Source organism: Paenarthrobacter nitroguajacolicus, assembly GCF_007786235.1.
Lineage (GTDB): Bacteria > Actinomycetota > Actinomycetes > Actinomycetales > Micrococcaceae > Arthrobacter > Arthrobacter nitroguajacolicus_A.
In genome coordinates, this window is record NZ_VNFK01000002.1 from 288,358 (window position 1) to 346,028 (window position 57,671).

The 57,671-nt window shown below is 61.5% G+C and carries 56 protein-coding genes (2 of these 56 only partly in view); 25 read left to right on the plus strand and 31 right to left on the minus strand.

Annotation, left to right across the window (positions count from 1 at the left end):
- The 7 genes from FQP90_RS03310 to FQP90_RS03340 all read left to right on the plus strand — a co-directional run.
- Positions 1–43, plus strand: the final stretch of a protein-coding gene (locus tag FQP90_RS03310; protein WP_208759926.1) for a helix-turn-helix transcriptional regulator. 1,976 nt of this gene lie to the left of the window's left edge; the window shows 43 of its 2,019 coding nt (coding positions 1,977–2,019); the start codon falls outside the window, past its left edge; it ends in the stop codon at positions 41–43.
- 9 nt (positions 44–52) lie between these two features.
- Complete coding sequence (locus tag FQP90_RS03315) at positions 53–403, plus strand: hypothetical protein (protein WP_144648307.1); 351 nt, start codon at positions 53–55, stop codon at positions 401–403.
- A gap of 36 nt (positions 404–439) precedes the next feature.
- Positions 440–709 carry a Sec-independent protein translocase subunit TatA gene (tatA, locus tag FQP90_RS03320; RefSeq protein ID WP_144648308.1) on the plus strand — a complete coding sequence of 90 codons (270 nt, stop codon included), beginning with the start codon at positions 440–442 and terminating at the stop codon, positions 707–709.
- Between the two features lie 6 nt (positions 710–715).
- Positions 716–1,552, plus strand: coding sequence for a twin-arginine translocase subunit TatC (gene tatC, locus FQP90_RS03325; protein ID WP_144648309.1), 837 nt, complete (start codon positions 716–718; stop codon positions 1,550–1,552).
- 24 nt (positions 1,553–1,576) lie between these two features.
- Complete coding sequence (locus FQP90_RS03330) at positions 1,577–4,552, plus strand: DEAD/DEAH box helicase (protein WP_144648310.1); 2,976 nt, start codon at positions 1,577–1,579, stop codon at positions 4,550–4,552.
- Positions 4,553–4,603: 51 nt separating this feature from the next.
- On the plus strand, positions 4,604–6,259 hold the full coding sequence (locus FQP90_RS03335) for an amidohydrolase (RefSeq protein ID WP_144648311.1): 1,656 nt from the start codon (positions 4,604–4,606) through the stop codon (positions 6,257–6,259).
- A gap of 410 nt (positions 6,260–6,669) precedes the next feature.
- Positions 6,670–7,413, plus strand: a complete 744-nt coding sequence (locus FQP90_RS03340; protein WP_144648312.1) for a polyprenol monophosphomannose synthase — start codon at positions 6,670–6,672, stop codon at positions 7,411–7,413.
- Between the two features lie 94 nt (positions 7,414–7,507).
- Here FQP90_RS03340 and FQP90_RS03345 read toward each other — a convergent pair whose 3' ends face one another.
- From FQP90_RS03345 to FQP90_RS03360, 4 genes are all read right to left on the minus strand, one after another.
- Positions 7,508–7,855: an RNA polymerase-binding protein RbpA gene (locus FQP90_RS03345; protein ID WP_011774875.1), complete on the minus strand. Its 348-nt coding sequence runs from the start codon at positions 7,853–7,855 to the stop codon at positions 7,508–7,510.
- A 256-nt stretch (positions 7,856–8,111) separates the two neighbouring features.
- Entirely contained in the window at positions 8,112–9,092 is a 981-nt protein-coding gene (locus FQP90_RS03350) for an SPFH domain-containing protein (RefSeq protein ID WP_144648313.1), read from the minus strand.
- A 90-nt stretch (positions 9,093–9,182) separates the two neighbouring features.
- A complete protein-coding gene (locus FQP90_RS03355; protein WP_144648429.1) occupies positions 9,183–9,644 on the minus strand; it encodes an NfeD family protein in 462 nt (153 codons plus the stop codon).
- A gap of 80 nt (positions 9,645–9,724) precedes the next feature.
- Complete coding sequence (locus FQP90_RS03360; RefSeq protein ID WP_144648314.1) at positions 9,725–10,567, minus strand: methyltransferase domain-containing protein; 843 nt, start codon at positions 10,565–10,567, stop codon at positions 9,725–9,727.
- A gap of 68 nt (positions 10,568–10,635) precedes the next feature.
- On the opposite strand from FQP90_RS03360, the gene FQP90_RS03365 reads away from it, so the two are divergent.
- A complete protein-coding gene (locus tag FQP90_RS03365; protein WP_144648315.1) occupies positions 10,636–12,651 on the plus strand; it encodes a S9 family peptidase in 2,016 nt (671 codons plus the stop codon).
- Positions 12,652–12,690: 39 nt separating this feature from the next.
- On the opposite strand, the gene FQP90_RS03370 is transcribed toward FQP90_RS03365, so the two are convergent.
- A complete protein-coding gene (locus FQP90_RS03370; RefSeq protein WP_144648316.1) occupies positions 12,691–13,365 on the minus strand; it encodes a peptide deformylase in 675 nt (224 codons plus the stop codon).
- Between the two features lie 51 nt (positions 13,366–13,416).
- On the opposite strand from FQP90_RS03370, the gene FQP90_RS03375 reads away from it, so the two are divergent.
- Positions 13,417–13,824 carry a nuclear transport factor 2 family protein gene (locus FQP90_RS03375; protein ID WP_144648317.1) on the plus strand — a complete coding sequence of 136 codons (408 nt, stop codon included), beginning with the start codon at positions 13,417–13,419 and terminating at the stop codon, positions 13,822–13,824.
- Here the strand turns inward: FQP90_RS03375 and FQP90_RS03380 are convergent, their stop codons facing one another.
- Genes FQP90_RS03380 through FQP90_RS03390 form a run of 3 tightly spaced genes read right to left on the minus strand, consistent with a single transcriptional unit; the run spans position 13,825 to position 16,809 of the window.
- On the minus strand, positions 13,825–14,955 hold the full coding sequence (locus FQP90_RS03380) for an FAD-dependent oxidoreductase (RefSeq protein ID WP_144648318.1): 1,131 nt from the start codon (positions 14,953–14,955) through the stop codon (positions 13,825–13,827).
- Positions 14,948–15,676 carry a class I SAM-dependent methyltransferase gene (locus FQP90_RS03385; protein ID WP_144648319.1) on the minus strand — a complete coding sequence of 243 codons (729 nt, stop codon included), beginning with the start codon at positions 15,674–15,676 and terminating at the stop codon, positions 14,948–14,950. The genes FQP90_RS03380 and FQP90_RS03385 overlap by 8 nt, the downstream gene beginning before the upstream one ends.
- Positions 15,673–16,809 carry a type III polyketide synthase gene (locus tag FQP90_RS03390; RefSeq protein ID WP_144648320.1) on the minus strand — a complete coding sequence of 379 codons (1,137 nt, stop codon included), beginning with the start codon at positions 16,807–16,809 and terminating at the stop codon, positions 15,673–15,675. The genes FQP90_RS03385 and FQP90_RS03390 overlap by 4 nt, the downstream gene beginning before the upstream one ends.
- Positions 16,810–16,940: 131 nt before the next feature.
- Here FQP90_RS03390 and FQP90_RS03395 point away from each other — a divergent pair, with 131 nt between their 5' ends.
- Positions 16,941–19,334 carry an ATP-binding cassette domain-containing protein gene (locus tag FQP90_RS03395; protein ID WP_208759937.1) on the plus strand — a complete coding sequence of 798 codons (2,394 nt, stop codon included), beginning with the start codon at positions 16,941–16,943 and terminating at the stop codon, positions 19,332–19,334.
- Between the two features lie 175 nt (positions 19,335–19,509).
- Here FQP90_RS03395 and FQP90_RS03400 read toward each other — a convergent pair whose 3' ends face one another.
- The 3 genes from FQP90_RS03400 to FQP90_RS03410 all read right to left on the minus strand — a co-directional run bounded on the left by FQP90_RS03400 (position 19,510) and on the right by FQP90_RS03410 (position 21,002).
- Positions 19,510–19,938 (minus strand): VOC family protein, encoded by a 429-nt coding sequence (locus FQP90_RS03400; RefSeq protein WP_144648322.1) that lies wholly within the window; start codon positions 19,936–19,938, stop codon positions 19,510–19,512.
- A gap of 89 nt (positions 19,939–20,027) precedes the next feature.
- A complete protein-coding gene (locus tag FQP90_RS03405; RefSeq protein ID WP_144648323.1) occupies positions 20,028–20,483 on the minus strand; it encodes a VOC family protein in 456 nt (151 codons plus the stop codon).
- A 141-nt stretch (positions 20,484–20,624) separates the two neighbouring features.
- Positions 20,625–21,002, minus strand: a complete 378-nt coding sequence (locus FQP90_RS03410; RefSeq protein WP_144648430.1) for a VOC family protein — start codon at positions 21,000–21,002, stop codon at positions 20,625–20,627.
- A gap of 128 nt (positions 21,003–21,130) precedes the next feature.
- Here FQP90_RS03410 and FQP90_RS03415 point away from each other — a divergent pair, with 128 nt between their 5' ends.
- Both FQP90_RS03415 and FQP90_RS03420 read left to right on the plus strand, forming a co-directional pair.
- On the plus strand, positions 21,131–21,520 hold the full coding sequence (locus tag FQP90_RS03415; RefSeq protein ID WP_144648324.1) for a DUF3054 domain-containing protein: 390 nt from the start codon (positions 21,131–21,133) through the stop codon (positions 21,518–21,520).
- A 71-nt stretch (positions 21,521–21,591) separates the two neighbouring features.
- Positions 21,592–21,870, plus strand: coding sequence for an Lrp/AsnC family transcriptional regulator (locus tag FQP90_RS03420; RefSeq protein WP_144648325.1), 279 nt, complete (start codon positions 21,592–21,594; stop codon positions 21,868–21,870).
- Between the two features lie 16 nt (positions 21,871–21,886).
- On the opposite strand, the gene trpD is transcribed toward FQP90_RS03420, so the two are convergent.
- Positions 21,887–22,945 (minus strand): anthranilate phosphoribosyltransferase, encoded by a 1,059-nt coding sequence (gene trpD, locus FQP90_RS03425; protein ID WP_144648326.1) that lies wholly within the window; start codon positions 22,943–22,945, stop codon positions 21,887–21,889.
- A gap of 148 nt (positions 22,946–23,093) precedes the next feature.
- Here trpD and ctaE point away from each other — a divergent pair, with 148 nt between their 5' ends.
- From ctaE to qcrB, 4 genes are all read left to right on the plus strand, one after another.
- Positions 23,094–23,732 carry an aa3-type cytochrome oxidase subunit III gene (ctaE, locus tag FQP90_RS03430; RefSeq protein WP_144648327.1) on the plus strand — a complete coding sequence of 213 codons (639 nt, stop codon included), beginning with the start codon at positions 23,094–23,096 and terminating at the stop codon, positions 23,730–23,732.
- Between the two features lie 87 nt (positions 23,733–23,819).
- Complete coding sequence (gene qcrC, locus FQP90_RS03435; protein ID WP_144648328.1) at positions 23,820–24,608, plus strand: cytochrome bc1 complex diheme cytochrome c subunit; 789 nt, start codon at positions 23,820–23,822, stop codon at positions 24,606–24,608.
- A gap of 96 nt (positions 24,609–24,704) precedes the next feature.
- Positions 24,705–25,775: a cytochrome bc1 complex Rieske iron-sulfur subunit gene (qcrA, locus tag FQP90_RS03440; RefSeq protein ID WP_026540751.1), complete on the plus strand. Its 1,071-nt coding sequence runs from the start codon at positions 24,705–24,707 to the stop codon at positions 25,773–25,775.
- Positions 25,753–27,426, plus strand: a complete 1,674-nt coding sequence (qcrB, locus tag FQP90_RS03445) for a cytochrome bc1 complex cytochrome b subunit (RefSeq protein ID WP_144648329.1) — start codon at positions 25,753–25,755, stop codon at positions 27,424–27,426. The genes qcrA and qcrB overlap by 23 nt, the downstream gene beginning before the upstream one ends.
- A 63-nt stretch (positions 27,427–27,489) precedes the next feature.
- On the opposite strand, the gene FQP90_RS03450 is transcribed toward qcrB, so the two are convergent.
- Positions 27,490–28,281 (minus strand): GntR family transcriptional regulator, encoded by a 792-nt coding sequence (locus FQP90_RS03450; RefSeq protein WP_144648330.1) that lies wholly within the window; start codon positions 28,279–28,281, stop codon positions 27,490–27,492.
- Between the two features lie 158 nt (positions 28,282–28,439).
- On the opposite strand from FQP90_RS03450, the gene FQP90_RS03455 reads away from it, so the two are divergent.
- A complete protein-coding gene (locus FQP90_RS03455; RefSeq protein ID WP_144648331.1) occupies positions 28,440–28,733 on the plus strand; it encodes an HPr family phosphocarrier protein in 294 nt (97 codons plus the stop codon).
- A 127-nt stretch (positions 28,734–28,860) separates the two neighbouring features.
- On the opposite strand, the gene FQP90_RS03460 is transcribed toward FQP90_RS03455, so the two are convergent.
- From FQP90_RS03460 to FQP90_RS03480, 5 genes are all read right to left on the minus strand, one after another.
- Positions 28,861–29,262, minus strand: coding sequence for a cytochrome c oxidase subunit 4 (locus FQP90_RS03460; protein WP_144648332.1), 402 nt, complete (start codon positions 29,260–29,262; stop codon positions 28,861–28,863).
- Positions 29,259–30,980, minus strand: coding sequence for an aa3-type cytochrome oxidase subunit I (ctaD, locus tag FQP90_RS03465; RefSeq protein ID WP_144648333.1), 1,722 nt, complete (start codon positions 30,978–30,980; stop codon positions 29,259–29,261). Before ctaD ends, FQP90_RS03460 begins: the two co-directional genes overlap by 4 nt.
- A 10-nt stretch (positions 30,981–30,990) precedes the next feature.
- A complete protein-coding gene (gene ctaC / locus FQP90_RS03470; RefSeq protein ID WP_144648334.1) occupies positions 30,991–31,860 on the minus strand; it encodes an aa3-type cytochrome oxidase subunit II in 870 nt (289 codons plus the stop codon).
- A 184-nt stretch (positions 31,861–32,044) separates the two neighbouring features.
- Positions 32,045–32,434, minus strand: coding sequence for a HesB/IscA family protein (locus tag FQP90_RS03475; RefSeq protein WP_144648335.1), 390 nt, complete (start codon positions 32,432–32,434; stop codon positions 32,045–32,047).
- A gap of 163 nt (positions 32,435–32,597) precedes the next feature.
- Positions 32,598–34,031 carry a dipeptidase gene (locus tag FQP90_RS03480; protein ID WP_144648336.1) on the minus strand — a complete coding sequence of 478 codons (1,434 nt, stop codon included), beginning with the start codon at positions 34,029–34,031 and terminating at the stop codon, positions 32,598–32,600.
- A 129-nt stretch (positions 34,032–34,160) separates the two neighbouring features.
- Between FQP90_RS03480 and FQP90_RS03485 the strand changes: the two genes are divergently transcribed.
- On the plus strand, positions 34,161–34,754 hold the full coding sequence (locus tag FQP90_RS03485) for a DUF3043 domain-containing protein (protein WP_144648337.1): 594 nt from the start codon (positions 34,161–34,163) through the stop codon (positions 34,752–34,754).
- Positions 34,755–34,825: 71 nt separating this feature from the next.
- Here FQP90_RS03485 and FQP90_RS03490 read toward each other — a convergent pair whose 3' ends face one another.
- A complete protein-coding gene (locus FQP90_RS03490; protein ID WP_144648338.1) occupies positions 34,826–35,905 on the minus strand; it encodes a quinone-dependent dihydroorotate dehydrogenase in 1,080 nt (359 codons plus the stop codon).
- Between the two features lie 68 nt (positions 35,906–35,973).
- Between FQP90_RS03490 and FQP90_RS03495 the strand changes: the two genes are divergently transcribed.
- Genes FQP90_RS03495 through FQP90_RS03505 form a run of 3 tightly spaced genes read left to right on the plus strand, consistent with a single transcriptional unit; the run spans position 35,974 to position 39,761 of the window.
- Positions 35,974–37,656 (plus strand): FAD-binding dehydrogenase, encoded by a 1,683-nt coding sequence (locus tag FQP90_RS03495; protein ID WP_144648339.1) that lies wholly within the window; start codon positions 35,974–35,976, stop codon positions 37,654–37,656.
- Positions 37,657–37,665: 9 nt separating this feature from the next.
- Positions 37,666–38,691, plus strand: a complete 1,026-nt coding sequence (locus FQP90_RS03500; RefSeq protein WP_144648340.1) for an alpha/beta hydrolase — start codon at positions 37,666–37,668, stop codon at positions 38,689–38,691.
- Positions 38,688–39,761 carry an alpha/beta hydrolase gene (locus FQP90_RS03505; protein ID WP_144648341.1) on the plus strand — a complete coding sequence of 358 codons (1,074 nt, stop codon included), beginning with the start codon at positions 38,688–38,690 and terminating at the stop codon, positions 39,759–39,761. Before FQP90_RS03500 ends, FQP90_RS03505 begins: the two co-directional genes overlap by 4 nt.
- A 15-nt stretch (positions 39,762–39,776) precedes the next feature.
- Here FQP90_RS03505 and FQP90_RS03510 read toward each other — a convergent pair whose 3' ends face one another.
- The 3 genes from FQP90_RS03510 to leuA all read right to left on the minus strand — a co-directional run bounded on the left by FQP90_RS03510 (position 39,777) and on the right by leuA (position 43,180).
- Complete coding sequence (locus FQP90_RS03510) at positions 39,777–40,601, minus strand: isoprenyl transferase (protein ID WP_144648342.1); 825 nt, start codon at positions 40,599–40,601, stop codon at positions 39,777–39,779.
- A gap of 2 nt (positions 40,602–40,603) precedes the next feature.
- On the minus strand, positions 40,604–41,356 hold the full coding sequence (gene recO, locus FQP90_RS03515; protein ID WP_144648343.1) for a DNA repair protein RecO: 753 nt from the start codon (positions 41,354–41,356) through the stop codon (positions 40,604–40,606).
- 84 nt (positions 41,357–41,440) lie between these two features.
- Positions 41,441–43,180 carry a 2-isopropylmalate synthase gene (leuA, locus tag FQP90_RS03520; protein ID WP_144648344.1) on the minus strand — a complete coding sequence of 580 codons (1,740 nt, stop codon included), beginning with the start codon at positions 43,178–43,180 and terminating at the stop codon, positions 41,441–41,443.
- A 247-nt stretch (positions 43,181–43,427) separates the two neighbouring features.
- Here leuA and FQP90_RS03525 point away from each other — a divergent pair, with 247 nt between their 5' ends.
- Positions 43,428–45,380: a M13 family metallopeptidase gene (locus tag FQP90_RS03525; RefSeq protein WP_144648345.1), complete on the plus strand. Its 1,953-nt coding sequence runs from the start codon at positions 43,428–43,430 to the stop codon at positions 45,378–45,380.
- Between the two features lie 68 nt (positions 45,381–45,448).
- On the opposite strand, the gene FQP90_RS03530 is transcribed toward FQP90_RS03525, so the two are convergent.
- From FQP90_RS03530 to FQP90_RS03550, 5 genes are all read right to left on the minus strand, one after another.
- Positions 45,449–47,008: an LCP family protein gene (locus tag FQP90_RS03530; RefSeq protein ID WP_144648346.1), complete on the minus strand. Its 1,560-nt coding sequence runs from the start codon at positions 47,006–47,008 to the stop codon at positions 45,449–45,451.
- A gap of 105 nt (positions 47,009–47,113) precedes the next feature.
- Positions 47,114–48,076, minus strand: a complete 963-nt coding sequence (gene era / locus FQP90_RS03535; RefSeq protein ID WP_144648347.1) for a GTPase Era — start codon at positions 48,074–48,076, stop codon at positions 47,114–47,116.
- On the minus strand, positions 48,060–49,391 hold the full coding sequence (locus tag FQP90_RS03540) for a hemolysin family protein (RefSeq protein ID WP_144648348.1): 1,332 nt from the start codon (positions 49,389–49,391) through the stop codon (positions 48,060–48,062). Before FQP90_RS03540 ends, era begins: the two co-directional genes overlap by 17 nt.
- On the minus strand, positions 49,388–49,861 hold the full coding sequence (ybeY, locus tag FQP90_RS03545; RefSeq protein WP_017197588.1) for an rRNA maturation RNase YbeY: 474 nt from the start codon (positions 49,859–49,861) through the stop codon (positions 49,388–49,390). The genes FQP90_RS03540 and ybeY overlap by 4 nt, the downstream gene beginning before the upstream one ends.
- Positions 49,858–50,940 (minus strand): PhoH family protein, encoded by a 1,083-nt coding sequence (locus FQP90_RS03550; protein ID WP_144648349.1) that lies wholly within the window; start codon positions 50,938–50,940, stop codon positions 49,858–49,860. Before FQP90_RS03550 ends, ybeY begins: the two co-directional genes overlap by 4 nt.
- 263 nt (positions 50,941–51,203) lie before the next feature.
- On the opposite strand from FQP90_RS03550, the gene FQP90_RS03555 reads away from it, so the two are divergent.
- Positions 51,204–52,241: a GerMN domain-containing protein gene (locus FQP90_RS03555; protein ID WP_306439362.1), complete on the plus strand. Its 1,038-nt coding sequence runs from the start codon at positions 51,204–51,206 to the stop codon at positions 52,239–52,241.
- Positions 52,242–52,274: 33 nt separating this feature from the next.
- Here the strand turns inward: FQP90_RS03555 and FQP90_RS03560 are convergent, their stop codons facing one another.
- Genes FQP90_RS03560 through hrcA form a run of 3 tightly spaced genes read right to left on the minus strand, consistent with a single transcriptional unit; the run spans position 52,275 to position 55,236 of the window.
- A complete protein-coding gene (locus tag FQP90_RS03560; protein WP_144648350.1) occupies positions 52,275–53,048 on the minus strand; it encodes a 16S rRNA (uracil(1498)-N(3))-methyltransferase in 774 nt (257 codons plus the stop codon).
- A 2-nt stretch (positions 53,049–53,050) separates the two neighbouring features.
- Entirely contained in the window at positions 53,051–54,178 is a 1,128-nt protein-coding gene (gene dnaJ, locus FQP90_RS03565; protein WP_144648351.1) for a molecular chaperone DnaJ, read from the minus strand.
- Positions 54,179–54,228: 50 nt separating this feature from the next.
- Positions 54,229–55,236, minus strand: a complete 1,008-nt coding sequence (hrcA, locus tag FQP90_RS03570) for a heat-inducible transcriptional repressor HrcA (protein ID WP_144648352.1) — start codon at positions 55,234–55,236, stop codon at positions 54,229–54,231.
- A gap of 216 nt (positions 55,237–55,452) precedes the next feature.
- Between hrcA and FQP90_RS03575 the strand changes: the two genes are divergently transcribed.
- Positions 55,453–56,304 (plus strand): DUF3097 family protein, encoded by an 852-nt coding sequence (locus FQP90_RS03575; RefSeq protein WP_144648353.1) that lies wholly within the window; start codon positions 55,453–55,455, stop codon positions 56,302–56,304.
- 122 nt (positions 56,305–56,426) lie between these two features.
- Positions 56,427–56,840, plus strand: coding sequence for a DUF4870 domain-containing protein (locus FQP90_RS03580; RefSeq protein ID WP_144648354.1), 414 nt, complete (start codon positions 56,427–56,429; stop codon positions 56,838–56,840).
- A 24-nt stretch (positions 56,841–56,864) separates the two neighbouring features.
- Here the strand turns inward: FQP90_RS03580 and hemW are convergent, their stop codons facing one another.
- Positions 56,865–57,671 carry the 3' portion of a radical SAM family heme chaperone HemW gene (gene hemW, locus FQP90_RS03585; RefSeq protein WP_144648355.1) on the minus strand. The gene runs 423 nt beyond the window's last position, so the window shows 807 of its 1,230 coding nt (coding positions 424–1,230); its start codon lies off the right edge, out of view — the gene reads right to left on this strand; its stop codon occupies positions 56,865–56,867.

A 57,671-nucleotide genomic window follows, 5' to 3' on the forward strand; every position in this document is an offset into this window, starting at 1 on the left:
CTTGGCCGAGTACGGCTCGGCTTCAGACAGTCCGGCTGGCTAGACTACTCAGATGCCTTGGTGGTTCTGGATCCTGTTGTGGATCGCGCTTATTGCCCTTTCGTTGCTTCTTCACCTGACGCTGGGTTATCGGCTGTTCAGAAAATTCATGTCAACTGTTCACGAATTAGGCGACGCGGGTAAACGTTTCAGCAACGTTTCTCCTCCCGCCGAAACCTCCGACGTTGAAACGGCGGAAGCCCGTCCGGAACCAGGCTCCGCAATTTTTGCCTCCCCGGAGGAGATGCGTCATGATTACCTGACGGCCAAAGCCTTCCGCCAGGAAGTTCGTCGCCAGAAGCGCGTCAAGCGTAAAGCCGAGCGGGGTCAGCCCCAATCCCTGCACGACATAGAATTCAGTTAGACGTAGGATGTATCCAAAAGGAAAGGACCTCCCCACATGAGGCTCGAAGGCTGGCATCTCATCATCATCATCGTCCTGGCTCTGGTGCTTTTTGCAGCGCCGAAGCTGCCGTCCATGGCGCGCAGCATTGGGCAGTCGATGCGTATTTTCAAGTCCGAAGTCCGGGAAATGAAGAAGGATGGCTCTTCCGAAGCGAAGGACTCCCAGGAAGCTTCCGACGCCGTTGAAGGCAAGGTTGTGGGACATCCGGACGTCAAGGCCAAGAACAACGGCGAGACCGACGTTCCGCCTTCCAACCGCGTCTAAAGAGAAGTGGTAGAAACGAAGGGGCGCAAGGCCAACCCCGAAGCCCGGATGGCGCTCCTTGACCACCTCAAGGAGCTGAAGAACCGGCTGTTCAAGGCTGCCATCGGCATCATCCTGGGTACCGTGGTGGGCTTTATTGTCTACCAACCTCTCCTTGAAGCCCTGATCAAACCGATCAAGGACCTCAATGAAAAAGAGGGTCGCGCCGCCACCCTGAACTTTGACGGCGTGGCCAGCTCATTCGACCTCATGGTCCAGGTCTCCGTCTTTCTGGGCGTGATCCTTGCCAGCCCGGTGTGGATCTATCAGCTCTGGGCCTTCATCGTTCCGGGTCTGCACAAGAAGGAGCGGCGCCTGGCGTTGTCCTTCGTGGCGGCGGCGGTGCCGCTGTTCATCGGCGGCGTCCTCCTTGCCTGGCTGGTCCTGCCCAATGCCGTCCGCGTGCTGACCGATTTCACGCCCATCGGTGGATCCAACTTCATCAGCGCCGAAATCTACTTGGCATTCGTGCTCAGGCTTCTGCTCGCTTTTGGCATTGCCTTCCTGGTTCCCGTGGTGCTGGTCGGGCTGAACCTTGCGGGAATCGTCAAGGGCAAGCAGCTGATCAAGAGCTGGCGGATCACCATCTTCCTGGTGTGCTTGTTCGCTGCCATGGCTGCTCCGGGCGCCGATGCCATGAGCATGTTCTACCTGGCAGCGCCGATGCTTCTGCTGTTCTTCGCCGCAATTGGTGTTTGCGTCCTCAACGACCGCCGCCGTGAGCGTCGAGCCGTCAAGCGGGCCGCTGAGACTGAAGCCACGGCAGACATCGCCACCCCGGCCTCGGATCTGGAGAATCTCTAGAGCTTGGGCCACTAGGCTTGATGCATGTCCTCCATTTCCGGGTCTCCTTCTCCATCAGACCGCTACCAGGCGGCAGCCCAACGGGCCGCTGAGTCCAAGACCTATCTTGGCGCCTTTGTCCGTACCCTGGACTTTGACCTGGACGACTTCCAGCGCGAAGCGTGCCAGTCGCTGCAGGAGGGCCGGGGCGTCCTGGTGGCAGCACCGACCGGTGCCGGAAAGACCATCGTTGGCGAATTCGCCATCTACCTTGCCTTGGAACGCGGACTCAAGGCGTTCTACACCACGCCCATCAAGGCACTGAGCAACCAAAAGTTCTCGGAGCTCGCCGCCAAGTACGGCGCTGCAAACGTCGGCCTGCTGACGGGTGACACCACCATCAACGGAGACGCCCCAGTGGTGGTGATGACCACCGAGGTCCTTCGAAACATGTTGTACGCCGACTCCGAGACACTCGGCGACCTTGGCTTCGTCGTGATGGACGAAGTCCATTACTTGGCCGACCGCTTCCGCGGGGCTGTGTGGGAAGAGGTCATCATCCACCTGCCCAGCGAAGTCCAGGTCGCGTCGCTGAGTGCCACCGTTTCCAACGCCGAGGAATTCGGCGCTTGGCTGGACACCGTACGGGGCGACACCGACGTCATTGTCTCCGAACACCGTCCGGTCCCGTTGTGGCAGCACGTGATGGTGGGCCGTGAGGTCGTGGATCTATTTGCCGGTGACACCACGTTTGATGAGATCGCTCCCCAAGCGCCCGGCGCCGAGGAAACCGAAGTACCGGACCTTTCCGAGACCGACGAGATCGTAGCCGAGCCAACTGGTTCCGAGCGTCGGAGTGTCACGCCCACGCGGGCCTCCACAAGGCAGGTTCGTCAAGCCGTTACCGGACCCGAGTTTGAGGTCAATCCGGATCTCCTGGCCATGGCGCGTTCTGAGAGCCGCATGAACATGGCTGGCCGCTTCGGGCACGGTGGACGTAGCCGGCGTCGCCAAGACCGCTACCGCGACGAGCGCCAACAATCCGAGCAGCGCAGCCCTGTCCGGAAGGCCAGCCGCCCGCAGGTCATCGAGAGCCTCAGGCGCCAGGACCTGCTGCCGGCCATCACGTTCATCTTCTCCAGGGCCGGCTGTGACGCTGCCGTGGCGCAGTGTGCGGCATCGGGGTTATGGCTGACCACGGAGCGCGAGCAACAGATCATTGCCCAGCGGGTGGATGAGGCGAGCCACGAGATCCCGGCCGACGATCTCGATGTCCTCGGATTCTGGGGCTGGCGCGACGGCTTGGTCAGGGGATTCGCCGCCCACCACGCAGGCATGCTTCCCACGTTCAAGGAAGTAGTGGAAAAGCTTTTTGCGGACGGGCTGGTCAAGGCCGTTTTCGCCACCGAAACGCTGGCATTGGGCGTCAACATGCCCGCCCGCTGCGTGGTCTTGGAAAAGCTGGAGAAGTTCAACGGTGAAGCGCACGTCAACATCACGGCGGGGGAGTACACACAACTGACTGGCCGGGCAGGGCGCCGTGGAATCGACATCGAAGGCCATGCCGTGGTCCTCTGGCAACCCGGAACGGACCCGGCCGCGGTTGCAGGCCTTGCCTCAAGGCGCACTTACCCCCTGAATTCCAGCTTCCGGCCCACCTACAACATGAGCATCAACCTGATTGCCCAGTTTGGCCGCGTAAGGGCACGGGAGATCCTGGAGTCGTCCTTCGCCCAATTCCAGGCGGATCGATCCGTGGTGGGCCTTGCCAGGCAAGTGCGCGGGCGCGAGGAGTCGTTGGCAGGCTATGCCAAGTCCATGCAGTGCCACTTGGGGGATTTCACCGAATATGCAAAATTGCGGCGGGAACTCAGTGAAGCGGAAAACCACGCCGCCAGGGATCATCAACGTGCCCGGAAATCCCACGTGGCTGATTCCCTCACGCGACTGATCCCGGGCGACGTCATCAACATCTACAGCGGCAGGCTGGCAGGGCATGCAGTGGTACTGGATGTCGACCCGAATGCCCGCGAACCCCGCCCCTCGGTGCTGACATCGGATAACCAGCTTCGGCGGATCGGTGTCCACGACCTCGACGGCCCGGTAACTCCCGTGACCCGGATCAGGATCCCCAAGTCCTTTAACGCAAAGGTCCCCAAAGCCCGTCGCGATCTCGCGTCGTCCATGCGCCACGCCATCAGCGAGGACGCCCCGCACAGCCGGCGGAACAGCCGCCACGAGGACTTCGGCTTGGGCGCAAGGCTGCCGGATCAGGAGAAGAAGATTGCGGACCTGAGAAGGGCGCTGAGGGCGCATCCCTGCCACGGCTGCAGCGAGCGGGAAGACCATGCGCGGTGGTCCGAGCGCTGGTGGAAGCTCCGCAAGGAGACTGACGGCCTGGTCCGTCAGATCCAGGGGCGCACGAACACCATCGCCAAGACGTTCGACCGCGTCTGCGACGTTTTGTCCGTCTACGGTTACTTGGAAACGGACGATGCCGGTCACGTCACCATCAACAATGACGGACAGCGTCTTCGCCGGATCTACGGCGAGAAGGACCTGCTCATTTCGCAGTCCATCCGCCGGGGCGCCATCAACGACCTCGACGCAGCCGAGCTGGCGTCCCTTGCCAGCATTTTGGTCTACCAGGCCAAACGCGAGGACCGTGGGCTGCGGCCCAAGATGCCAACGGTTTCGTTGGAAACGGCCGTGGACATCGTCGTCCGGGAGTGGTCCCAACTGGAGGACACGGAGGAGCATCACAGGCTTCCACTGACCGGCGAACCTGAACTCGGACTCATGTGGCCGATGTACAAGTGGGCCAAGGGCCGTCACTTGCAGGACGTCCTCAGTGGTACCGACCTCGCTGCCGGCGACTTTGTCCGCTGGGCCAAGCAGGTGGTGGACCTTCTGGACCAGCTGGCCAAGATCCCGCAACTTGATCCACGGCTGGTGAGGATTTGCCGTGAGTCCATTGATTTGGTCCGCCGCGGTGTTGTGGCCTACTCCACGGTGGCCTGACCCACATCCCTCATTGATTGACTGTCTTCAACCGCTCAAGGAGCACAACGAATGAACCAACCAGGCGCTGCCGGCCGCGACCGCAACGGAACTGACCGCAAGGTCGCGATGTACCGCAACGGTTCGATCTATACGGCCGCAGATCCCTTTGCCACCGCCATGGTGGTGGACGGAGACACTATTGCATGGGTGGGCTCTGAACAGGCAGCAACGTCCATCGCGGATTCGTCCATGGAGGTCATCGATCTTCGCGGCGCCCTCCTGGCGCCTGGTTTCGTGGACTCGCACGCGCACCTGACGGAGACCGGCCTGGCCCTGTCCGGTGTGAAGCTCAGCTCAGTGCGTTCGGCCAGGGAACTCCTCGACGCCGTTGCCACCGCGGGTGGTTCGGGCCCCATCCTGGGGCACGGCTGGGACGAAACAACGTGGAACGACCCCACACTGCCCACCCTTGACGAAATCGAAAGGGCTGCGGGAGGCCGCACCGTCTACCTCTCGCGCGTCGACGTCCATTCGGCGCTGGTTTCCGCATCGCTGGCTGCGGCCGCGGGCTTGAAGGGGCTGGACGGTTTCGCCGGCAACGCGCGCGTGGTGCGGGCAGCACACACAGCGGCTCGACTCACGGCACGGCAGTTCCCGAGCACCGACAGGCGTGGTTATCAGGAACAGGCACTTCAGGAGGCTGCCGCCAACGGCTACGTGGCGCTGGCAGAAATGTCAGCGCCGCACATCTGCGGTCCCGACGATCTTCGGATGGCAGCCTCGTGGAATGAGCAGGCAGGTAACCCCCAAGTACTTCCATATTGGGGTGAACTGGCCTCATCCGAAAACCACGCCCAAAGCATCCTCGACAATTTGGGGACTGCAGTGCTTGGGCTCGCGGGAGACCTCAACATTGACGGATCAATAGGCTCGCGGACCGCCGCCTTGCTGGATGACTACTCCGACGCGACGGGGCACCGGGGAAGCCCGTACCTCTCCGTCGAAGAGGCAGCCAAGCATTTTGCGGCGACCTCCTTGTTGGGAGTCCAAGCCGGGTTCCACGTGATCGGTGACGCCGGCCTGGACGCAATCCTGGACGCCTTGGACGCTGCAGCAGCCGAGGTGGGGGAGCAGCGCATCCGGGCGGCGGGCCACAGACTGGAACACGTCGAGATGGCTGACCAAGCTGCCATCGACAGACTGGCGAAGTACTCCATCAGCGTCAGCGCGCAGCCAGGCTTCGATGCAGCGTGGGGTGCACCGGGTGGACTTTACGAACAGCGCCTGGGCGCCCGCAGCCAAACGATGAACCCGTTTGCTTCGTTCTACGCCAGCGGGGTTCCCATCACCTTCGGCAGCGACAGCCCGGTCACCCCTCTGCGGCCATGGTCCAGCGTCCGCGCCTGCTTGGAGCACAGCAACTCCGAACAGCGGATTTCCGCACGGGCGGCCTTCCTGGGCCACACCCGCGCCGGGTGGCGTGCCAGCAGGCACCGGAATCCGCTGATGGGCCAGCTGGTGCCAGGCGCGCCGGCCAGTTTCGCGGTATGGGAAGTCGAGGAACTCATGGTTCAAGTGGCCGACAGCCGGGTACAGTCGTGGAGCACGGATCCCCGAGCCCGTACACCGCTGTTGCCTGCCCTCGACACTGGAAAGGACCCTCTCTGCCTGCAGACCGTCCACGAGGGAATCGAGCTGTTCGCCCACGAGTCCTTGCGTGGCTAGGAATTGACCTGCGGCACCAAGAAGCGCGCTGAACTGGGACGATCCACAGATCCGCAGGTCAACACCTGGTTGACAGCGTGGGGTGAGTCCGTAGCATTGAGGCTCAACGGATAATCAACGCAGAGGCAACTGCCGGAGCTTGATGGTCCGGTCGTAGCCGGAACACGTTCATGGTGGCGGCAAGGAGGTGGGCAGGTCCGCAGCGACCCAGAAAACAGTTCGTCCGGGATACATTGTCCGGCGCCACTGGTCCTGGGCTTGCGGACCTGCCCGCAGCATCGCCGCGTGTGTCCCACGCCATAACCGCTCAAGGGGTGCCCGCCAGCGTCCTATAATGGAGAGTTGCGCCAGAATGCCAGCCGCCAGGCTGGTCCGGCACACTGACCGCTCCATCAAGGAAAGGCCTCTTCTTGCGTGTCCTGACGATCATTCCCACCTACAACGAGCTCGAATCGCTCCCCAAGACGCTGGGACGACTGCGCGCAGCAGTGCCAGAGTCCGATGTCCTGGTGGTTGACGATAACAGCCCGGACGGCACGGGACAGCTTGCCGATGAGTTCGCCGCGTCGGACAGCCAGGTGCACGTTTTGCACCGAAAAGGCAAGGAAGGCCTCGGAGCCGCGTACATCGCAGGGTTCAAGTGGGGCCTGGCTGCTGGATACGACGTCTTGGTCGAAATGGATGCGGATGGCTCCCACAAGCCGGAGCAGTTGCCCCTTCTTCTTGATGCCGTCAAGGATGGCGCAGACCTGGCCATGGGCTCGCGCTGGGTACCGGGTGGAAGCGTCGTCAACTGGCCGCTCTACCGCCAAGCGATCTCCCGCGTCGGCAGCACCTACGCACGCATCATGCTGGGAATCAAGATCAAGGACGTCACCGGCGGCTACCGCGCATTCCGGCGCAGCACGCTTGAGGCACTGAACCTGGACGAAGTCGAATCAGTCGGCTACGGCTTCCAAGTGGACCTCGCGTGGAGGGTAGCCAAGCTGGGACTTCGCATCGATGAGCGCCCCATCACCTTCGTGGAACGCGAACTTGGGGCGTCAAAGATGAGCGGCAACATCGTGGTGGAAGCCATGCTCAACGTGACCAAATGGGGGCTCGCCGCTCGTTGGGCAAAACTGACCCGCAAGTCGCCGGCCGCAGCCAAGTAGCCCGCAAACCCATACGACAAAGGCCGGGTCCGGTTCCTATTGGAACCAGACCCGGCCTTTTGTCTCTGCGCTCTTGTCGTCGGCGCTTGGGAGGCTACGCGGAGCGGCGTTCTCCACGGCGCTCACGCAGGATGTTTAGACGATCCTCAAGGATCTGCTCCAACTCCGGGAGGCTGCGGCGTTCCAGCAGCATGTCCCAGTGGGTGCGGACTGCCTTCTCGTTGGCGTCAACAGGACGCTCTCCATCAACCAGCAGCGCTTCCTTGCCGGTCTTGGAAACCCAAACGGGAGGGATCTCGGCTTCGGAGGAGAAGGTCACGAAGACCTGCTCGCCATCCTCGCAACGGTATTCGACCCGCTGGCGCGGTGCCGGTTCAACGCCGGATTCGGTTTCCATGCTTTGGGCGCCAAGACGCATACCCCGCAGGCTGCGATCGCTCATGATTACTCCCTCTGTCTGTTCGCGGAGCAAGAAACCCCGCGCTAGCCGTAAGCCGTTTTCACGATCCTTACGGACTACTTCTGCACACCTTGCATCACTAATTGCAACGCCTGGCCAAGCTTTAATGTTCCATCCGCGCTGAACCAGCCGGACAAATATCCCATTATACGCGGATCAAGGCTTAGTACTCAAAAGCCCGGAAAGCAAGGAGCGGCCAGCCGGGATGGCTGACCGCTCATTGCACGTACAGACAGGTCTATTCAGCTGGCCGCGAATGCTCCGTCGTACCCGCAGGCTCGGACACCTTGGCCTGCTCACTGCCACCGAAGAGCCCCTGGACGGGGGAGTCCCCGTTATTTCCTCCGAGTGCGCCGCCGATTCCCTTGAGTGCCTCGCCGACTTCGCTCGGGATAATCCAGAGCTTGTTCGAACTGCCTTCAGCGATCTTGGGAAGCGTCTGCAAGTACTGATATGCAAGCAGCTTCTGATCAGGGTTGCCCTTGTGGATCGCGTCGAAGACCTTTTGAATGGCTTGGGCTTCACCGTCTGCGCGAAGGATGGCCGCCTTCGCATCACCTTCGGCAGCGAGGATGGCCGCCTGTCGCTGGCCTTCCGCGGTGAGGATCTGCGACTGCTTGGTACCTTCAGCGGTCAGGATGGCTGCCCGGCGGTCACGCTCTGCGCGCATCTGCTTCTCCATCGAGTCCTGGATGGAGTGGGGCGGGTCGATCGCCTTCAACTCCACACGGGAAACGCGGATTCCCCAGCGACCCGTTGCTTCGTCGAGGACACCACGCAACTGGCCGTTGATCTGGTCACGCGACGTGAGTGCTTCTTCGAGGTTGAGGCCACCCACCACGTTACGAAGCGTGGTGGTGGTCAACTGTTCGACCGCCTGGATGTAGTTGGCGATCTCGTAGGTGGCCGCCCTGGGATCGGTGACCTGGAAATAGACCACGGTGTCGATGGAGACCACCAGGTTGTCTTCTGTGATGACCGGCTGCGGTGGGAAGGACACCACTTGTTCGCGCAGGTCGAGCAACGGCAGGAGCCGGTCGACGAACGGAATCAGGATAGTAAGTCCCGGATTGAGCGTGCGCTGGTACTTACCGAGCCGTTCAACGACGCCGGCGCGCGCCTGCGGGATGATCCTTACCGAGCGGACCAACACGATGATGACAAAAATGACGAGAACAATCAGCACGATTGCTGCTGCTGTTCCTCCTAAGCCGTCCATACATCTCCTTCGTTCCCCAATTGCGTGGTTTGATGCGGCTGTGCGCAGGCAGGCTGTCCTACCCGGCAACCGATTGAATCCTGAGGCGCCTTAGCGCGGGCTGTTGTCGGCGGACGAGGCGACGACCGCCGTCGCGCCGTCAATTTTGGTGACCTGAACCGTCGCACCGGGGTCGATGACTCCGGCAGTGCTGCGGGCACTCCAGACATCACCGCCAATCTTGACGAGTCCACTGGTGCCGCTCACGGCTTCGATGACGAGGGCGGACTGACCTATCAGGCGGTCAACGTTGGAGCGTTGCTCTTCTGGCCCCTTGTGCAGATGCTTCAGGGCGACCGGCCGCAGGAAAACGATCATCAGGAGGGAAACCACGCAGAAAATGACGATCTGCAGCCAAAAATCGGCGCCGGCGAAGTCGGCGATCAGTCCCGCAAGGGCTCCGCCGCCCAGCATGATGAAGAAGAGGTCGAGAGTCAGCATCTCCACCACCGCGAACGCGAGGAAGACCGTGAGCCAGAGGGCCCACCAATTCTCGCCGAGCCATTCAAACATCATTTCCCCCTTGGTCCCGGATCCCGCGGACGGGATCACAGTCACTGTTCCTCCATCCTAGCCCGACGTACCGTCCCACGTCAGGACACGGTGAACACACTGATCCGGAACTTCGCCATGGTGGCTATGGACCCGTCCGTTTCGGCCAGTTCGGCCAATTGTCCGGGGCGAAGGTGGTGGCCGGCCGGTCCCATGTACGCGAGGTCGGCCACCTCCGGACCATTCAATGCGAGGGGCAGGTCCAGGCTGACGTTCGCGGCGGTATTGAAGTGCGCGCTCATGGCCTCGGCGAGCCGCTCTTCTTTGCCTTCTTCGATGCTGAGCATGCCTGTCCGGGCAGCGATCTCTGCGAGATGACCCGGGCGCGGCGTTACGACGATCAGTATGCCCCCCGGGCGAAGCACCCGCGCAAACTCGGCGGGGTTTCGCGGGGCAAAGATCACTGTCACCACGTCCGCGGTGTTGTCGGCCATGGGCAAAGGGCGCCAAATGTCCCATACGAGGTTGGCCGCTTGCGGATTGAGCCGGGCTGCCCGCCGGAGGGCGAACTTGGAAATGTCGAGGCCGATTGCCGAGGCGCTGGAACTCTGGAGAACAGCGTGCAAATAATGCCCGGTTCCGGTGCCGGCGTCCAAGACCAGGGCGTCGGGCCGTTGAAGCGTTTCGGCGGCCGCCTCTGCGACTGCCTCCGTAAGGGCCGAGTAGTGTCCGGCTTCCAGGAAGCGGTAGCGGGCCGCTACCATCTCCGCCGAATCAGCCTCGAAGGCGGTACCTTTGCCTGTCAGCAGGTTGAAGTAGCCCTGTTTTGCGGCGTCATAGAAGTGCCCGCCCTCGCAAGCGAGCGTCCGTTGCTGATCTTCCTTAAGCAGGAACGACGCTTGGCACACAGGACAGCGAAGGGCAGCGACGGCGTCGGGGAACATGGGTTCAATCCTACGGGGGACGGAGTGTCTGGTGCCTGGGGCGGAGCAGCCGGGCTAGGCTCACCAACGTGAAACCCGAGCAACTTCCCCTGCTGAACTCCGTGTCCGCCCCGGCCATCCACCCTGATGGCACGAAGGCGGTTGTTTCTGTTGTCCGCCCGGATTTTGACGCCGACAGTTACGTCGGCCAGCTCTGGACTGTTCCCCTGGATCCCACCAAACATCCACGCCGCATCACGCGTGGTTTCAGGGATACGGCCCCTGCCTTCTCGCCTGATGGCCTTGTTCTGGCCTTCCTCCGCAGCGATCAGGATGGCAAACCGCAGTTGCACGTCGTGGAGGCCGCCGGTGGCGAACCACAGCGCATTACCGATCAGCACGCCGGTGTGGGTGGTTTCGTGTGGGCGCCCGATTCCCATCGGATTGCGTTCTGGGCCCGGGTGCCGGAGCAGGGACGCTATGGAACGGTCGACGGCGTCAGTTCCGGCAGCGAAGATGCCCGCCTCATCGATACCAATCAGTACAGGATGAACGGCGTCGGCTATACCGGCGACCAGCGCCAGCAGTTGTTTGTCGTCGAGGTTCCGGACTTGGGCGGCGAGCCCGCAGTCGCTCCGCGTGGAAGGGCCGCCCATGAGCAGCCGACGCGGGCGGTGACCGGAGTCCCCGCCGCCAAGCAGATCACGTTTGGCGATGCGGACCATGAGTCTCCGTGTTTCTCCCCGGACGGCACCCAGCTTTACTTTGTTGCCGCCCTCCACGAAAGGCGCGACGACGACCTCATCACCTCCATCTACAAGGTTGACACCAGTGGCGGCCGGCCCGTCGTCGTCGAACCCGCCAACAACCGGCCTCAAACCGTCACCGCCGTGCGCCCCTCCACGGATGGGCGCTGGCTGTTCTATGTCGCTCAAGAGCTAGGGGAAACGGGCAAGGACTTCGTGGCACGCAATGGAGTCCTCCACGTCATGCCCGCTGGTGGGGGAGATGCGGTGGCCCTGACAGACGTTGAACATTTGGACGTCTCCGGCCCGTTGGAACCGAGCGGTCCGGCCAGCATGCTGGTACTGAACACAGCCCTGGGCAGCGTGGAACTCCTGGATGTTCCAGCCGAAGGCGGAATCACGCCCCTCGTCCACGGCGCCCGGGTAGTGACTGGCGCCACCGTGGCCGCCAATGGGGAGATCGCAGTGAGCTTTTCCGACGCCTCAACGGTGGGCGACGCAGCTTCCCTGGAACGCGGAGAAATCCGCCTCCTGACCGACTTTTCGGCCGCCCTCAGAAACAACTCGCGGGTCAGCGAACCCCTGGAATTCGAGGCGGAATCCACCGATGGACATCCTGTTGCGGGTTGGCTGGTGCTGCCTGATGGGCCTGGGCCGCATCCGGTTCTTCTCACCATCCACGGCGGACCGTTCGCCCAATACACGGGGGCCTTCTTCGACGAGGCCCAGGTTTACGCCGCGGCAGGCTACGCCGTGGTGATGTGCAATCCACGCGGCTCGTCCGGCTACGGCCAAGCCCACGGCCGCGCCATCAAGGAGCGTATGGGCACCGTGGACATGCAGGACGTCCTCGCGTTCCTGGACTCAGCACTTGAAGCCTTTGATGGCTTGGATCCGGAACGTGTGGGCATCATGGGTGGTTCGTACGGCGGCTACCTGACCGCGTGGACCATTGCCCACGATCACCGGTTCAAGGCCGCCATCGTCGAGCGCGGATTCCTGGACCCGGTCAGCTTCACTGGTTCCTCCGACATAGGCTGGTTCTTCGGTGGCGAATACACCGGGGGAAGCCCCGAGCAGATGGCTGCCCAGAGTCCCATGGCCGTTGCCCCTGCCGTCACAACTCCCACGCTGGTGGTCCACAGCGAAAACGACCTTCGCTGCCCCCTTGAACAAGGTCAGCGTTATTACGCCCAGCTCAAGAAGCAAGGCGTGGAAACTGCATTGTTGGTCTTCCCGGGTGAGGACCACGAATTGTCCCGGTCCGGCACCCCGCATCATCGCCGGCAGCGCTTCGACCACATCCTGCGTTGGTGGGCAGCCTACCTCCCCACGGCATCCAACCGCCCGGAGTCGTAGCAGTCAGGCAGCCATTAGCAGGCAGGCGCAGTGTGGACCCTAGAGGAGGAAGCCGAGAGCGCGGCGTGCCTCATCGACGTCGGGTGCAGCCCATCGCGCAGCGTGCTCGGCGTTGCTGGAAAGTGACCGGATCTCGGCCCGGTCCAGGTACAGGGTTCCGTGAAGGTGGTCCGTTTCGTGTTGCACGATGCGGGCCTGCCATCCGGAAAACCACTCCTCTACGGCCTCCCCGCGCGGGGTTGTGTAGCGCAACTCGACGTTCCGGTGCCGGGTCACAACCGCTTGGTATCCATTGACGGAGAGACATCCTTCATAGAAAGAAGCCACCTCCGTACCAAGTGGACGGTAGCTTGGGTTGACGATGGCGAAGAATTCCATCTGTTCCCTGTGCCGCATGGCAGCGGATGCGGGATCAATCTCGTATTTGTCCTCGAGGACGGCGAGCTGCAAGGGGATACCCAGCTGGGGAGCAGCCAGCCCCACACCGGGAGCATCATGCATGGCTTCCCGCATCCGGTCAACCAATGACATCAATTCGACGTCGTCCAGCTGGCCATCGTAGGGGGCCGCAAGCTGGCGCAGCACAGGGTGTCCAGCTTGGACAATGGCCGGGAGTTCTTCCGCATCGAGCAATCGCCGCACAGCATCCCTGATCTGGATGGGGTTGTAGTCGGTAGCCGGGCCCGAGGCCTCGGGAGGAGGTTGATGCGTCATGCCTTGAGCCTAACGCGGCTGGTGTCCGCGGGGTTGAGCTAGGCTCGACAAATGAGCGATTCCACCCCCTTGGACTGTGTACTTGGCTTCATCAGAACTGTTGAGGCCGGCGGCAGAGGTGCCGAATTGCGGCCCTTCCTGGCTGATGATTTCACCCTCACCGAATGGCCGCATGCGTTGTCCAAGACAGGCTCCACCCGAAATTTGGCAGAAACTCTCTCCGGCGCGGACCACAGCAAGGACATTGTCGCCGACCAACGTTTCGAGGTGGTCCGCACCACCAGTGAAGGGACCCGCGTTGTCCTCGAAATGAACTGGTCTGCCACACTGCTGCTGGACCTTCCCCACTGGGACCGCGGAGACACCATCCGTGCCCGAAGCACTGCCGTCTTCGAGCTCCGGGACGGTCTGATCGTCAGCCAGGACACGTACGACTGCTATTACACGACGGCTAATTAGCTACCGCATCGTGAAACGCCTCTCCACCAACGCGGCGATGGCCGGAACCTCCAGGGCGCTGGCGAAAAGCGTGTTCCTGGTGGCCAGGACCGCCGGTGACAGGGGTCTGCCCAGAGCCATGTTGAGCCCGGCCTGCCGGGATGCCCTGAGGGCCGCCTTCCTGCGGGATCTCTCGAAGCTTTGGAGCTTTCGCCCCACATCGGTTCCGTTCAAGGAGGCATCGATGATGGGAGCCAGGGCTGCGGCGTCCAGCCAACCAAGGTTCATGCCCTGGCCGCCGATGGGACTGATTTCGTGGGCGGCGTCGCCCAGCAGAACCACTCGGCCGTGGACCATCCGCTTCGCCAGCCGCGCGCGCACCTCGAAGGCGCTCAACATCGAGTTGCTGGTGGCATCCAGTACCTCGCCCGTCCTGGCTGCCACCAAGTCAGCCAGTCCGGCCGCCGTCGTGCCTTGATCCGGCGCTCCCAGCCTCACCACCCACCGGCGCACGCCGTCCGGCAAGGGAAACGACTCCACGATCCCGGCCGGCTCCAGGTACAGCACAGCGTCGGTCCCGTGCCTTGTCCCATCCGTGAAGTCGCCCATGATGTAGCAGTCCGGATACCTCCGTGTCGGCAGATGGGGAAGGATGGCCCGGCGGATGGATGAATGCGCGCCGTCGGCCGCCACAGCTAAGCGGGCCGTGAACACGCCATGTCCTGCCCTGGGATCCGTTACTACGCGCACGGACCTGAAATCGTTAATGACGTCTTGGACTTCGGTACCCCGGACGATCGCTGCGGCATCCAGTTCCAGCACGGATTCTTCGAGCACCTCTTCCGTTATGGCCTGAGGCACGGCAAGGATGAACGGAAACTCCGCATCACCCGAGAACGGTAGCTCCGACACCTTTAGGCCCTGGCTGTAGGCAACGCCCCGGCGGATGCGAACTCCAGCTTCAATGAGTTGGGCGGCAACTCCAGCGCGCGACAATTCCACCAAAGCAGGGGGATGAATCCCAATGGCCCGTGAACGCAGGCTCCTGCCGGTCCTGCGTTCAACAATCCGGACCTTGTACCCCCGCTGCAACAACAAAGTACCCAGGAAAAGGCCCACCGGACCGGCACCCACAATTACCACGTCAAGCATGGTGATCCACGGCGCCGTTGTGCCGGTGTACAAAGGTGAGGAGGTTATGCCAGGGACCGTTTGCCTCAACCGTCCAGGTACGGGGGACGGCTGCCTGCAGTTCGGCCGGCGTGTGACTGCGTTTGATCGATACAAGGCCATCGCCGCAGATGTAGGATCCCAAGCCCAGGGGCCAAAAGCCGCACAGGAACAGCAGGTACGCCACATTGCTGCGCCTGAGGTCGTTGTGGAGTACCAGTCCCCGGCTGAGGATTTCGGAGTCGTGCAGGACGGTGGCGAGGTGACCGTCGTCGAGGTGGTGGAGGATGTGGTTGGACATCACGATGTCGAACGTCTCGCCCTCCGCTACAAGCTCGGAGCTGTGGGCTTTCCGATAGGTGACGCCCTCCACGCGAGGTGATTGCGCGGCAAAGGCATACGCCCTCTCATCCGGGTCGATCGCCGTAACCGCCAGGCTGAAGCCGTCCTGCTGAGCCCAACGCGCAAGGCTCCGGGCGACGTCCCCGCCGCCACATCCGATGTCCAGCAATGACAACCCGCCCCGTTCGGACAGCAACGGCCGTATCCGGCGCCTGTAGGTCCTGTGCCAGCCCGAAAGAAGGCTGTTGACCACGGGGAACCGCGCATAGGTCCTGGTGAGGCGTACAGGATCACAATCGGCCCTGTCCATGTCCTCCACGGAGTGCAGATCCCTCTGACGGAGGGATCCCCATGGGCTCACAGGGCGGGGGAGACCAGCGTAAAGAGGCCCGTCTCCACGGTCAGCCCGGGCCCGAACGCCATGGAGCAAATGCGTTCCTCACGTTCACCGGCCGTCTGCCCCAACATGTACTTCAGCACGAACAGCACGGTGGCGCTGCTCATGTTGCCGTACTCCCTGAGGGTCTCCCGCGCTGGAACCAGCTGCTCCTGCGTCAACTCCAGCTTGGACTCAACCTTGTCCAGGATGCTCCGGCCGCCCGGGTGGATTGCCCAGTGCGTAATGTCCTTATACGGAAGTGCTGCCAGCTGTGGTTCCTTGGCCAGAAGAGGCTCAAGTGCCCCCGTGATGTGTTCCTCAATGATGTGGGGAACATACGAGCCCAGGACCATTTCGAAACCTTCGTCGCCTATGTTCCATGCCATGGCTTCCTCACCCACAGGCGTCAGGACGGTTTCAAAGTGGTCCAGCCTGATCACCGGGTCCGGACCCTCCGGTTCACGTGCCGTGACGACGGCGGCTGCCGCACCGTCGCCGAAGATGGCGGAACCCATGATCGTGTCGGGGTCGTTCGATGTCCTGACGTGAAGCGAGCAGAGCTCGACGCAGATCACCAGGACCACCGCTTCCGGATCGGCCTGGCAGAACTGCTTCGCGGCTTTCAGGGCAGGAAACGCGGCGTAGCAGCCCATGAACCCGAGGTGATAACGCTGGACGGCAGGGTTCAGCCCCAGGGCCCTGACCACTTTGTAGTCCGGACCCGGGTTGAAGAACCCTGTGCAAGAAACGGTGATGACATGGGTGATGTCGTCGAGGTCGATACCTGATGCCCGGGCTACTGCCGTCTTCCCTGCCTCGACGAACAGCTTGGTAGCCTCGGTGGCAAAGATTTCGTTGCGTACCTTGGTGCTGGGACTCAGCACCATGTTGGTTTCTGGATCGAAGAACTTCGGGTTCTCGGGATGGGCGTCAAGACTGAGTTCTTCGACGGCGGTAAAGCGGGTGTCGATGGCTGCCGAATCAAAGCAGGTGGTGACCAGCCGTGTCCCCAGCCGTGTCAGGCCTGGTTGGGAGGCAAAAACTTCACGAGCCTGCTGCTGGACGAGGATGGTTGGCGGAACTGCGGTTTCAAGGGACCTCATGTATACCGGCATGCTTCATTCTTAGTGAGTAAAGCTGGGAAGACAATGGCAGAATCGATCGTACTGACCGAGGTTGGTCAATGAGAGCCAGGCGACGCCGACGGGGGACTGCTGGGCAGCGCCGCCTAACAGATGGAGAAATGATGACTATTGCTGCGAGCACTGACACGCAATCTCCTGCGTCGCACGTTGCCGATACCCACGACCTGATCCGCGTCCAGGGTGCACGCGAAAACAACTTGAAGGACGTCAGCATTGAGATCCCGAAGCGCCGGTTGACGGTCTTCACGGGTGTATCCGGATCCGGTAAGAGTTCGCTGGTCTTCGCCACTATCGCTGCAGAGTCGCAGCGCATGATCAACGAAACCTACAGTGCCTTTGTCCAAGGTTTCATGCCCTCCCTGGCGCGGCCGGATGTGGACGTGCTTGAAGGATTGACCACAGCGATCATCGTGGACCAGGAGCGGATGGGCTCCAACCCGCGTTCAACGGTGGGCACCGCCACCGATGCCAACGCGATGCTGCGGATCCTGTTCAGCCGCCTAGGCCACCCCCACATCGGTTCGCCAAATGCGTACTCATTCAATGTCCCCACGGTGAAGGCGAGCGGGGCCATCACCGTGGAGCGCGGGGAGGGAAAGACCAAGACGGAGAAGGCAAGCTTCAACCGGCTGGGCGGCATGTGTTCCCGCTGTGAAGGCATGGGTTCGGTCAACGACTTTGACCTCACGGCCCTCTACGACGACACCAAGTCCCTCAGCGAAGGGGCCCTCACCATTCCGGGCTACACCATGGACGGCTGGTACGGGCGGATTTTCAGCGGATCCGGTTTCTTCAACATGGACAAACCCATCGCGAAATTCACCAAAAAAGAGCTTCACGACCTCCTGTACCGGGAGCCGACCAAGATCAAGGTGGAGGGCATCAACCTCACCTACGAAGGCGTGATCCCCAAGATCCAGAAATCGATGCTCAGCAAGGATGTGGACGCCTTGCAGCCACACATCCGCGCCTTCGTGGAGCGGGCCATCACCTTCACCACGTGCCCGGAGTGCGAAGGCACCAGGCTGAGCCCGGAAGCCCGGTCCTCCAAGATCAAAGGCAAGAGCATCGCGGATGTTTGCACCATGCAGATCAGCGACCTTGCTGAATGGATCCGCGACCTGGATGAGCCCTCCGTTGCTCCGCTGTTGAAAGGACTCCAGCACCTCCTGGATTCCTTCGCCGAGATCGGTTTGGGCTACCTTTCCCTGGACCGGCCGGCCGGCACGTTGTCCGGGGGAGAGGCACAGCGGACCAAGATGATCCGCCACCTCGGTTCTTCCCTGACGGACATCACCTATGTCTTTGATGAACCGACCATCGGCCTGCACCCCCACGACATCGAGCGCATGAACCAGCTCCTGCTGCAGTTGCGCGACAAAGGCAATACCGTGCTTGTGGTGGAGCATAAGCCGGAAACGATCGCGATCGCGGACCATGTAGTCGACCTCGGTCCAGGCGCTGGTACCGGCGGTGGAACCGTATGCTACGAAGGCGAATTGGAGGGCCTGCGGGGGAGCGACACCATCACAGGGCGGCACCTCGACGACCGAGCCGCCATCAAGGAGAACGTTCGCTCCGCGTCCGGCAATCTGGAGATCCGGGGCGCGTCAACCAACAACCTCAAGAATGTGGACGTCGATATTCCTCTTGGTGTCCTCTGCGTCCTGACGGGCGTGGCCGGTTCAGGAAAGAGCTCGCTGATCCACGGTTCAGTAGCTAAGCGTGACGGGGTCCTGGTAATCGATCAGGGCGCTATTCGAGGTTCCCGCCGAAGCAACCCGGCCACGTACACGGGACTCCTTGAGCCGATTCGCAAGGCGTTTGCCAAAGCCAACGGGGTGAAGCCGGCATTGTTCAGTTCCAACTCCGAAGGCGCCTGCCCCACGTGTAACGGCGCCGGGGTGATCTATACGGATCTGGGTGTCATGGCCACGGTGGAGTCCACTTGTGAAGAGTGTGACGGAAAGCGCTTTCAGGCCTCTGTGCTGGAGTACAAACTCGGGGATCGCAATATTGCAGAAGTGCTTGCAATGTCCGTGGACGAAGCTGAGGGATTCTTCAGCGAGGGAGAGGCCCGGACCCCTGCGGCCCACAAAATCCTGGACCGCCTGGCGGACGTCGGCCTGGGTTACCTGACTCTCGGCCAGCCGCTCACCACGTTGTCCGGCGGTGAGCGCCAGAGACTCAAGCTGGCCACTCAGATGTCCGAAAAGGGCGATATCTACATCCTGGACGAACCCACCACGGGCCTGCACCTTGCCGATGTCCAAAATCTTCTGGGGATGCTGGACCGCCTGGTGGCTTCAGGAAAATCGGTCATCGTGATCGAACATCACCAGGCCGTCATGGCGCATGCCGACTGGATCATCGACCTTGGTCCGGGCGCTGGTCACGACGGCGGCAAGATCGTTTTTGCTGGAACGCCCGCAGAGCTTGTGGCCGAGAAGTCGACGCTGACAGGCAAACATCTGGCTGCTTACGTCGCGAAGTAAAACGTGCCGCTGAGAGTGGTCGTTTCAGGGTGCAGGGACGACCACTTCCAGCACCTGTCTATAACGCCGATAATCTACATTATGTAAAGTAAAGTTGGCGAAGCCCTTCCCGACCGCATAAGTGCGCCCCGCCTGACAGCTACAGACGGGGCAAACTTTCAACAGTCGTCAGGCGCTACTGATCCTGCGGCGCACCGGCGATGTTGACCAGCCAAGCGATACCGAACTTGTCCACGCACATTCCGAAGGCGTCGCCCCAAGGCGCGAGCTCAAGCGGCACGGTGACCGAGCCGCCGTCGATGAGCTTCTCCCAATACCCACGGAGTTCAGCCTCGTCCGAGGCTTCGCCACTCAGGGACACAGACACGTTGTCCCCAGGGTTGTACTCCATTCCATTAGGTGTGTCAGCTGCCATGAGGGTCAACCCGCCTGGTGTCTCGAGCATGGAGTGCATGACCTTGTCGGCTTCTGCTGGATCCTGGCTGGCCTGATAATCGCCGAACGTGCTGATGTTCAGCTCGCCGCCAAAGACGGACTCGTAGAATGTGATGGCTTCGCGGGCGTTGTCGCGAAACGAGATGTAGGGGTTGAGGCGGGTTGCCATCGGTCATACTCCTCATGGTTGTGTGAAGTGAGCGCACGTCACCGTGCGGTAATGCTAACAGCGCCTCCGGCGCATGTCCCCCAAGACCTTCAGCCGCCGTCGTAAGCCTTTTGAAGGACATTTACGTCAAGTTTGCGCATCTTCAACATGGCCTCCATTGCACGCCGTGAACCTGCCGGATCAGGGCCGTTCAGGAGTCCGGCCATTGCCGTGGGGACAATCTGCCACGAAAGTCCATATTTGTCCTTCAGCCACCCGCATTGGCTTTCCACTCCCCCAACCAGCAGTGCGTCCCAGTACCTGTCCACTTCCTCCTGGGATTCACAATTCACCACCAGGGACACCGCCTCGTTGAACCGGAAGGCCGGCCCACCATTCAACCCCATGAACTGCCGGCCTTCGATCTCGAATTCAACGGTGAGTGGGTTGCCATCCGGGCCAGGCATGGCCTGTCCCATGGCTGAATTGTCAAAAGTCGATGTGTAGAACTCGGCAGCTTCGGCCGCTTGGCCGTCAAACCATAAACACGTGGAAATTTTCTGCATCTGCCACTCCTCCAACGATGTCCGGAACCGTTAGCCCCCGTTTGAGGCTAGTACTGATGTTTCGCCCACACAACGCCCGACGGCGAGTACCTCGGACATCGATTACGCCCCCTTGCGCCGGGGTACTGGAGCAAGCCCGGCCTACTCCCCCATCGCCCGGAGGCGGCTGACGAGCCCCACGGTATTGCCTTCGCTGTCTTCTATGAAGGCCATCCATTCTTCCGAATCCGCAGGTCCCAAAGAGTCATCCGTGTGCCCAAAAATCAGCTGTGGATCGGCGATGATCCTGACACCCCGGCGCCTTAGGGTTGCCACGGTGCCATAGAGGTCACCCACTTCCAGGTAGATGAGCGACGATGGCGCACCCTTCTCCAGGAGCAGCCGCACTCCCCCGATGTCGAAGAAAAGGAGGCCCGGGGGGTCGAAGAGAGCCCTCGGCTCACTGTCCAACAATGCAGCGTAGAAAGCAGCCGCCCGCTTCAGGTCTTCCGCATGCTGTGCCACCTGCATCAATCGCACGGCGTCCTCCAGGGCAGTTTGCTGGTGCACTACTGCCCATATCGTGACTGCACCTTGAACCTCACGCAAGAGGCAGGAAAAGGCTGTCGACTTCGCGTGGGACGGGCGCCGCCGATAGTGTCTGAAGTATGTCTTCACCATCCAGAACGTGGATCCCCGCGGCTATCGCCGACCTTCTCTTGATTCTTGTCTTCGCTGCGATGGGTCGCGACGCGCACGCCCGCGGAGATATTGTCTCAGGAGCTTTCGCCACGGCATGGCCGTTCCTGGCCGGCGCAGCAATCGGGTGGGTGGTCCTCCGCACGTGGCGCGCTCCCTGGGCCCTCTGGCCCTCCGGCGTGGGCATTTGGATCGGCGCAGTTCTGGTGGGAATGCTGCTGAGGGCCGTCACCGGTCAAACCGTGGTGCTGCCATTCGTGCTGGTGGCGTTGATCAGCCTGGGAGTATTCCTGCTGGGATATCGGGCCGTCGCGGCCTTGATCATCCGCGTCTCGCGCAAACGCCAACGCCGCGTTTGATCGGGCTTCAACTCCTGCAGATGCACTAGGCTGGAATGAGTCCGCAATGATGCTTTTCGGAAAGGCCCCACGTGATCACCGCATTCGTCCTGATCAAGACCGACGCCTCACGCATCCCGGAGACCGCAGAACAAATTTCGGCTATCCAAGGCATCAGCGAGGTGTATTCCGTCACCGGCGAATGGGACCTTATCGCAGTGGCCAGGGTCACCAAGCACGACGAACTTGCGGATGTGATCGCTGATCGCCTCTCGAAGGTTGACTCTGTGGTGCACACCACCACCCACATCGCCTTCCGCGCGTACTCGCAACACGACCTTGATGCCGCGTTCGCTCTCGGTTTCGAATAAAGAGGAACTTCGGCAATCAGCTTTGGCTAAGCGCCGTCCACTTGGCGAGGACTTCGGCCGCCTTTCCTGAGTCGATCGATTCCGCTGCACGTTCAAAGGCAGCGCGCATGCGCTCCACCAAGCTTCCCTCCGCGTGAAGATCAAAGGACACCAGCCCGGCGGCGGCATTGAGCAGGACCGCGTCCCTGACTGGGCCGGTCTTGCCGTTGAGGATTTCGCGGACTACTGCGGCGTTGGCCGCAGCGTCACCTCCACGCAGATCGGCTACCGTGGACGGTCCAATTCCGAGCTCAGCAGGAGAAAATACCTGTTCAGTGACGGTTCCGTTCCTGATCTCCCAAACAGTAGACGGTCCCGTGGGTGTCAGTTCATCCAAGCCGTCGTCACCCCTGAAGACCAGACCACGACTGCCTCGCCTGGCCAGAACTCCAGCAACAAGCGGCGCCATCCGAACATTGGCCACTCCTACAGCGGACGCCTGCACATGGGCGGGGTTGGTCATTGGCCCGAGAAAATTAAAGGCCGTTGGAACGGCCAACTCCCTTCGCGGGACCGCCGTGTGCCGGAATGAAGGGTGGAAGACCTGAGCAAAACAGAAGGTGATTCCTGCCACTTCAGCGCTGCGGGCGACCCGTTCGATTGAAAGGTCCAGCCGCACGCCCAGGGCTTCCAGAACGTCCGCGGAACCGGAAGTCGATGATGCGGCCCTATTGCCGTGCTTAACGACCTTGGCGCCCGCACCGGCAGCCACCAGTGCAGCCATCGTGGAGATGTTCACGGTGTTGAGGCGATCCCCGCCCGTGCCCACAATGTCCAGCTTCTCGCCCGAGATATCGATTGGGTTCGCATGCTGGACCATGGCCTCCACCAAGCCCGCGAGCTCTTCAACCGTCTCGCCCTTGGCACGGAGTGCTACCAGAAAGCCTGCAATCTGCGCGGGAGTGGCTTCCCCGGACATGATCGTATTCATGGCCCACTCTGTGTTGGCCACCGCAAGGTCGTCGCCGTTGATCAGTGCTGAGATGAGCCCTGGCCAAGTGTTGCTGGTTACAGATGCCGATGCCGGAGAAGTCACTCCCTGATGCTATCGAGCCAGCCACGCCGATGACCAATGTGAACGCGGCCGGGAACTTTTCCGCGCGATTTCGCGTCTTTGTAGAAAAAGTCTCCCGAATCGGTGGTTTGCATTGGGAAGTCTGGACTTTTACAGACATAATGTCCTTGTGACATCTGCGACCCATGCCCCCAGTACCCCGGCGCACCCGACGCTGAACCGCCCCAACCTGGTTTCTGTTGGAACCGTTGTTTGGCTGTCCAGTGAGTTGATGTTCTTCGCCGGCCTCTTTGCCATGTACTTCACCCTGCGCTCCACATCGGGAACGATGTGGGCCGAGGAGACGGCCAAGCTCAACTTCCCGTTTGCGCTCGTCAACACCATCGTCCTTGTGGCAAGTTCCTTTACTTGCCAGATGGGCGTTTTCGCCGCTGAGCGGCTCGAACCCCGCCGCACCGGCAGGCCACTGCAGTTCACTCGCTGGGGCATGACCGAATGGTTCGTCCTCACCTTCATCATGGGTGCCTTCTTCGTAGCCGGCCAGACCACGGAATACGCAATGCTCGTGTCCGAGCACGTGTCCCTGTCGTCCAACGCCTACGGCTCCGCCTTCTACATGACCACCGGCTTCCACGGCCTTCACGTCATTGGCGGCCTGATCGCGTTCCTCTTCATCATTGGCCGAGCTTTTGCGGCCAAGAAGTTCGGACACTTTGAAGCGACGTCGGCGATTGTCACCTCGTACTACTGGCACTTCGTTGACGTTGTTTGGATTGGCCTCTTCCTGGTCATATACGTTCTCAAGTAGCCCGGCTTTGACTCTTTTTCTACAAGAGGCAGAATTTCAAGAAGCGGCTCGCGGAGCCGACGCAGGATCGAATAAAGGAACCACCACGTGAAGGCACTCTCGCAGAAGCGACGTCACCCACTGGCAGCCATTGCGCTGCTGTTGATGGGCCTCCTCCTCACTGGTGGGCTGTACGCCGTTGCCACAACTGTCAACCAGGCCAAGGCCGACACCACAAGCTTTAGCGCCAGTGACGTAGAAGAAGGCGGCAAGCTCTTTGCCGCCAACTGCGCCACCTGCCACGGCATGGGTGCAAGCGGAACCCAGGACGGCCCCTCGCTGGTCGGTGTGGGTGCAGCTGCCGTTGACTTCCAGGTTGGTACCGGTCGTATGCCCATGCAGATGAGCGGCCCGCAGGCACAGAAGAAGCCCGCCCAGTTTAACGAGGAGCAGACCAAGCAGCTCTCCGCTTACGTTGCATCGCTCGGCGCAGGTCCGGCCATCCCGGAGGAGCACCTCCTCGACGGCAAGGGAGACGCAGCCAACGGTGGCGAACTCTTCCGAGTCAACTGCGCAATGTGCCACAACGCTGCTGCTGCCGGCGGCGCCCTGACCCGAGGCAAGTTCGCCCCGGGACTGGCTGGCGTCAGCGCCGAGCACATCTACGAAGCGATGGCAACGGGCCCGCAGAACATGCCCGTGTTCAACGATTCGAACGTCACCCCGGAAGACAAGCGCGACATCATCACCTTCCTGAAGACCATCGAAGCCAACGGCTCGCCCGGCGGTGCCGAACTCGGCTCCCTTGGCCCGGTCTCCGAAGGCCTCTTCGTTTGGGTTGCCGGCTTGGGCGTCATCATCGCATTCACGATCTGGCTGACGTCCCGAACGTCCTAACCCGGACGCGACAAAACTTCTGCTGCACGGTCAGCAGTTTGAAACTGAAAATAACTCGGCTTCGGCCGAGACAACGAGAGAAGGATGAGGCGAATTATGGGCAACCATAGTGACGGCAGTCCGAACCACTCGGGCACCGTAGCTACGGCTGGTCAGAATGAGGTGGAGAAGTTCCAGGATCCTGGTCTTCCTCCGCATCGTTTGCGCCTGGCTGACACGGACCCGGTAGCCGCAAAGCGCGCCGAGCGTCAGGTAGCCATTCTGTTTGGCACCTCCGTCATTGGCACGCTGGTCTTCCTGGTGGCGTATTTTGCCATCGACCTTGGCGACGACACCACCATTGCGACCATCCGCACCCAGAACCTTCTTCTGGGTCTGGGTACGGCATTTGCGATGCTGGGAATCGGAACCGGCATCGTGCACTGGGCCAAGGCCCTCATGCCCGATCACGAAGTGTCTGAAGAGCGCCACGCTATCCGTACCGAAGAAGATCGCCAGGCAGCGGTCCGCATCGTCGACGACATCGTCGAGGAAACCGGCATCAAGCGCCGCCCGCTGATCCGCAACACCCTTCTTGGTGCCGTTGCGCTCGCTCCCCTGCCGGCACTCGCCATCTTCGGCGACCTGGGCCCGCGTCCGGACGACGCTTTGGCACACACCATGTGGGCTCCCGAGGGCGGCAAGCTGAAGCGCCTGACGCGCGACCCCGATGGCACTCCCATCAAGGCCTCGGACGTCACCATCGGTTCGGCCTTCCACGTTATCCCTGAGGGCCTCAACGAGCTCCACGAGGGCAAGCTGAACGAGAAGGCCAAGGCCGTCGTTCTGTTGATGCGACTCGATCCGAACTCGCTGAACCCCTCCGAGGGCCGTGAAAACTGGAGCTACAACGGCATCGTTGCTTACTCCAAGATCTGCACGCACGTCGGTTGCCCCGTTGCTCTCTACGAGCAGCAGACGCACCACCTTCTGTGCCCCTGCCACCAGTCCACGTTCGACCTCACGCAGGAATGCAAGGTCATCTTTGGACCGGCAAGCCGTCCGCTCCCCCAGCTGCCCATCGCAGTTGACGCAGAGGGCTACCTCGTCGCCACCAGCGACTTCAGAGAACCTGTAGGACCGAGTTACTGGGAGCGTGACGAGCATGAGCGCCTCATCAACAGCTGAAGCCCCCTTCGTTCCGAAGACAAAGGTTGGTAGTTTCACCAACTTCGTAGACGAGCGCGTGGGTGGCTCTGGCATCCTGCGTGAGTTCGGCCGAAAGGTCTTCCCTGACCACTGGTCGTTCATGTTCGGCGAGGTGGCACTGTATTCCTTCGTCATTTTGCTGATGTCGGGCACCTTCCTGACGTTCTTCTTCGATCCGTCCATGGCAGAAACCCATTACCAGGGTTCCTACACGCCGCTGTACAACGTCGAAATGTCTGTTGCCTACAGCTCGTCGCTGAACATCTCGTTCGATGTCCGTGGCGGCCTGTTCATGCGCCAGGTACACCACTGGGCAGCCTTGCTGTTCGTGGCCTCCCTCGGCGTTCACATGCTGCGCGTTTTCTTCACGGGTGCTTTCCGCAAGCCGCGCGAAATGAACTGGGTAGTTGGCGGTGTCCTGCTCATCCTGGCCATGGCAGCAGGCTTCACCGGCTATTCACTCCCCGATGACCTGCTCTCCGGTAACGGCCTGCGCATCATCGACGGCGTTATCAAGTCCATCCCGGTAATCGGTACGTACACTTCGTTCTTCCTCTTCGGTGGAGAATTCCCGGGCACGGCCATCATCGGCCGCCTCTACGTCCTGCATATCCTGCTGGTTCCTGCTCTCATCCTCCTGATGATCGTCATCCACCTGTTCATGGTGGTTGTGCACAAGCACACCCAGTACCCCGGCCCCGGCCGGAACGACGGCAACGTCGTCGGCTACCCCCTCGGACCGGTTTACGCGGCAAAGGCTGGTGGGTTCTTCTTCATCGTCTTCGGCGTCCTGGCGCTCATGGCGGCGGCGTTCACGATCAACCCGATCTGGAACTACGGCCCGTACGACCCCTCACCGGTTTCCGCCGGTACCCAGCCTGACTGGTACATCGGGTTCGTGGACGGGGCCCTTCGCCTCATGCCTGGTGTCATCAATGACTTCCACTTTGAATGGGTCATCTTCGGACGCACACTGACGTTGAACGTCCTGCTCCCGGCACTCGTGCCTGCAGGAATCATCTTCACCGTCCTGTTCATGTACCCGTGGATCGAACGCTGGATCACCAAGGACAACCGCGAACACCACGTTTTGGACCGTCCGCGCAACGCTCCGACTCGTACTGCCATCGGTGTTGCAGGTTTCACCTGGTACTGCGTGATGTGGGCGGCAGCTGGATCCGACCTTATTGCTACGCACTTCCACGTGTCCTTGAACGATGTGACGTACTGGCTTCGTGCGCTGTTCTTCATCGGCCCGGTAATCGCCTTCATCGTCACCAAGCGAATCGCCCTGGCCCTGCAGCGCAAGGACCGTGAGATCGCTCTCCATGGACGCGAGACCGGCCGTATCGTCCGCCTCCCGCATGGTGAGTTCATCGAGGTTCACGCTCCGCTGGACGAGTACAAGCGTTACAAGCTCGTTGGGTTCGAGTCGCCGGCTCCCATCCCGGCCCAGCCGAACGAACACGGAGTTGTCACCCGCAAGGAGAAGCGCCGCGCGGCACTCTCCAAGTGGTTCTTCGAGGATCGCGTTGCCCCGGCAACACCTGCAGAACTCGAAGCAGCACACGCCCATGGCCACCATGAGGCAATCGCGGCTGGCGAAGACCAGAAGAGCCTGAGCCACTAGCAGGCAGCAGTCAATATAGGAAGGGCCCGGTCCAATGGACCGGGCCCTTCCTATATGCCCAGCTCAGTTCTGGGTGCGATAGCCCGACGAGTAGTTGCGGGTAGGACGAACGCCAGGCCGCTGCAGGGGAACCCACAGCTTGTAGCGGTCCGCCCGGTAGTACGACACGGAATAGTCGACCATGGCCCGCGCGACGAATGCGTGCCGCTGAATTTTCAACAAAGGTGCACCGACGTCAACGTTGAGCAACCTGGCGGTGGAGGGCGACGCTGCCGTAGCCTCGATCATGTCCTCGCCCCACTCCATCACCAAACCAAAGCGTTCGCTCAACACGTTGTAGAGCGACGTTGGGGGCGCCTCATCGAGCAATCCCGGCACGCGATGCGCTGGAATGAAGTTCTCATCAACGCTCATGGGTTCATTGTCCGCGAGCAGCAAGCGCCTGAAGCGGACGAGCGGAGTGCCCTCCTCAAGCTGCAACTCCCGGGCAAGGAACGCGCTGGCCGCGATCTGCTCAAAGCTGAGCACCTTGGCCGCGGGAACCATGCCACGACGTTGCATTTCTTCGCTGTAGGACGTCAGCTTTACTTGTAGGTCAAGCTTCGGCTTTCTGACAAAGGTGCCGAGACCGACAACCCGTTCGATGACTTCTTCGCCGACCAAAGCGTCAATGGCCTGGCGTACCGTCATCCGGGCGAGGCCGAACCGGTCCGACAAATCCCGTTCAGACGGGAGAGCAGAGCCCGGGGGGCATGACTGCGCGATGAAGGATCGGAGAATTTCCCGGAGCTGAACGTAAATGGGCGTTCCGCTGGTGCGGTCGATGTCACCGGCTATGTTTGCTGCCTCAGGCACGGCAGAGTTCCAGCGTTAGAGTCATGCTTCTAGGATAATTCAGGGGCTCTGCAGGTCTAGACCACCGAGACCCCTTGTGTGGAATTGGGCACCTTCCGCCGCTACGCTTGTATGGATCATTTTCTGACGGTTTGATTCGTCGTATCAAAGGAGTTGGCTTGCCGGAGCAGAAGGCCTTCGTCGCCGCTGAAATTGGACTGCACGCGCGCGCGGCGGCAGTCTTTGTCCGCGCGGTCACCGAAACGGGATTGCCAGTAACCATCCGGAAGCAGGACGGAGATCCTGTTGACGCACGCTCATTATTGGAAGTCATGACGGAAGACTTCGGCTTCGGATGCGAGGTGATTTTGGAGGTGCCGTCGAGTGCCCTCAGCGATGAGCATAGCGTTTCCGTGGCTGCCAATGCCCTGACGGAACTGTCGGCCGTCCTTGAGGCCACAGAAGCCCGCTGAGCCCTATTCAGGGCGCGACGTGGAGCGTTCCCGACACGGTTCCAAGCCTCTGGACTTCCCACGCTTCGTATTAACGACGATGGGCCCCACCTAACGGTGGGGCCCATCGTTTTCCAGCTATGTCCTGCTAGTGGGCGTGATCGCCACGGCTGTATTCGAAAACCCAGCCAACCAATGCCACGACGGCAAGGCCACCAGCGACGTAGGTCACCCAGAAACCAATGGCAAGTCCGAGGAATCCGCCGGCGCAAGCCAAGCCGAGAACCAGGGGCCACCAGCTCCACGGGCTGAAGTGTCCCTGCTCGCCCGCACCTTCGTGGATTTCTGCGTCAGGACGATCCTCCGGACGCATGCCGATCCGCTTGCCGGTGAAGCCCAGGTATGCACCGATCATGCCGGCGAGGCCGCCAACGAGGAGAATACCCAGGACGCCGACCCACTCAGACCATTCGGTCAGGAAACCATAAGCAATGGCTACGGGGACGAAGAAGAAGACTCCTGCTCCGAAGAGCCATGATTCGATTTTCACTTGCTGACGTCCTTCTGGTCGGCGTTACCCAAGACTGCTGCTGCGGGCGACGGGGCCTCGGCAGTGTGAACCTGGGCCAACTCAGGGTGGTGGAGGTCCAGCGCCGGGCGCTCGGAGCGGATACGGGGCAAGGAGGTGAAGTTGTGACGCGGCGGCGGGCAAGAGGTTGCCCATTCGAGCGAAGCACCGAAGCCCCAGGGGTCATCGACTTCAACCTTCTTGTTGCTGCGCCAGGTGATGTAGACGTTCCAGAAGAACGGCAGCAGCGAAGCGCCCAGGACGAAGGAGGAGATCGTGGAGAACTGGTTCATCCACGTGAAGTTATCCTGCGGCATGTAGTCGGCGTAACGACGCGGCATACCTTCGACACCCAGCCAGTGCTGGATGAGGAACGTGCCGTGGAAGCCAAGGAACAGGAGCCAGAAGTGGATCTTGCCGAGACGCTCGTTGAGCATCTTGCCGGTCCACTTTGGCCACCAGAAGTAGAAGCCTGCGAACATGGCGAAGACGACGGTACCGAACACCACGTAGTGGAAGTGCGCAACCACGAAGTAGGAGTCGGAGACGTGGAAGTCGAGCGGCGGCGAAGCCAAAATGATGCCGGTAAGACCACCAAACAGGAACGTCACCAGGAAGCCGATGCTCCAGAGCATAGGCGTTTCGAAGGTGATGGAACCTTGCCAGAGCGTTCCGATCCAGTTGAAGAACTTCACACCCGTTGGTACCGCGATCAGCATCGTCATGAAAGCGAAGAACGGAAGCAGGACGGAACCGGTCACATACATGTGGTGGGCCCAGACGGTCACGGACAGGGCTGCGATGGCAATGGTTGCGTAGACAAGGCCCTTGTAACCGAAGATCGGCTTGCGGCTGAACACCGGGAAGATTTCCGAAACAATACCGAAGAACGGCAGGGCGATAATGTACACCTCGGGGTGGCCGAAGAACCAGAACAGGTGCTGCCAGAGGACGGCACCGCCGTTTTCGGGATCGAAGATGTGGGCACCAAAGCGGCGATCAGCGCCAAGGGCGAAGAGTGCAGCAGCAAGCGGCGGGAAGGCCATGAGGACCAGGATGGCCGTCACCAGGGTGTTCCAGGTGAAGATCGGCATGCGCCACATGGTCATGCCCGGTGCGCGCATGCAGATGATCGTGGTGATGAAGTTGACGGCACCGAGGATGGTTCCGAAGCCGGAGAGCGCAAGGCCGAAGACCCACAGGTCACCACCAACGCCCGGGCTGAACGTTGTGTTCGACAACGGAGCGTAGGCAAACCAGCCGAAGGACGCTGCACCCTGCGGGGTGATGAAGCCTGAAACGGCGATCGTGGAGCCGAAGAGGAAGAACCAGAACGCCAGAGCGTTCAGACGCGGGAAGGCAACGTCCGGAGCGCCAATCTGTAGCGGCATGATGACGTTGGCGAAACCAGCGAACAGCGGAGTCGCGAACATCAGCAGCATCACGGTGCCGTGCATCGTGAACATCTGGTTGTACTGCTCTTTGGTCTGCAGGATCTGCATGCCGGGTTCGAACAGTTCTGCACGAATGAGCAGAGCCATGACGCCACCGAGGCAGAAGAACACGAAGGACGCAATGAGGTACATGTACCCGATGGTCTTGTGGTCCGTGGAGGTGATCCAGTTGACGACGATGCGTCCCTTGGATTTAGGAACTACGGGAGCCTCAAGGGTCCCGGCGGATTGAGTGTAAGTAGCCACGTCGCTCCCCTTACTTTTCGTTCAGGTTCGGATTGCGGTCATATTCCGCACCGAGCAGGCCCGTGTTGCCATCCTGGCGGAGCTGATCCATGTGTGCCTGGAATTCAGACTCGGAGACCACCTTGACGCGGAACAGCATTTCGGAGTGATATTCACCGCAGAGCTCGGCACACTTGCCATCGAAGGTGCCCTCCTTGGTGGGAGTGAACCTGATGTAGTTCGTCTTGCCCGGGATCATGTCGCGCTTCTGAAGGAAGGCGGGGACCCAGAAAGAGTGGATGACATCGCGGGAGTTCAGCTCCAGGTCCACGGACTTGCCAACCGGCAAGTACAGGGTGGGGAGCAGTTCCTTGTTGACTTCGTTACCGGTCAGGTGAGCCTGGACACCGGCTTCGTGGAGGTCCTCAGTGATGACCTCGCCCTTTTTGTAGTTGAAGTCCCAGGCCCACTGCTTGCCGCGGACGTCAACAACGACGTCGGCCGGCTGCGAGCGGTCATCGATCGCACGCTGGTCCTGGTCGGTGAAGTAGAAGAACACCAGAACCATGAACAGCGGGATGGTCAAGTAGAAGACCTCGAGCGGCAGGTTGTAGCTCAGCTGCTTGGGGAAACCCGTGGTGCCCTTGCGGCGACGATAGGCAATGATGCACCAGACCAGAAGGCCCCACGTGATGATACCGACTGCCAAGGCGGCGATCCATGAGTTGACCCAGAGGTCCATGATCCGGTCAGTGTGGTTGGTCGTGCCGCGCTCTGTAGGCAGCCAACCCTTCTCTACCTCTGGTGAACATCCGGTCAAAACCAACGCGCCGGCGAGTGCCAAGCCAGTGATCGAGGTGATCTTTATGCGTCGGCTGCCGGTTCGGTTCTGCGAACTCACAGACGGCCCTTCCTCTTGTTGCTGTCTCCCGGCAGGCCGAAGGCTCACCGGGCACACTAAAAAGTTTTACTACCCGATGTAGAGCTTACCGCTATCAAGCGGTTTTCGCGCACATGTCGGCGCCGTGGCTCCGAACGCGTTGAACTGCGTTCGAAGGGGCGCCGACGTGCGGCGATGGCTCACATCAGTGGAACGAATCGCCGCAGGCGCAAGACCCGCCGGCGTTCGGGTTGTCAATGGTGAAGCCCTGCTTCGAAATGGTGTCCTCGAAGTCGATGCTGGCACCGCTGAGGTAGGGGACGCTCATCTTGTCCACGACGACTTCGACGCCGTCGTAATCACGTACAGCGTCACCGTCGAGCATGCGCTCGTCAAAGTAAAGCTGGTAGATCAGGCCGGAGCATCCCCCAGGCTGGACTGCAACGCGCAGCCGAAGATCGGTGCGCCCTTCCTGTTCGAGGAGGCTGCGGACCTTGCCTGCGGCGACGTCGGTCAGGTTGACCTCGTGCGTGGGCAGTTCGTCGTTGGCGACGACCTGTGCTCCGGTGCTGTTTTCGTTGGTTGCAGTGCTCATTGGCCTACCTTCTTATGAAGCTCCTGGCGGCGGCGCCGGAACGCAGCCTGCCCTTACCCAATAACGTACGGGTTATAGCTAATGCTACGTCGAGCAGACGCTTAGCTATAACTCCTGACGTAACCACAGACAGCAATTCCTTGTTCCCGGCGCGCCGCGGCGCCTAGCCCGCCAATCCCTCGGCATTGAGCCTGGCCAGCATCAGCGCCTCAGCCAGCACTGCATGGCGGAAGTCTCCGATGTGCAACGACTCGTTGGCACTGTGGGCCCGGGAATCCGGGTCTTCGACGCCTGTCACCAGGATCTGCACTGCGGGATACATCTCCAGAAGATCCGCTATGAACGGAATGGAACCACCGATTCCCATTTCAACAGACTGGACACCCCACGACTCCCCCAACGCCCAGAGCGCCACCCGGGCCGCAGCAGATGAGGTGTCGGTGGAGAAGGCGTTGCCCCGCTCGCCCGATGTGAAGGTCACTCGGGCACCGAATGGCGCATTGGACTCAACGTGCTGCCTCAGGGCGTCCATGGCGGCCTCGGGATCCTGCCCCGGAGCCAACCGCAGGCTGAATTTTGCCCGGGCAGCTGGAATCAGGGTGTTGGACGCGACATCTACGGCGGGAACATCCATGCCAATGATGGACAGCGCAGGCTTGGTCCACAAGCGCGAACCGATGGTCCCGCTCCCGGCGAGCTTCACGCCGTCGAGAACTGAAGCATCGGCGCGGTATTCCGCTTCCGTGAGGTCAACAGTGACGTCATCCCGACCCACGAGTCCGGCGACAGCAACATTCCCTTCCTCGTCGTGAAGGGTCGCGATGAGCCGCGACAGGAGCGTTGGGGCGTCCAGTACCGGACCGCCGAACATTCCGGAGTGGACTGCGTGCTCCAGGACACGCACTTCAAAGGTTCCGTCGACCAGGCCGCGAAGGCTGGTGGTCAAGGCCGGAACGCCCACTTTCCAGTTGCTGGAGTCAGCCACCACGATGACGTCCGACCGCAGGAGCTCCTGGTGTTCTTCGAGGAAGGCCCGGAATGTTGGCGAGCCCGCTTCTTCCTCACCTTCAAAGAAGAAGGTCACGCCGAGGCCGAATTCGTCCCCCAAGACCTTTGTCGCGGCAGTGTAGGCCGCCAAGTGGGCCATGACGCCTGCTTTATCGTCGGCCGCACCGCGACCATAGAGCCTGCCGTCCCGTTCCTCCGCAACAAACGGTTCCGAGTTCCAGAGGCTCCGGTCCCCCGGCGGCTGAACGTCATGGTGGGCGTACAGCAGGATGGTTGGCTTGCCTGCTGCTGCGGGACGGCGTGCGACGACGGCAGGACCACCGGGCGTCCCGTCAGCTTTGTCGCAACGCAGGATACGGACGTCTTCCATGCCGGCTGCCTTAACCAAGGAAGCAACGGCTTCGGCGCTTCGGTCGAGTTCCGCCGGATCGAAGCTGGGCCAGGCAATGCCGGGAATTTCCACGAGGTCCTTCAGGGAAGCCATCGTGGCTTCGAACGAATCATCGACTGCCCTTGTCAATGCGTCGACCGGGGTATCGCCGGAGTGCCCTTGCTTGTTCTGCGGGATCTCCGCATGTGCTGAAGTCATGGGCATACTTTACCGCCGGGCATACCACCGCCCGGGCAGGCGCGGTCCGAGCAGGCGCGGCCCGGCGCGATATGGCTCCAGCACCGGACACGTAACCTGCGCCACCTCCTTGCGGGGTATTCTGTATGGGTGTTCGGACGCAAAAAGGAAGAGCCCAGCGCTCAATCAGTAGTAGACCAGGCCTACGCCACCGCCCCGGAGCCGGGCGCCGGAAAAGGCGCCCCTACGCCCAAGCGGAAGGACCAGGAAGCAGCCCGCAAACGCCCCTTGGTACCTAACGACCGCAAGGCCTCCAAGGCAGCGGAAAGGGTGGCCATCCAGGACCAGCGGCAGAAGATGCGGCAAGCCCTGGATACGGGTGATGAGAGGTTCCTCCCCGTCCGTGACAAGGGTCCCCAAAAGCGGTACACCCGCGACTACGTTGACGCACGGTTCAGCCTCGGTGAATACCTCATGTTCGGCGCGCTTCTCTTCGTCGTCATTTCACTGATCATCCCGCCAACGAGCGCCGGCATCAGTTACGTCCTCGTGGGCTTCTGGATCATGTTCCTTGCTGTCTTCGTGGACGTCTTCATCCTCTCGCGCAAGCTCCGGAAGAAGCTCACCGAAAAGTTCGGCGAAGTGGAACGCGGCTCCGTTTGGTACGGCTGCATGCGTGCCCTCCAGTTCCGCAAGCTCCGCCTCCCCAAGCCACAGGTGAAGCGCGGGCAATACCCGGCGTAACAGCCCACATCATTCATGAAGTACGAAGACCCCGGACCGTTGGTCCGGGGTCTTCGTTCTGACGTTCGAGGCTAGCGGGCTGCCCGCTGACGAATCTTCACGAGGCCTTTGTTGATGCGCGACGCCCAGAACGGACCTTCGTAGAGGAAGGCTGTGTATCCCTGGACCAAGGTGGCACCGGCATTCAAACGCTCCTGAACGTCCTGTGCCGTTTCTACACCTCCCACGGCGATGAGTACCAGCTGATCACCAACAGCGACCTTGAGCCTGCGCAACACTTCAAGTGAACGCTGCTTGAGCGGCGCCCCCGACAGGCCACCTGCGCCAAGGGATTCCACTTTGGCGGCATCTGAGGTCAGCCCGTCGCGGGAGATCGTGGTGTTGGTGGCGATGATTCCGTCCAATTTCAGGTCCAGCGCAAGCCTTGCGACGTCGTCGATGTCTTCGTCGGAGAGGTCCGGGGCGATTTTAACCAACAGCGGAACATGGCGCCCTGCAGCCTCGTCGGCCGCATCCCCCACGGCCCGCAGCAGCGGACGCAAGGTCTCCACATTCTGCAGCAACCTGAGGCCGGGCGTGTTCGGGGAACTGACGTTGACCACCAGGTAGTCGGCTGCGGGAGCAAGGCTTCGCGCACTTACCAGGTAATCCTCAGTGGCGTCCTCGAGCTCCACCAACTTGGTCTTGCCAATGTTCACACCGATGATCGGGCGAACAACCGGGCGCCCTTTCTGCAAAGCAGCCCGCGCCGACTTGAGTCGGGGCGCAACGGCCGCGGCGCCGTCGTTGTTGAATCCCATCCGGTTGATAACCGCGCGGTCCTCAATCAGTCGGAACAAGCGGGGCTTCTCGTTGCCCGGCTGTGCCTGTCCGGTAATGGTGCCTACTTCGACATGACCGAAACCCAGTTCGGCCAGGGCTTCGATACCGTGCCCCTCCTTGTCGAAGCCTGCCGCCAGCCCAAAAGGTGACGGAAAAGTGAGCCCCAAGGCCTCCGTGCGCAATGACGCGTCCGGGGCCGTCATCCTCGCGAGAACCCGGCCTGCCCCCGAACGATGGGCTGCCCGGATGCCTTGGAAGCCGATCTTGTGGGCTTTCTCGGCATCCATCCAGGAAAAAGCCAACTTGAAGAATGTGGGGTAAACACGCATGCTCCTAGTTTTCCGGTTTACGGACAACTCACCAAACCCGTGACCATGCCTGCCGCTACCATGTACCCATGCCGCTCCAAAAAAGTGATGCAGATCATGGCCTGAGCACTATTTCCGCCGAAGTCGTGGTGATCGGGGCTGGGCTTTCAGGGCTGGTCGCTGCCGCGACCGCCTACGCCGCAGGCAAGAACGTGGCCATCCTGGACCAAGAACCCAAGGCCTCAACCGGAGGCCAGGCGCACTGGTCGTTCGGAGGCCTCTTCATGGTCGATACACCGGAGCAGAGACGCTTGGGGGTCAAGGACAGCGCCGAACTGGCGATGTCGGACTGGTTGGCTTCTGCGGCCTTCGACCGGCCTGCGGACAGGATGGCTCGCGCATGGGCAGAGGCGTATGTCGACTTCGCGTCGGGCGAGAAAAGGGCGTGGCTGAATAACCTCAACGTGGGGATCTTTCCGCTGGTTCAGTGGGCGGAACGAGGAGGCTACGGTCCGCAGGGCCACGGAAACACGGTGCCCCGTTTCCACGTCACGTGGGGAACAGGGCCGGCCCTCGTGGAACCGTTTCTGGCCAAAGTCATGGAAGGCGTCAAAGCCGGTAAAGTCTCCCTGCACTTCCGCCACAGAGCGTCATCCCTGACCACGACGTCGGGAAGGGTCACCGGCGTCTACGGCGAGGTCCTGGAACCGTCGACGGCGGTGCGGGGCCAGGCATCCTCACGGGTCGCCGTCGGGCATTTCGAAGCGACCGCAGGCGCCGTCGTGGTGACCACAGGTGGAATCGGCGGCAACCACCATATGGTCCGCCGCCAATGGCCGGGAGGTACCGCTCCGGCGGAAATGCTTTGCGGCGTCCCTGCCTCCGTGGACGGTGAGTTCCTTCCGGTGGTGGAGTCGGCAGGCGGCGCATTGGTCAACGGAGACCGGATGTGGCACTACCCCGAAGGAATCCACAACCATGATCCCGTGTGGCCCCTGCATGGTATCCGTATCCTGCCGGGGCCTTCCTCCTTGTGGCTGGATGCCGAGGGACGACAGTTGCCCGCTCCCCTCTTCCCCGGCTTCGATTCCCTTGGAGCCCTCCGCCACATCGTTGCTTCCGGCCACGGTTACTCATGGTTTGTGCTCAACCGCACCATTGCGCTCAAGGAACTTGCATTATCCGGATCCGAACAGAATCCGGACCTCACCGGCAAAGATGTCCGTCTGCTTGCCTCCCGCTTGCGGCCGGGAACCGACACGCCTCTTCAGCGCTTCATGGACAAGGGCATCGACTTCATCCAGGCGTCTTCACCCACGGAGCTTGCCTCCAGGATGAACCAACTGGTGGACTCGAGGTCAATTGACGCCGCCGCCCTGCAGTCCCTGATTGAGGACCGTGATCGCCAGGTGGCCAGCGGCTTGGGCAAGGACCCGCAACTTGCAGCCATCAGGGCGGCAAGGCGCTTTGCCACGGACAAGTTGATGAGGGTGGCTCCTCCCCACCGGTTGGCAGACCCGGCGCATGGACCCCTGATGGCCATCCGGCTCTCGGTCTTGACCCGGAAAAGCCTGGGCGGCATCCAAACGGATCTGCGGTCCAGAGTTCTTGATGGGGAGGGCAACGCGATACCTGGGCTCTACGCGGCAGGAGAAGCAGCCGGTTTCGGTGGAGGCGGAGTCCATGGATACCGGGCATTGGAAGGCACTTTTCTCGGTGGATGCCTTTTCACGGGGAGGGCAGCGGGCAGGGACGCCGCCGCAAGTGTCTAAGCTAAAGCCATGGAGTGGACAGTTGACATCCTGGGCCCGGACTTCCAGTCCTGCGGCCTTGATGCCACGGGCCCTGATGGCGTTGTCCGCCACGCCACCCTCATCCGTCACAGGGCAGCGCCAGAGGAACCCACAGCCGTGGATGCACCTACCGGGCCGAAGCGGTACGGAGCCGTTCTGTTCCTGCACGGATGGAGCGACTACTTCTTCAACACCGAACTTGCCCGGTTCTGGGCAGGACAGGGTTACGACTTCTATGCACTGGACATGCACAATCACGGCCGAAGCCTGCAATCGGACAACCCCGGCGGATACGTGGCGGATCTGGCGGACTATGACGCCGAAATCAACCAAGCCGTCGAAGCAATCCGCGACGACCGCAGTTCCGCGCCTCCGGGATGTTTAGCCCTCATGGGCCATTCCACCGGAGGGTTGGTAGCTGCACTATGGGCCAGCAGGCACCCAGGAAAGATTCAATACTTGATCCTGGACAGTCCATGGCTGGAAATGCACGGCAGTTCGCTGGTGAGGCGCGCCGCGCATGCCATGGTCACACCCCTGGCAAAGCTCCGCCCCGAAACTGTCCTCAGGTTGCCCGAACGGGGCTTCTACTTCCGCACCATCAGCAGCACCGCCGAAGGCGAATGGGCACTGGATGAGAAGTATCGGCCCCCGCTCGCATTCCCGGTCCGGGCTGGTTGGCTGAACGCCGTGTTCGCCGGCCATTCGCAGGTGGCCCGCGGCTTGGAACTGGACATTCCCGTCCTTGTCCTGACGTCTTCGGCCAGCGCCAATGGCATGGTCTGGCAGGAGTCCATGCGGAGTTCCGATGCCGTGCTGGATGTCAGCGTCATTGCGCTGCGTGCCATGGCGTTGGGGCGAACTGTTACTTTGGAGCGCATTGACGGCGGTCTGCACGACGTCTTCCTCTCGGCGCCGGCCGTGCGGAAGGACGCTTACGCACGGCTTGCCCGATGGATCAGGGGCTTCATGCACAGCAGCTTGCCGGGCGACCGGCAGGAAGGGGACACATGACCACCACCGACCAATCCGTGTCATTGTGGCAACCCGATGTTCTGGGACATGGATACGAATGCCTGGACCTGCCCCTCACCGCCGATGAAGAGGGGCCCGTGAAGGCCACGCTCGTCCGACACGCGCCGCCCGTGTCCGAGGCAGCTCCGCACGGCATCCTGGACTTCCTGGGGTCCTTTACCAAACGCAAACGCCGTTCTGCCCCCGCGGATCCAGGCGGAGCCCCAAGGGTGGTTCTGTACCTGCACGGATGGGCAGACTACTTCCTGCAAACCGAACTGGCCGAGTACCTCACGGCATCGGGCTTCCACTTCTACGCACTCGACCTGCGGAAGTTCGGTCGCAGCCTGCTGCCGGGACAGACTCCCGGATACACTTCCGATCTCGGTGTCTACGACGAGGATCTTGCGGCCGCTCTGACGGAGATCGAACGGGACGTAGCATCGCGGACCTCGAATGCGACACCTCCTACGATTCATCTTCTCGCTCATTCTTTGGGAGGTTTGATCGCGGCCCTCTGGGCCGATCGCAACCCCGGCAGGGTGGGGACCCTGATCCTGAATTCGCCGTGGCTGGAGCTTCAGGGAAGCAGCCTCGTACGCAGCATAGCCATGCACCTGGTGGAACCTTTTGCCCGGACTGACCCCAAGCGCCCCTTCAGGTTTCCCGAGATGCCTGCTTACTGGGAGAGTGTCAGCAACGAGGCCCACGGCGAATGGATCCTGGATCCGGTGTGGCGTCCCCGGACCTCTTTCCCGATCCGGGCGGGATGGACCAAGGCCGTGCTCGCCGGGCACGCGACCGTGGAGCGCAAGCTGAACATCGATGCCCCGGTCCTGGTGCTCTTGTCAGGACGGACCAGAATCCAGGCGGAATGGACTGCGGAACTGATGCGGGCCGATGCCGTCATTGATGTTGAGCAAACGTCGCGACGGGCCCTCGGACTTGCCAGACGCACGGCGGTGTTCCGGTACCCCGGCGCCCTGCATGATGTCTTTCTCTCCCGGCGCACCGTACGCCAACAGGCCTACCGCGACGTCGCCGTATGGCTCGCCGCCTATCCGTACTGAACTAGCAGGCGTGTGCTATTTCGCGGCAGGGGCGGCGTCCACGGCGCCACCATAGCGTCGGTCGCGTTTGGCATAAATTTCGACGGCGTCCCACAAAGTCCGGCGGTCAACATCCGGCCACAGCGTGTCCATGAAGACGAACTCTGCGTAAGCAGACTGCCACAGCAGGAAATTGGATAGCCGCTGCTCTCCCGAACTCCGCAGGAAAAGATCAACATCCGGGAGGTCTGGCTCGTCCAGGTACTTCTGGATAGTCTTCTCGGACACGGCGCCCGGCTTGAGGCGTCCCGCCGCCACATCGTGCGCTATTGCGGACACGGCATCGGCAATCTCAGCCCGGCCGCCGTAGTTAACACACATGGTCAACGTGCACGTATCGTTGGCCCGGGTGTAGTCCTCGGCTTCTTCCAGCTCTTTGATCACTGAACCCCAAAGCCGTGGCCGGCGACCGGCCCAGCGGATCCGGACGCCCCATTCGTCGAGCTGGTTGCGCTGCCGACGTAGTACATCCTTGTTAAATCCCATCAGGAAGCGCACTTCCTCAGGGGACCGCCGCCAGTTCTCTGTGGAGAAGGCGTACACGCTGACATACTTGATGCCGAGTTCGATCGCTCCGGCCATCACGTCCAACAGCGCAGGCTCCCCCGCCTTGTGCCCCTCAATACGCGGCAAGCCCCGCTGGTTTGCCCAGCGCCCGTTGCCGTCCATGACGATTGCCACGTGCTGCGGGATGAGTTCGCTTGGAATGCTTGGCGGGACTGCGCCCGAGGGGTGCCCGTAGGGGGCAACCACTGGTGCAGTCCTTGCCGTTATTGACTTGCTTTTCTTTCCCAGTGCCACTGTCAGCTTCGCTCCACGTGTTTAAGTGATTTCAGTGCCCGCTCCAAATGCCATTGCAGATAGCTCGCCACGAGCCCGGCCGCTTCCCGCCGATGCCGGGAATCCGACGCGTCCGCAATGCTCCAGTTCCCCGTCAGCAGGGCACCAAGCAGCACCACGGTCTCCGGTGCCGGAGCCGGGGAACCGGGAGGCCTGCAGTCGCTGCAGACCATCCCTCCCACGGGAGCGGCGAAGGCCGTGTGCGGGCCAGGGCGTCCGCAACGGGCGCAGTCCGTAAAACTCGGCGCCCAGCCACCTGTTGCCAAGGCCCGCAACAGATACGAGTCGAGGATGAGTTCGGGCGGATGGTCCGAGCGACTCAGGGCCGCCAAGGCACCCACCAGGAGAGAGTACTGGGCGGTGCCCGATTCGGTGTCGGCATCAGTCAGTTTCTCGGCAGTTTCCGTCATGGCTGCTGCCACCGTGAACCGGCCATAATCCGCGGCGATGCTGCTCCCGTAGGCACCTTTCGCAACGGCCTGCGTGACGATGTCGAGGGTCCGGCCGGAGACAAGTTGGAGGTCTGCCACCATAAACGGTTCCAACCGCGCCCCAAACCGGCTGCTGGTCCTGCGAACGCCTTTGGCAACAGCACGGACCTGCCCATGGTGTTTGGTCAAAAGAGTGATGATGCGATCCGCCTCGCCCAGCTTATGGGTACGGAGCACCACGGCATCGTCCCTATAGGACCGTGCTGCAAACGACGGATTGGCCACAACTAATCTTCGCACTATGCCCGGCCCCGGCGGTGCCGCCGGGACCGTGTGGTGACGGATTTCCCGTCACCACACAGCGGGCATTTAGGCTTGGGCGTCCCTGACGGCCCGGTTTACTGCCGAAATGAGGGCTTTGAGGGAGGACGTGGTGGTGCTGGGATCAATTCCCACACCCCAGAGAACGCGTTCACCGACCGCGCACTCGACATAGGCCGCGGCGCTGGCGCTTCCGCCTTCGGACAAAGCATGTTCGCTGTAGTCCAGTACACGGACATCGACGCCGTCGTGGTGCAGGATATCCAGCAGGGCAGCGATAGGACCATTCCCGTGGCCCGTGCGTCGCACATCCACACCGTCGATCCGCAGGTTTGCGTTCATGGTCATGTGGCCTGACTCGTCGGTTTCCGTGCTCACGCTGCCCAGCGTGTAGCGGCCCCACCGGGCCTGCTCTTCCTCTGACGGCAGGTACTCATCCTGGAAGATCTTCCACAGTTGGGCACCGCTGACTTCGCCTCCCACAGCATCAGTGCGACGCTGAATGACCCCGGAGAATTCAATCTGTGCCCGGCGCGGCAGGTCCAGGTTGTGTTCGTTCTTCAGCAAGTAGGCGACGCCTCCCTTGCCGGACTGCGAGTTGACGCGGATCACGGCTTCATAGCTGCGGCCGAGGTCCTTGGGGTCGACGGGCAGGTACGGAACCTGCCACGTGTAGTCGTCCACTGACTTGCCCGCAGCGGCAGCGTCCTTCTCCAGTGCCTCAAAGCCCTTTTTGATGGCGTCCTGGTGTGAACCGGAAAATGCCGTAAAGACGAGGTCGCCACCATAGGGTGAACGCTCCGGGACCGGCAGCTGGTTGCAGTACTCAACTGTTCGGCGGACCTCATCGATATCGGAGAAGTCGATCATGGGGTCGACACCTTGAACGAACATGTTCAAGCCCAGCGTGACGAGGTCTACGTTGCCTGTACGCTCCCCATTGCCGAACAAGCAGCCTTCGATGCGATCGGCACCCGCCAGGTAACCGAGCTCGGCAGCAGCCACACCTGTACCGCGGTCGTTGTGCGGGTGCAGGGAAATGATGATGCCCTCGCGGGGGTGCAGGTTACGGTGCATCCACTCGATTGAATCCGCATAAACGTTGGGGGTTGCCATTTCAACGGTGGCCGGCAAGTTGATGATGACCTGATTGTCGGCGGAAGCCTCGAAAACATCAGCAATGGCGTTACAGACCCGTGCGGCGTACTCCAGCTCGGTTCCCGTGAAGGACTCGGGCGAGTACTCGTAGGTAATGTGTGTATCTTCCAGCGTTTCTTCGTACTTCTTGCACAAACGCGCACCCTGCAATGCGATATCCAAAATTCCGTCTTCGTCCTGGTTGAAAACCACGCGCCGCTGCAGAACCGAAGTGGAGTTGTACAAATGGACGATGGCCTGCTTGGCGCCGACCAGGGACTCATAGGTCCTCTCGATCAGGTGCTCACGGGCCTGCGTCAGAACCTGGATACTGACATCGTCCGGAATGTGGCCACCTTCAATGAGCTGGCGGACGAAGTCAAAGTCAGTCTGCGATGCCGAGGGGAAACCCACCTCGATCTCCTTGTAGCCCATCTTGACCAGCAGCTGGAACATCTTCAGCTTGCGGGCAGGACTCATGGGGTCGATCAAGGCTTGGTTGCCATCCCGCAAGTCAACGGCGCACCAACGTGGGGCTTTGGTGATGACTTTGTCCGGCCATGTGCGGTCGGGGACCTCGACGGTGATCTGGTCCTGGAACGGCAGGTAGCGGTGAATCGGCATACCGGAGGGCTTTTGTGCATTGCGCATGATGTGGCCTTTTCTCTAAGAACTAAGTGAAAGCTTAGCCGGACACAACGGAACTCCGCGGCGAGGATGGCCCAGCGTCAGATAGCTTTCAGGCCTCGCCGCGGCAGCTAAGAAGAAGCATTGCCGCACGCACAAATTCACAGTAACACGATGCGTATGATGACAGTGCAACACCTCATGCAACGTCCACTATGCAGACGCCGCGACGGTGGAAACGCCGGCTGCAGTGTCCACACAAGGAGCCACAGTGCCACAGTCGGGGATAACTCTTTCCAACATCGATCACAGCGTCCGGCCCCAGGACGACCTCTACCAGCACGTCAATGGCGCGTGGCTCAATAGCACTACGATCCCGGACGACCGACCACTGGAAGGTACATTCACCGCTTTGCGGGATGGCGCTGAGTTAGCAGTCAAAGCGATTATCGAAGAAGCTGCCGGCAAGGGAGGGGCCGCGACCGGCGTCGAGCAAAAAGTCGGCGGCCTCTACGCCAGCTTCATGGACGAGGCAGCAGCCGAACAAAAGGGCCTCGACCCCGTGCGCGGACGGCTGGAGGAAGTCAACGCCGTTGGATCGTCAGAAGAGTTGGCCGTCTTGATTGGCCGGTTGTTCCGTTCGGACGTCTCCGGGCTCTTTTCCATCTATCCTGCTCCCGATGCCGGCAACCCGGAACGCATCCTCCTGTATATCGGGCAGGGAGGCCTGGGATTGCCGGACGAGTCCTACTACAGGGAAGAAAAGTTCGCCGGGATTGTCACCGCATATGGCGAATACATTGCCAGGATGTTCATGCTGGCCGGCATCCCGGACGCAGCGGAGGCCTCGCAGCGGATCGTCGCGCTCGAAACAGCCCTTGCATCGCACCACTGGGACAACGTCACTCTCCGAAATCCCCAGAAGACGTACAACCTCAAGACCGCCGAGGAAGCAGTATCGCTGTTCCCCTTGCTGGACACCTGGTTCGAGGCCGCGCGAGTGGAATCGGCCAAGCGACAGGAAATCGTGGTCAGCACCCCGGACTTCTTTGCCGGTGCCGCCGGCCTGCTGGAATCCGAGCCCCTGGACACCTGGAAGGAGTGGCTGACCCTGCGGGTTCTCAGCTCCGCTGCCCCTTACCTGTCGTCGGAGTTCGTGGACACCAACTTCGATTTCTACGGCACCACCCTCAGCGGAACGCCCCGAAACAAGGAACGATGGAAGCGTGGTGTGGCTGTCGTCGAGGCAGCTCTGGGCGAAGCCGTTGGGCAGATCTATGTGGAACGGCACTTCCCGGCCGGCCACAAGGCCAGGATGGAAACCCTCGTCACCAACTTGATCGAGGCGTACCGGGACAGTATCTCCTCCCTGAAGTGGATGGGCGAGGAGACCAAGGCCGAAGCGCTGAGGAAGCTGGAAGCATTCCGTCCCAAGATCGGATTCCCGGAAAAGTGGATCGACTACTCCGCAGTGGACATCGATCCGAAGGATCTTCTGGGCAACGTGGAGCGCGCCCACGACGCCGACGTCGACCGGCATCTGGACGAAATCGGCAAACCGGTTGATCTCGACAAGTGGCTCATGACACCGCAAACGGTGAACGCCTACTACCATCCAATGCTTAATGAGATCGTGTTTCCAGCAGCCATATTGCAACCTCCCTTTTTCAACGCCGAAGCCGACGACGCAGTGAACTACGGTGGAATCGGCGCCGTGATCGGCCACGAAATTGGCCACGGATTCGACGATCAGGGATCGCAGTTCGACGGCAGCGGCGCCCTGCGGAACTGGTGGACGGAAGAAGACCGAACCGCCTTCGAAGCATTAACGGCCAAGTTGGTGGCGCAGTACGACGCGCTCTCTCCCTACGCGGCACCTGACCACAAGGTCAACGGAAAACTAACCCTGGGTGAGAACATTGGCGACCTCGGCGGCCTGACGATTGCCTACAAGGCCTATCTCCTGAGTCTGAACGGGGCCGAGCCTGAGGTCATCGACGGCTTCACGGGACAGCAACGCTTCTTCATGTCATGGGCGGCTGGTTGGCGGCAAGTCATCCGCACGGAAGAAGCAATCCGACGTCTTGCCACGGACCCCCACTCCCCCAACGAATTCCGTACCAACGCCATTGCCCGCAACCTCGACGCGTTCCACGAGGCATTCGATGTCACTGAGACCGATGGCATGTGGATGGAATCCGAGGATCGCGTCAGCATCTGGTAGGACTGGCAAGACAAAGAGGCCGGGCCACATGGCCCGGCCTCTTCTTTACACGTGAAAGACTCGATCGGCTACTGATCGATGTACAGCGGATTTACCTGTTGGCACACGGCGTCGCTGGCTGTCTGGTTGACGACGTCCGACGGTACGGATGCTGCCCCGTAGGCAGTTCCCGTCCCGAAGTCCGTGCCAACGTAGAGCTGCACGCCCGCGACCCCCGGCGCCTCTTGGACTTGGGCGGCCGGGATTCCGTAGAGGGTGGCAACGTCAGCGGCCACATCCGCGAAGCCCGTTCCGTAATAGACCACGGTCTGGTCCACGGGATTGGCCAGGTAGGACACAGCCTGGGTGAAGCCGTTGCCCGTCAGCACAGCCATGATCTCCTGCGCCCGAGTGGCAACACCGCTGCCATTGGCAACTGCAACGGGTTGGATGGCCTTGTTGTAGGCCGGCGCGACAGGAGTGGTTGCCGTAGGCTGTGGCGCAGGACTTTCTGTGGCAGCCGGCGAGGACGTCGCGCCAGGATTAGTCAGGTCAAGGTCTGCACGCAGCGCTGCGAAAAGTTGGGACGCCTGGGGCTCTATGAGCTCCAACCTGTTCGGATCGACAGCCGCCGCCTGCGTGGGAACAGCCACGAAAGCAACCTTCGAAACGTCGATGTCCTTCAGACGCCCACCAATGGTCAACAACGACGGGACGGATGCCAGGCCCTCATCAACCGTGAGGTTCTGTGTGACGACATCTGCGATCTGCAGGAGCCTCTGCGGGTTACCCAACGTGCCCTCGTCCTTGAGCTTTCTTGTCAGGGACGAAAGGAATGCCTGTTGACCCTTGATGCGGCCAAGGTCGCCACCATCGCCGAAAGCGTGCCTCGTTCGCAGGAACGCAAGGGCCTGCTCACCTTCCACCATGGAGTCGCCCTTGGGCAGACGGAGTCGGGAATCGGGGTCAAAGACGGGATCGCTGACGCATACATTGACGCCACCTATCGCTTTGGAGAGCTCCTTGACCGCATTGAAGTCCGCCATCATGAAGTGGTCAATCTCCAGGCCCGTCAGCTTATTGACCGTGTCGACAGCACATCCTATGCCTGCTTCCGCCATGGCCTCGTTGATCATCACGCCGCTCCGGGCAGGGAACGTCTGATTGTTGGTGCGGTCGGTGCACTGTGGCACGTCGACCAACAGGTCGCGCGGGAAGCTCATCACGCTGACGCGCTTGTTGTCAGCGGAGATATCCAGCAGCATCATGACATCCGAGTGACCGTAGCCAGTGGAGTCTTCGGTGCTGCCGTAGTCGGCATTTTTTCCGTCGCGCGTATCAGAGCCAAGGATGAGGATCTGGAGGCGATCAGATTTGTCATTGGCCAAAGCCTCACCGGAATCCCGGGTTTCGCCGGCACTCAGTGGAGCCTTGGTGATGTTGTTCTGCAGCCGAATGAACCAAAAGGCCGCAAAGGCCACACCGGCAACCAAGGTTAGCGACAGCACGCCGGTAACAATCTTCAGCCATAGCGGAAGCCCCTTGGGCGCCTTCATGTGGCGAGGAGTGCCGTCGGCAGCCTCCCCATGGCGTGCCGCAACGGAGCCTGCGGTGCCGGTGCCCTCCGGGCGGGCGTCACGACGTCGCACTATTCGGTTTACCTTTCCTCAAACAGCTGGATCCCCGCAATCATAGTTCCCGATTCTGAGAAGTTCCTTATCGAGCCGAAGCCACGCCGGATCCAGTGACTCCGGCTAGAACCCCAGCTTGACCAATTGCTTGGGATCCCGCTGCCAGTCCTTGGCCACCTTGACGTGCAGGTCAAGGTAAATCCGGGTGCCGAGCAGTGTTTCAATGCCCTTGCGTGCATTGGTGCCAACTTCACGTAACCGGCTTCCGCCCTTACCGATAATGATCGCCTTCTGCGAAGGACGCTCAACATACAGATTGACGCGAACGTCCAAGAGTGGGTTGTCCTCGGTGCGCCCTTCACGGGGGACGATTTCTTCCACCACCACTGCCAATGAGTGGGGAAGTTCATCGCGGACGCCTTCAAGGGCAGCTTCGCGGATGAGCTCGGCAATCATGACGGCCTCGGGCTCGTCAGTAAGCTCCCCGTCCGGGTAAAGCGGCGGAGATGACGGCATGTGGCTGATCAGAACATCCGCAACTGTGGACACCTGGAATCCATCGGCAGCAGAGACTGGAACGATGTCCGCCCAGCCCTGTTCACCGAGGACTTCGCGACCCAGCGCGGCGACGGCAAGCAGCTGCTCCGTCAGCGCCTGGCGGTCCACGAGGTCGGTTTTGGTCACCAGCGCGACGATCGGCTTGCGCCCTACTGCGGCCAGTTGGGCAGCAATATACTTGTCCCCAGGGCCGATTTTCTCGTTGGCCGGCAGGCAGAAGCCGATGGCATCGACTTCAGCCAATGTGTCGGCAACGAGTTCGTTGAGACGCTTTCCAAGCAAAGTTCGCGGCCTGTGCAGGCCAGGTGTGTCCACCAGGATCAACTGCGCATCATCCCGGTGCACAATACCGCGGATCGTGTGACGCGTGGTTTGCGGTTTGGCCGAAGTGATGGCCACTTTTTGGCCCACCAGGGCGTTGGTCAGTGTCGACTTGCCGGCATTCGGACGGCCGACCAACACGGAGAACCCTGCGTGGAAGCCGCCGAAGTCGTCATCGGCATTGAAATTCTTATTTTGCTTGCTCACGTGGAACTCCCTGTTGCGTTGAGTCGGCGTCTTCGAGTAGGTCCTCAAAGTCAGTGTCTTCCTTTGGCATGGCTGCCGCAATGATGTGGCTGACCCGGTTTCGACGACCCTCCAGCCTATCCGCCCTCAGCGATACTCCGTTCACTTCAACCGAGCTGCCCACAATCGGAACCTGACCCAGCGCCTTCGCGAGGAGGCCACCGACGGTGTCCACCTCGTCGTCGTCGAGGTCTACATCAAACAACTCGCCGAGGTCGTCAATGCTCATGCGCGCGCTGACGCGATAGGTACCATCGCCCAGGTCGACGGCCTCTTCAGCTGCGGCATCGTACTCATCCACGATCTCCCCCACAATTTCCTCGATGAGGTCCTCAAGGGTTACCAGCCCGGCCGTTCCTCCGTACTCGTCGATGACGATGGCCACGTGCGTTGACTCCTGCTGAAGTTCCCTCAGGAGGTCGCTCACGGGTTTGGATTCGGGGACATATCGGACGTCCCGGGCAAGCGAGTCAACGTCATGGGCCTGTAGTCCGGTCTCGCTGCGATGCATTGCTGCAGCCACATCCTTGAGGTAGAGAATGCCGCGGATCTGATCCGTGTTCTCGCCGATCACCGGGATTCGGGAGTAGCCGGACCGCAGGAAAAGACCCATTGCCGTTTCAAGATCCGAGCCTGTAGCGATGCTGACAATGTCTGTCCTGGGGACCATAACGGAACGGACCAAAGTGTCACCGAAGTCGAAGACCGAATGAATGAGTTCAGCCTCGTTGTCTTCGATCATGTCCGACTCCGCGGCGCGATCCACGAACTCCCGGAACTCTTCTTCGCTGACGAAAGCATCATCCCCGCCTGGGGCGCCGGGTGCGACCGCCTGTCCCAAGGCCACCAGCCAGCCCGGAATGGGTCCCAGGACCCAGCAGAGGAACCTGATGAGGGGCGCCGTGAAGCGAACCACAGGCCCCGAATGCGCCCTGCCCAATTGCCTCGGCGAAACACCAACCAGCACAAAACCGATTACTGCCATGATGCCGGTGGCCGCGAGCCCCGCAAGCCATACGTTGTCCAGCAAACTATGCAGGACCACAGCGACGGCAACTGCTGCCGCCATTTCAAACCACACGCGCCAGAAACGCAGGGCACGCATATGTGCAATGGGGTCCTTGAGAATGCCTCCCAAGGCCTTGCCCTTGCTCCGGACTATGGACTGTTCGGCCTCATGCCGGGGCAGGAAGTTGAACGCAGCCTCGGCGGCGGTCAGTAGTGCAACGAAACTGAGGAAAACCAGCGCCATGCCGACCAGGATGATCGAGGTCACTGCATGGTCTCCATGGGGGCATCCTTGCCCAGGAATTCAGACAGCAGTTCCCGCTGCAAGCCGAACATCTCTTCTTTTTCCTCCGGCTCTGCATGGTCAAAACCAAGCAGGTGAAGGATGCCATGAGTCGTCAGGAGCAGCATTTCATCCTGCGTGGCGTGCCCGGCATTGCGGGCCTGTACCTCCGCCACCTGGGGGCAGATGGCAATGTCGCCCAGCATTCCTTGAGGCGTGGGCTTGTCCGGAGTGCCCGGAGTCAGCTCGTCCATGGGTACGGACAGAACGTCTGTTGCCCCGGGCTCGTCCATCAGTTCAATGTGCAGTTTTTCCATGGCCGGTTCATCCACAAGGAGAATGGACAGCTCGGCTTGGGGGTGAATATACAAACGCTCAAAGATGAAGCGCGACAACGTCACCAGCTGCGCTTCATCCACCGCTACACCGGACTCGTTGTTAACTTCAATGCTCATTTACGTTCTCCACGTTTGTGATTTGTGCCTGCGGCGTCAGTGCGGTGCGCGTCATCCCAGGTGCTGTACGCGGAGACGATATCGGCCACCAAGCGATGGCGGACGACGTCAGCGGCATCGAGGATGGAGAAATTGACGTCATCAATTCCCGAGAGGATTTCGCGGACAATCCGCAATCCGGACGTGGCGCCAAAGGGCAGGTCGATCTGGGTGACATCGCCGGTGACCACCATTTTTGAACCGAAACCGAGCCGGGTGAGGAACATCTTCATCTGTTCCGGCGTGGTGTTTTGAGCTTCGTCGAGGATGATGAAGGCGTCGTTCAGCGTGCGTCCGCGCATGTAGGCCAATGGTGCGACCTCAATGGTCCCTGCGGCCATCAGCCTCGGGATCGATTCCGGATCCATCATGTCGTGCAAGGCATCGTAGAGCGGCCGAAGATAGGGATCGATCTTGTCGCTCAACGTTCCGGGGAGGAAGCCCAGCCGTTCACCCGCTTCCACGGCCGGACGCGTCAGAATGATCCGGCTGACCTCCTTCAGCTGGAGTGCCTGCACGGCCTTGGCCATGGCAAGGTAAGTCTTTCCCGTACCTGCAGGGCCGATTCCAAAGATCACCGTGTTGTCATCAATGGCATCCACATAGTTCTTCTGGTTCAGCGTCTTGGGCCGGATGGTTCTGCCCCTGCTGGACAGAATGTTGTGTGTCAGGACATCTGCGGGGCTCTGCACCGACTGGCTCTTCAACAGCGAGACGAGCTGCTGAAGGACGTCAGGTGTAACCACGGTTCCCTTGGCCACGAGCCCGCGCACTTCCTCCAGGAGACGCATGATGCGTGAGATGACGGCTGAAGGGCCTGTCATGGAGAGCTCATTGCCCCGGACATGGAAATTGACGTCCTGGAACTGTTCCTCAATGAACCGCAGGGCTTCGTCATGGCTGCCCAGCGAGTGAACCATCTGCTCGGAGTTATCGAACGTGACAACTTCCGTGCGCGTGCCCGGTAACGAATGCGGGAACTCAGTGGGTGGCTGGTTGCCGTTTCCGGTCCTGAGCCGCCCGTTCAAAGATTCACTCATAGTGCTGGCCTAAGGGCCTGATCTCCTCCGGTTGGTCGTATTTACCCCATCGATTCGACATTCGGGCCGCCTACGAGCGCCAGCCTTGATGCCGGAATGTCTTCAATCCTACGCCAGCGCGGCCCGCCATGAACCCCCAATCGCGTGCCCCCTCAAGGCCTTCGGCGGAATGCCGACATATTGTCTCAACTCTGCATCAAGCGGGTATCAATCATGTTTCAGTTGGCTGCAGTCCGCACTATCCCGGCCGACCGCCGTCGACGATGTGCCAAGCTGGCATAGCGGGTGGAATCAGCACCCCGCAGCCCGGCCCCTGCGGCAGCGGCTGCCGACCATCCAAGGCAGGACAGGAAAACCCCATCACGGAGCCAGCAAGCAACGGAAACGGCGCACGCAAGCGGACCAAGTCCGCCATTGCCGCGCCGGCGATGCTTGCCGTCCTGCTGCTGACAGGCTGCATCGCCAATGGCAACGGCAGCCAAGCGACCCCCAGCTCGCCATCGCTGACGGTCCAGGAGGCGCCGGCGAGCAATGCGCCGTTGGAGACGACACAGGCGTCCACCAAGATTCCGGTTTATTGGATCGGACGCAGCAAGGAAGAGGTCTACCTCTACCGCGAGTTCAGGGACATTTCCGGCGACGGAAACCCGGTGACCACGGCATTGCGGATCATGATGGCTCAAAAGCCCTTGGACCATGACTTCTTTACCCCCTGGCAGGAACCGAGCAGCCTCGCGAGTTCCATCTCGGGAAAGAACGTCATCACGGTCGATATTTCCCGCGACGCCTTCAACTCGAACCTCGACGCCGGCATGGCCCAACGTGCGGTCCAACAGCTCGTGTACACGGCCACCGCGGCCGCCTCATCCTCGGGACTCATCAACTCCGGCCAGCAGATCCAGGTGGTCATCCTGGTTGACGGGCATAAGGACTACATGGCGTTCGGACAGGTGCAGCTGGGTGAGCCCCTGGCGCGCGATGCGTCGCTGGTGGCTCCACTCTGGATCATAGATCCCCAGGAAGACACCTCCATGCCCACGGGCTTGGTCAAGTTCAACGGCCGCAGCACCGACAGTTCACGGCCAATCGATTGGCAAATCCTCCAGGACAACGGCAAGGGTGAGAAGACCAGCCTTCTCACGGGCCAGACCAAGGCAACGGGCGAACCCGGACAGTATGGCCTCTTTGCCTTCGGCGCCACTTTGAAGGCCGGCAAGTACGAACTTCGGGTCTCGCAGGTTGATGATGCCGGCAACACCATCGAAACGAGTACGGACACCCGCTTGTTCAGCGTCGGCTAGGCGCCGAGGGCCTGGTGGGCGCCGCGGCGCAGGTCACCAACGCCCCAGAACATCGCTGGCAAGCACGACGGCGGCGGGTCCTGCCGTCGACGACCGCAGGACATGGTTGCCCAACAGTGCCGTGACGGCACCGGCGTCGCTGAGCCGTGTCACCTCTCGTGGTGAGATTCCGCCTTCCGGTCCAACGATCAGGAGTACCTCGCGTGAAGACCCGACACTGGCTCCACGCAACGCTTCCGACGCCGTCAGGACAGTTCTCAATGGATTCTTGGCATCCTCATGCAGGATGACGGCCAAGTCAGCAGCGGCGACGGCTTTTGCCAGGGCGCCGGTGTCCAGCATGGGCCTCACCTCAGGAATCCATGCCCTGCGCGCCTGCTTGGCTGCGGCAGTGACCACGGACTGCCACTTGGCATGCGCCTTGGCGGCTCGATCACCTTTCCACCGCACAATCGCGCGTTCCGACTGCCACGGAACAACGGCATCAATTCCCAGTTCCGTGGCTGTCTCGATGGCGAGTTCGTCGCGATCGCCCTTGGCCAGGGCTTGGACCAGAACCAGGCGGACTTCAGGTTGCTCCTCGAACACCACGTCCGATGCCGTCACCGTCAAGGTGCTGGACCCTGCCTCGGCGACAGTGCCGGTTAGCCGGGCCCCGGCACCATCGGCAATATCCACCGGCTCCCCCACGGCCAGGCGCCTGACCGTCACGGCATGGCGGGCTTCAGGGCCGTCCAAGACGAACGTGGAACCCGGGTCCACGTGGGCGAGGCTCCCGGCCGCGGTGAAGAAAACGGGATTGCTCACCGCTACAGGTTACCGAGCTTGTCCCGCAGCTTGGCGAACATGCCGCCGCTCGCAACAAGCTTCCCTTCCGTGAACTGCTCCCCGCGAAGCTTGGCAAGCTGCTGCAAAAGCTCTTCCTGGGCGGGGTCCAACTTAGTGGGCGTTTCCACGTGCAGGTGCACCTTGAGGTCGCCTCGACCGTAGCCGCGGAGGTGGGTGACACCCAACCCCTTGAGCGTGATGATCTCGCCGGACTGGGTGCCGGCCTTCACATCGATGTCCTGGGCGCCATCGAAGGTTTCCAGCTGGAGTTCCGTTCCCAGGGCGGCGGCCGTCATAGGCACACTGAGGGTGGCGTGGAGGTCGTCGCCCTCACGCATGTACATGGAGTCGTTGTTGACGCGGATCTCCACGTAGAGGTCGCCGGCAGGTCCACCGGCCGGCCCTGCTTCGCCTTGTCCGGACAACTGGATACGCGTGCCCGTTGCGACGCCGGCCGGAACCTTGATGGTGAGGGAACGGCGGCTGCGGATGCGGCCCTGTCCGCTGCACTCGTTGCAGGGATCCTTGATGACGGTGCCGAAGCCTTCACACGAACCACAGGGAGCGGTGGTCATGACCTGGCCGAGGATGGACCGAACGGCACGCTGGACCTGACCGCTGCCACCGCAAATGTCGCAGCGTTCCGGATGGGTACCTGGCCGGCAGCAGCTTCCGTCACACGTGGGGCAGATAACCGCGGTGTCCACTTCAAGCTTCTTGTTGACGCCGAATACAGCATCCTTGAGATCGATGCGGACGCTGATGAGTGCATCCTGGCCGCGACGAACACGCGAGGCCGGCCCGCCATGGCCGCCGCCCCCGCCAAAGAAGGTGTCGAAGATGTCCTGGAACGCGAAGCCCTGGCCGGAGTATCCGCCACCGAACCCGTTGTCGGTGCCGTTCTCATTGCCGGTGGCATCGTAGACGCGGCGCTTTTGGGGGTCCGACAAAACCTCGTAAGCATGGGTCACGGCCTTGAATTGCTCCGCGACATCTTCGCCCGGGTTTACGTCCGGGTGGAGTTTCCGCGCCAACTTGCGGTACGCCTTTTTGATCTCTTCCCCGGTGGCTTCCGGCGAGACTCCCAAAACGTCATAGTGGCTGCTCAAAGTCGGTATCTCTTCCTTGTTGTACTGCGGATGTTTCCTCGGGTCGGCGGTCAGCCGCCGAGAATGCGTGAAAGGTAACGGGCCACGGCACGAACTGCGGCCATGGTGGTGGGATAATCCATTCGCGTGGGGCCCAGGATGCCCACCTTGGCACCTGAGCCATAACCGGTGGCCACAACGGAGGCCTCTGCCAAACCGTCGTAGGGGTTCTCGCGGCCAATGCTCACGGTCACACCGCGGGGATCATCCCCCATATCGGACAACAACCGGAGCATGACAACTTGTTCCTCGAGGGCTTCCAGAACCGGCCCGATGCTCAACGGGAAATCCACGTTTGAGCGGGCGAGGTTCGCGGTGCCTGCCATCAGGATGCGTTCCTCGCGGCTGGTGTCACTCAGCGCCTGAAGCCCCTGCGCCAACGTTTGCGCCAGGCTGCGAAGCTCGGGTGGGCACAGTGCAACCACAGAGGGCAGCACCTGCGGCAACAGGGCCAGTTGCGTGCCGGCGATGCTGCCGAGGAAACGCGAGCGAAGAAGCATCAAGGCCTCGTTGCCCACATCCGAGCCCGCGTCGATGACCTTTTGGCCGACGCTCCCGGTGTCCGCAATGAGGACAACAAGTACTTGCTTGGGGGCAAGGAGGACGAACTCCACGTGGCGTACCAGCGCTCGGTTGGAGTGCGGATACTGCACGACGGCGACCTGGTTGGTCAGTTGCGACAGGAGCCTTACCGTGCGCTCCAGAATGTCGTCGATGTCATCAGGGCCCTCAAGAAGCGAGTGGATGGCCCGACGCTCGGCGGCAGAGAGCGGCTTCACTTGCGAGATCCGGTCGACGAACAGCCGGTAGCCCTTGTCCGTGGGAATGCGTCCCGCACTGGTGTGCGGGGCCGCAATCAAGCCTTCTTCTTCCAGGACTGCCATATCGTTGCGGATGGTGGCGCTGGAAACGCCCAGATGGTGCCGTTCGACGAGGGCCTTGGATCCAACAGGCTCCCGGGAATGCACGTAGTCTTCAACGATGGCACGCAACACTTCCAATTTGCGTGGCTCACTCATTGCTCCACCTCCTGACGACTGCCGTGGTCCCTGCGACCGGTCACGCGGGATCTCGAATCGGACCACCGCTGTTAGCACTCAACATGCCCAAGTGCTAACAAGTCTAGTATGAGCTACCCCGTTGCTAGCATTGAAACCGCCCACGGCACATATGAGCGCATGGGCCCGGTAGCGACTGCGGCCGGTTCTGACTTCCAGCACAAAGGTAGGAACTCCTTGGCTTTCGACAACTGGGGCCCGCAGGATTTGTCCGCTCCTGCCAAACGCCAACTGCCCGAGGTGGCCGTCCAGCGCGGTATGGTCCTCGAAGATGTCCAGTCGGGCTGGGTCGGCGAAGTCACCCGCGTGGAAAAGTCCGGCGGAATGCACATCGTGTCCCTTGAGGACCGACGAGGGAAGACGAAGTCGTTCCAGCTCGGATTTGGCTTCCTGCTGGAGGGCCAGGCCATCCGTCTGCTTCCGCCTGCCGCGCGCCCTCCCGCGTCAGCACTTCCTGCCGGACGAACGGCCTCGGGCTCCGTGAAAGTGCAAGGCAGCCGCGCCCAGGTGGCCAAGGCCAGCCGCATTTGGGTGGAAGGCAAGCACGACGCCGAACTCGTCGAAAAAGTCTGGGGTGACGATCTGCGTGTAGAGGGAATCGTCGTGGAACCCTTGCATGGCGTGGACGACCTCAAGTCAGCCATCGCCGATTTCAGTCCGGGACCGGACCGTCGGCTCGGCATCCTGGTGGATCACCTCGTGACGGGCTCCAAGGAGTCACGCATCGCGGCCGAGGCCATGACAGTCCCCGGCGCCGTGGGGAACGTCTTGATCGTGGGCCACCCTTACGTGGACGTCTGGCAGGCAATCAGGCCCAAGGTCCTGGGCATCGAGCAATGGCCAACGGTCCCGCGAGGCATTGACTGGAAGACCGGGATTCTTAGCGCGTTCGGCTGGCCGCACGCGACCGCCGAGGATGTTGGCCTGGGCTGGCAAAGGCTCCTCGGTGCAGTGCGCAGCTATGCCGACCTTGAGGCATCATTGCTGGGCCGCGTAGAGGAAGTCATCGACTTCCTCACCGTCCCCTGAAGCAACGCCCGCCGGGAACCGCGCTGGCGTGCCATCGGGGCGTTGGTCCCGGGAAGCACGTTGGTGCCGGTATTCTGGGACAGCAACACCGCAGCATCTTTTAACAGCAAAGGGAAGACACCGTGGCAGAGAACGCTCCTGAAGAACCGGGCAGCGCCGCAGGCCGGCCCCAGTACCATGGCGCGCCTGCCAACGCACTCCCGCTGACAGCCAGTGAGGACAGGCAGTGGGCTACGCTGGCGCACTTCGGCGGAATTCTGGGCTGCCTGCCGTCGCTGCTCATCTACTTGATCTTCAGGGACCGCGGACCGTTCACGGCCCAGGAATCCAAGGAAGCGCTGAACTTCACCCTGCCGCCCACCATTGCCGCCGTTCTGGCGAACATCCTGGTGCTGCTGCCCGTAGTGGGCAATGTCTTTGCTGTGATCGCCACCGCCATCTGGGTTGCACTGACGTGCTTCTCCGTCTCGGCCGGAATCCGGGTTAACCACGGACAACCGCACCGTTACAAGCTCAACCTGCGCTGGATCAAGTAGTGTCCCCGGCGCCGACGGACGGCGCTATTCGGGCAGGATTCGGCGGACCACTGCGTCGGCCAGTAATCGCCCCTTCAAGGTGAGCACCAGACGGCCCCTGAAGGCTTGAACCGGGTCCACCAGTTCATCGGCGATCAGCCCTGCCATCGCGTGCCGCCCAATCGTGTCCAAGGCATCTACGGCAAGACCTGTCCCCAGCCGCGCCTCCAACATGATGCGCTCGACTTCCCGGGTATCGGCATCGAGGGTTTCCCGGCCTGCGGCCGGCGAACTTCCTGAAGCCAACCGTCCCGCGTAGGCAGTGGGGTGCTTAACATTCCACCAACGAACGCCTCCAACGTGCGAATGGGCGCCGGGGCCAATCCCCCACCAGTCATCGCCACGCCAGTAGGCCAGATTGTGCCGGCACGCTTGTTCGGGCGACCTGGACCAGTTGCTGACCTCGTACCAGCTCAAACCCGCTTCTGAGATCATTGCGTCGGCCAGTTCGTACTTGGCGGCGTGGTCGTCGTCGTCAATTCCCGGCACTTCACCGCGGCGGATCTGGGCAGCAAGTTTAGTGCCGTCCTCCACGATCAGCGCGTAGGCGCTGATGTGATCGGGTTGGTAAGACAAAGCCGTCTCAAGCGACAATTGCCAATCCGCCATGGATTCCCCGGGCGTACCGTAGATCAGGTCCAGGCTGACCGCGAGGCCGGCCTCACGCGCCCACTGCACAACGAGCGGCACGCGACTGGGGGTATGGGTGCGGTCCAGCACCTTCAGGACATGCGGCACGGCAGACTGCATGCCAAACGAGACCCTGGTGAAGCCGGCGTCAGCCAGCACCTT

Bases quoted from the DNA above. Each gene is read 5' to 3' on its own strand.
- FQP90_RS03315 (WP_144648307.1), top strand. From the start codon at position 53: ATGCCTTGGTGGTTCTGGATCCTGTTGTGGATCGCGCTTATTGCCCTT.
- tatA (WP_144648308.1), top strand. From the start codon at position 440: ATGAGGCTCGAAGGCTGGCATCTCATCATCATCATCGTCCTGGCTCTG.
- FQP90_RS03330 (WP_144648310.1), top strand. From the start codon at position 1,577: ATGTCCTCCATTTCCGGGTCTCCTTCTCCATCAGACCGCTACCAGGCG.
- FQP90_RS03335 (WP_144648311.1), top strand. From the start codon at position 4,604: ATGAACCAACCAGGCGCTGCCGGCCGCGACCGCAACGGAACTGACCGC.
- FQP90_RS03345 (WP_011774875.1), bottom strand. From the start codon at position 7,855: ATGAGCGATCGCAGCCTGCGGGGTATGCGTCTTGGCGCCCAAAGCATG.
- FQP90_RS03350 (WP_144648313.1), bottom strand. From the start codon at position 9,092: ATGGACGGCTTAGGAGGAACAGCAGCAGCAATCGTGCTGATTGTTCTC.
- FQP90_RS03355 (WP_144648429.1), bottom strand. From the start codon at position 9,644: ATGTTTGAATGGCTCGGCGAGAATTGGTGGGCCCTCTGGCTCACGGTC.
- FQP90_RS03360 (WP_144648314.1), bottom strand. From the start codon at position 10,567: ATGTTCCCCGACGCCGTCGCTGCCCTTCGCTGTCCTGTGTGCCAAGCG.
- FQP90_RS03370 (WP_144648316.1), bottom strand. From the start codon at position 13,365: ATGACGCATCAACCTCCTCCCGAGGCCTCGGGCCCGGCTACCGACTAC.
- FQP90_RS03375 (WP_144648317.1), top strand. From the start codon at position 13,417: ATGAGCGATTCCACCCCCTTGGACTGTGTACTTGGCTTCATCAGAACT.
- FQP90_RS03380 (WP_144648318.1), bottom strand. From the start codon at position 14,955: ATGCTTGACGTGGTAATTGTGGGTGCCGGTCCGGTGGGCCTTTTCCTG.
- FQP90_RS03390 (WP_144648320.1), bottom strand. From the start codon at position 16,809: ATGCCGGTATACATGAGGTCCCTTGAAACCGCAGTTCCGCCAACCATC.
- FQP90_RS03395 (WP_208759937.1), top strand. From the start codon at position 16,941: ATGACTATTGCTGCGAGCACTGACACGCAATCTCCTGCGTCGCACGTT.
- FQP90_RS03400 (WP_144648322.1), bottom strand. From the start codon at position 19,938: ATGGCAACCCGCCTCAACCCCTACATCTCGTTTCGCGACAACGCCCGC.
- FQP90_RS03405 (WP_144648323.1), bottom strand. From the start codon at position 20,483: ATGCAGAAAATTTCCACGTGTTTATGGTTTGACGGCCAAGCGGCCGAA.
- FQP90_RS03415 (WP_144648324.1), top strand. From the start codon at position 21,131: ATGTCTTCACCATCCAGAACGTGGATCCCCGCGGCTATCGCCGACCTT.
- qcrA (WP_026540751.1), top strand. From the start codon at position 24,705: ATGGGCAACCATAGTGACGGCAGTCCGAACCACTCGGGCACCGTAGCT.
- qcrB (WP_144648329.1), top strand. From the start codon at position 25,753: ATGAGCGCCTCATCAACAGCTGAAGCCCCCTTCGTTCCGAAGACAAAG.
- FQP90_RS03475 (WP_144648335.1), bottom strand. From the start codon at position 32,434: ATGAGCACTGCAACCAACGAAAACAGCACCGGAGCACAGGTCGTCGCC.
- FQP90_RS03480 (WP_144648336.1), bottom strand. From the start codon at position 34,031: ATGACTTCAGCACATGCGGAGATCCCGCAGAACAAGCAAGGGCACTCC.
- FQP90_RS03490 (WP_144648338.1), bottom strand. From the start codon at position 35,905: ATGCGTGTTTACCCCACATTCTTCAAGTTGGCTTTTTCCTGGATGGAT.
- FQP90_RS03495 (WP_144648339.1), top strand. From the start codon at position 35,974: ATGCCGCTCCAAAAAAGTGATGCAGATCATGGCCTGAGCACTATTTCC.
- FQP90_RS03500 (WP_144648340.1), top strand. From the start codon at position 37,666: ATGGAGTGGACAGTTGACATCCTGGGCCCGGACTTCCAGTCCTGCGGC.
- FQP90_RS03505 (WP_144648341.1), top strand. From the start codon at position 38,688: ATGACCACCACCGACCAATCCGTGTCATTGTGGCAACCCGATGTTCTG.
- leuA (WP_144648344.1), bottom strand. From the start codon at position 43,180: ATGCGCAATGCACAAAAGCCCTCCGGTATGCCGATTCACCGCTACCTG.
- ybeY (WP_017197588.1), bottom strand. From the start codon at position 49,861: ATGAGCATTGAAGTTAACAACGAGTCCGGTGTAGCGGTGGATGAAGCG.
- FQP90_RS03550 (WP_144648349.1), bottom strand. From the start codon at position 50,940: ATGAGTGAATCTTTGAACGGGCGGCTCAGGACCGGAAACGGCAACCAG.
- FQP90_RS03555 (WP_306439362.1), top strand. From the start codon at position 51,204: ATGTGCCAAGCTGGCATAGCGGGTGGAATCAGCACCCCGCAGCCCGGC.
- hrcA (WP_144648352.1), bottom strand. From the start codon at position 55,236: ATGAGTGAGCCACGCAAATTGGAAGTGTTGCGTGCCATCGTTGAAGAC.